Source organism: Kutzneria sp. NPDC051319, assembly GCF_040682195.1.
GTDB lineage: Bacteria > Actinomycetota > Actinomycetes > Mycobacteriales > Pseudonocardiaceae > Kutzneria.
In genome coordinates this window covers 1-54382 of sequence record NZ_JBFBAM010000061.1, presented here as the reverse complement: position 1 = coordinate 54382, position 54382 = coordinate 1, and the positions used below count along the sequence as shown (strand labels likewise).

Annotated in this window: 51 protein-coding genes; 21 read left to right on the top strand and 30 right to left on the bottom strand. The window is 69.8% G+C overall.

The genetic code is table 11. The features are described from left to right. Positions 1–131: 131 nt before the first annotated feature. Together AB0M73_RS38045 and AB0M73_RS38040 are read right to left on the bottom strand one after the other, a co-directional pair. Entirely contained in the window at positions 132–2717 is a 2586-nt protein-coding gene (locus AB0M73_RS38045) for a right-handed parallel beta-helix repeat-containing protein (RefSeq protein WP_363901755.1), read from the bottom strand. A 402-nt stretch (positions 2718–3119) separates the two neighbouring features. After that, positions 3120–3596, bottom strand: a complete 477-nt coding sequence (locus AB0M73_RS38040) for a helix-turn-helix domain-containing protein (RefSeq protein ID WP_363901753.1) — start codon at positions 3594–3596, stop codon at positions 3120–3122. Between the two features lie 55 nt (positions 3597–3651). On the opposite strand from AB0M73_RS38040, the gene AB0M73_RS38035 reads away from it, so the two are divergent. Further along, complete coding sequence (locus tag AB0M73_RS38035) at positions 3652–4056, top strand: hypothetical protein (RefSeq protein ID WP_363901751.1); 405 nt, start codon at positions 3652–3654, stop codon at positions 4054–4056. 4 nt (positions 4057–4060) lie between these two features. Here the strand turns inward: AB0M73_RS38035 and AB0M73_RS38030 are convergent, their stop codons facing one another. The 4 genes from AB0M73_RS38030 to AB0M73_RS38015 all read right to left on the bottom strand — a co-directional run bounded on the left by AB0M73_RS38030 (position 4061) and on the right by AB0M73_RS38015 (position 7431). Next, positions 4061–4981 (bottom strand): DJ-1/PfpI family protein, encoded by a 921-nt coding sequence (locus tag AB0M73_RS38030; RefSeq protein ID WP_363901748.1) that lies wholly within the window; start codon positions 4979–4981, stop codon positions 4061–4063. Between the two features lie 69 nt (positions 4982–5050). After that, on the bottom strand, positions 5051–5620 hold the full coding sequence (locus AB0M73_RS38025; protein ID WP_363901746.1) for a DUF6886 family protein: 570 nt from the start codon (positions 5618–5620) through the stop codon (positions 5051–5053). Positions 5621–5629: 9 nt separating this feature from the next. Next, entirely contained in the window at positions 5630–6286 is a 657-nt protein-coding gene (locus tag AB0M73_RS38020; protein WP_255360965.1) for a response regulator transcription factor, read from the bottom strand. Next, on the bottom strand, positions 6283–7431 hold the full coding sequence (locus AB0M73_RS38015; protein ID WP_363901742.1) for a histidine kinase: 1149 nt from the start codon (positions 7429–7431) through the stop codon (positions 6283–6285). Before AB0M73_RS38015 ends, AB0M73_RS38020 begins: the two co-directional genes overlap by 4 nt. Before the next feature lie 128 nt (positions 7432–7559). On the opposite strand from AB0M73_RS38015, the gene AB0M73_RS38010 reads away from it, so the two are divergent. From AB0M73_RS38010 to AB0M73_RS38000, 3 genes are read left to right on the top strand one after another with little or no spacing between them, the layout of a single operon-like run. Next, the gene (locus AB0M73_RS38010) at positions 7560–9245 is read left to right on the top strand and encodes a hypothetical protein (RefSeq protein ID WP_363901739.1); all 1686 of its coding nucleotides are present in this window, start codon (positions 7560–7562) and stop codon (positions 9243–9245) included. Between the two features lie 59 nt (positions 9246–9304). Then, positions 9305–10297, top strand: a complete 993-nt coding sequence (locus AB0M73_RS38005; protein ID WP_363901737.1) for a hypothetical protein — start codon at positions 9305–9307, stop codon at positions 10295–10297. After that, complete coding sequence (locus AB0M73_RS38000) at positions 10297–10827, top strand: hypothetical protein (RefSeq protein WP_363901760.1); 531 nt, start codon at positions 10297–10299, stop codon at positions 10825–10827. Before AB0M73_RS38005 ends, AB0M73_RS38000 begins: the two co-directional genes overlap by 1 nt. Before the next feature lie 86 nt (positions 10828–10913). On the opposite strand, the gene AB0M73_RS37995 is transcribed toward AB0M73_RS38000, so the two are convergent. The 4 genes from AB0M73_RS37995 to AB0M73_RS37980 all read right to left on the bottom strand — a co-directional run bounded on the left by AB0M73_RS37995 (position 10914) and on the right by AB0M73_RS37980 (position 16505). Then, a complete protein-coding gene (locus AB0M73_RS37995) occupies positions 10914–11759 on the bottom strand; it encodes a 2Fe-2S iron-sulfur cluster-binding protein (RefSeq protein ID WP_363901734.1) in 846 nt (281 codons plus the stop codon). A 150-nt stretch (positions 11760–11909) separates the two neighbouring features. Beyond that, positions 11910–13565 (bottom strand): NADH-ubiquinone oxidoreductase-F iron-sulfur binding region domain-containing protein, encoded by a 1656-nt coding sequence (locus AB0M73_RS37990; RefSeq protein ID WP_363901731.1) that lies wholly within the window; start codon positions 13563–13565, stop codon positions 11910–11912. Continuing rightward, positions 13565–15481, bottom strand: coding sequence for a molybdopterin-dependent oxidoreductase (locus AB0M73_RS37985; RefSeq protein ID WP_363901728.1), 1917 nt, complete (start codon positions 15479–15481; stop codon positions 13565–13567). The genes AB0M73_RS37990 and AB0M73_RS37985 overlap by 1 nt, the downstream gene beginning before the upstream one ends. A gap of 40 nt (positions 15482–15521) precedes the next feature. After that, the gene (locus AB0M73_RS37980; protein WP_363901725.1) at positions 15522–16505 is read right to left on the bottom strand and encodes a 2-dehydropantoate 2-reductase; all 984 of its coding nucleotides are present in this window, start codon (positions 16503–16505) and stop codon (positions 15522–15524) included. Positions 16506–16728: 223 nt separating this feature from the next. On the opposite strand from AB0M73_RS37980, the gene AB0M73_RS37975 reads away from it, so the two are divergent. After that, positions 16729–17475 carry a GntR family transcriptional regulator gene (locus tag AB0M73_RS37975; protein ID WP_363901722.1) on the top strand — a complete coding sequence of 249 codons (747 nt, stop codon included), beginning with the start codon at positions 16729–16731 and terminating at the stop codon, positions 17473–17475. A gap of 14 nt (positions 17476–17489) precedes the next feature. Here the strand turns inward: AB0M73_RS37975 and AB0M73_RS37970 are convergent, their stop codons facing one another. The 4 genes from AB0M73_RS37970 to AB0M73_RS37955 form a co-directional block, all read right to left on the bottom strand. Then, on the bottom strand, positions 17490–18872 hold the full coding sequence (locus tag AB0M73_RS37970) for an OFA family MFS transporter (protein WP_363901719.1): 1383 nt from the start codon (positions 18870–18872) through the stop codon (positions 17490–17492). 123 nt (positions 18873–18995) lie between these two features. Beyond that, complete coding sequence (locus AB0M73_RS37965; protein ID WP_363901716.1) at positions 18996–21134, bottom strand: acetate--CoA ligase family protein; 2139 nt, start codon at positions 21132–21134, stop codon at positions 18996–18998. A gap of 10 nt (positions 21135–21144) precedes the next feature. After that, on the bottom strand, positions 21145–22374 hold the full coding sequence (gene frc / locus AB0M73_RS37960; RefSeq protein WP_363901714.1) for a formyl-CoA transferase: 1230 nt from the start codon (positions 22372–22374) through the stop codon (positions 21145–21147). A 14-nt stretch (positions 22375–22388) separates the two neighbouring features. Next, the gene (locus tag AB0M73_RS37955) at positions 22389–24113 is read right to left on the bottom strand and encodes a thiamine pyrophosphate-binding protein (protein WP_363901711.1); all 1725 of its coding nucleotides are present in this window, start codon (positions 24111–24113) and stop codon (positions 22389–22391) included. An 84-nt stretch (positions 24114–24197) separates the two neighbouring features. Between AB0M73_RS37955 and sucC the strand changes: the two genes are divergently transcribed. From sucC to AB0M73_RS37935, 4 genes are all read left to right on the top strand, one after another. Further along, complete coding sequence (sucC, locus tag AB0M73_RS37950; protein ID WP_363901708.1) at positions 24198–25463, top strand: ADP-forming succinate--CoA ligase subunit beta; 1266 nt, start codon at positions 24198–24200, stop codon at positions 25461–25463. A gap of 1 nt (position 25464) precedes the next feature. Then, entirely contained in the window at positions 25465–26343 is an 879-nt protein-coding gene (gene sucD, locus AB0M73_RS37945; protein ID WP_363901705.1) for a succinate--CoA ligase subunit alpha, read from the top strand. Positions 26344–26435: 92 nt separating this feature from the next. Then, on the top strand, positions 26436–26789 hold the full coding sequence (locus AB0M73_RS37940) for a MerR family transcriptional regulator (RefSeq protein WP_363901703.1): 354 nt from the start codon (positions 26436–26438) through the stop codon (positions 26787–26789). A 290-nt stretch (positions 26790–27079) separates the two neighbouring features. Then, positions 27080–27532, top strand: a complete 453-nt coding sequence (locus AB0M73_RS37935) for an XRE family transcriptional regulator (RefSeq protein WP_157495096.1) — start codon at positions 27080–27082, stop codon at positions 27530–27532. On the opposite strand, the gene AB0M73_RS37930 is transcribed toward AB0M73_RS37935, so the two are convergent. From AB0M73_RS37930 to AB0M73_RS37905, 6 genes are read right to left on the bottom strand one after another with little or no spacing between them, the layout of a single operon-like run. Continuing rightward, positions 27500–28381: a phytoene/squalene synthase family protein gene (locus tag AB0M73_RS37930; RefSeq protein ID WP_363901699.1), complete on the bottom strand. Its 882-nt coding sequence runs from the start codon at positions 28379–28381 to the stop codon at positions 27500–27502. The two genes, AB0M73_RS37935 and AB0M73_RS37930, sit on opposite strands and share 33 nt — an antisense overlap. Further along, on the bottom strand, positions 28378–29469 hold the full coding sequence (locus tag AB0M73_RS37925; RefSeq protein ID WP_363901696.1) for an MAB_1171c family putative transporter: 1092 nt from the start codon (positions 29467–29469) through the stop codon (positions 28378–28380). The genes AB0M73_RS37930 and AB0M73_RS37925 overlap by 4 nt, the downstream gene beginning before the upstream one ends. A 2-nt stretch (positions 29470–29471) precedes the next feature. Further along, complete coding sequence (locus AB0M73_RS37920) at positions 29472–30008, bottom strand: hypothetical protein (protein WP_363901693.1); 537 nt, start codon at positions 30006–30008, stop codon at positions 29472–29474. Between the two features lie 41 nt (positions 30009–30049). Next, positions 30050–30910 (bottom strand): LysR substrate-binding domain-containing protein, encoded by an 861-nt coding sequence (locus AB0M73_RS37915; RefSeq protein ID WP_363901690.1) that lies wholly within the window; start codon positions 30908–30910, stop codon positions 30050–30052. A gap of 13 nt (positions 30911–30923) precedes the next feature. Next, positions 30924–31748 (bottom strand): formate dehydrogenase accessory sulfurtransferase FdhD, encoded by an 825-nt coding sequence (gene fdhD, locus AB0M73_RS37910; RefSeq protein WP_363901687.1) that lies wholly within the window; start codon positions 31746–31748, stop codon positions 30924–30926. Next, the gene (locus AB0M73_RS37905; RefSeq protein WP_363901684.1) at positions 31748–32962 is read right to left on the bottom strand and encodes an MFS transporter; all 1215 of its coding nucleotides are present in this window, start codon (positions 32960–32962) and stop codon (positions 31748–31750) included. Before AB0M73_RS37905 ends, fdhD begins: the two co-directional genes overlap by 1 nt. Before the next feature lie 163 nt (positions 32963–33125). Here AB0M73_RS37905 and AB0M73_RS37900 point away from each other — a divergent pair, with 163 nt between their 5' ends. Beyond that, positions 33126–34265, top strand: a complete 1140-nt coding sequence (locus AB0M73_RS37900; RefSeq protein WP_363901681.1) for a molybdopterin molybdotransferase MoeA — start codon at positions 33126–33128, stop codon at positions 34263–34265. 18 nt (positions 34266–34283) lie between these two features. Continuing rightward, positions 34284–35672, top strand: coding sequence for a pentapeptide repeat-containing protein (locus AB0M73_RS37895; RefSeq protein WP_363901679.1), 1389 nt, complete (start codon positions 34284–34286; stop codon positions 35670–35672). Here the strand turns inward: AB0M73_RS37895 and AB0M73_RS37890 are convergent, their stop codons facing one another. Next, the gene (locus tag AB0M73_RS37890; protein WP_363901677.1) at positions 35673–36758 is read right to left on the bottom strand and encodes a TetR family transcriptional regulator; all 1086 of its coding nucleotides are present in this window, start codon (positions 36756–36758) and stop codon (positions 35673–35675) included. A gap of 103 nt (positions 36759–36861) precedes the next feature. On the opposite strand from AB0M73_RS37890, the gene AB0M73_RS37885 reads away from it, so the two are divergent. After that, the gene (locus AB0M73_RS37885) at positions 36862–38379 is read left to right on the top strand and encodes a long-chain fatty acid--CoA ligase (protein WP_363901674.1); all 1518 of its coding nucleotides are present in this window, start codon (positions 36862–36864) and stop codon (positions 38377–38379) included. A gap of 20 nt (positions 38380–38399) precedes the next feature. On the opposite strand, the gene AB0M73_RS37880 is transcribed toward AB0M73_RS37885, so the two are convergent. Both AB0M73_RS37880 and AB0M73_RS37875 read right to left on the bottom strand, forming a co-directional pair. Then, positions 38400–39605, bottom strand: coding sequence for a glycosyltransferase (locus tag AB0M73_RS37880; RefSeq protein WP_363901671.1), 1206 nt, complete (start codon positions 39603–39605; stop codon positions 38400–38402). A 109-nt stretch (positions 39606–39714) separates the two neighbouring features. Then, positions 39715–40335 carry a transcriptional regulator gene (locus AB0M73_RS37875; protein ID WP_232241522.1) on the bottom strand — a complete coding sequence of 207 codons (621 nt, stop codon included), beginning with the start codon at positions 40333–40335 and terminating at the stop codon, positions 39715–39717. A 164-nt stretch (positions 40336–40499) separates the two neighbouring features. Here AB0M73_RS37875 and folE point away from each other — a divergent pair, with 164 nt between their 5' ends. From folE to AB0M73_RS37860, 3 genes are all read left to right on the top strand, one after another. Beyond that, on the top strand, positions 40500–41087 hold the full coding sequence (gene folE / locus AB0M73_RS37870) for a GTP cyclohydrolase I FolE (protein ID WP_363901668.1): 588 nt from the start codon (positions 40500–40502) through the stop codon (positions 41085–41087). A gap of 10 nt (positions 41088–41097) precedes the next feature. After that, positions 41098–41967, top strand: a complete 870-nt coding sequence (locus AB0M73_RS37865) for a LysR family transcriptional regulator (RefSeq protein WP_363901664.1) — start codon at positions 41098–41100, stop codon at positions 41965–41967. Between the two features lie 67 nt (positions 41968–42034). Beyond that, positions 42035–42487, top strand: a complete 453-nt coding sequence (locus tag AB0M73_RS37860) for an HNH endonuclease (protein ID WP_363901661.1) — start codon at positions 42035–42037, stop codon at positions 42485–42487. Positions 42488–42525: 38 nt separating this feature from the next. Here AB0M73_RS37860 and AB0M73_RS37855 read toward each other — a convergent pair whose 3' ends face one another. Further along, a complete protein-coding gene (locus AB0M73_RS37855; RefSeq protein WP_363901658.1) occupies positions 42526–43347 on the bottom strand; it encodes an alpha/beta hydrolase in 822 nt (273 codons plus the stop codon). A gap of 72 nt (positions 43348–43419) precedes the next feature. Between AB0M73_RS37855 and AB0M73_RS37850 the strand changes: the two genes are divergently transcribed. Together AB0M73_RS37850 and AB0M73_RS37845 are read left to right on the top strand one after the other, a co-directional pair. Continuing rightward, positions 43420–43743: a helix-turn-helix domain-containing protein gene (locus tag AB0M73_RS37850; protein ID WP_363901655.1), complete on the top strand. Its 324-nt coding sequence runs from the start codon at positions 43420–43422 to the stop codon at positions 43741–43743. A 392-nt stretch (positions 43744–44135) separates the two neighbouring features. Then, positions 44136–44513, top strand: a complete 378-nt coding sequence (locus AB0M73_RS37845) for a hypothetical protein (RefSeq protein WP_363901652.1) — start codon at positions 44136–44138, stop codon at positions 44511–44513. A gap of 6 nt (positions 44514–44519) precedes the next feature. Here AB0M73_RS37845 and AB0M73_RS37840 read toward each other — a convergent pair whose 3' ends face one another. Both AB0M73_RS37840 and AB0M73_RS37835 read right to left on the bottom strand, forming a co-directional pair. Next, a complete protein-coding gene (locus tag AB0M73_RS37840; RefSeq protein WP_363901649.1) occupies positions 44520–45053 on the bottom strand; it encodes a GNAT family protein in 534 nt (177 codons plus the stop codon). 32 nt (positions 45054–45085) lie between these two features. After that, positions 45086–45664 (bottom strand): phosphotransferase, encoded by a 579-nt coding sequence (locus AB0M73_RS37835; protein ID WP_363901646.1) that lies wholly within the window; start codon positions 45662–45664, stop codon positions 45086–45088. A gap of 510 nt (positions 45665–46174) precedes the next feature. On the opposite strand from AB0M73_RS37835, the gene AB0M73_RS37830 reads away from it, so the two are divergent. Next, the gene (locus AB0M73_RS37830) at positions 46175–47320 is read left to right on the top strand and encodes a DUF222 domain-containing protein (RefSeq protein ID WP_363901643.1); all 1146 of its coding nucleotides are present in this window, start codon (positions 46175–46177) and stop codon (positions 47318–47320) included. Between the two features lie 83 nt (positions 47321–47403). On the opposite strand, the gene AB0M73_RS37825 is transcribed toward AB0M73_RS37830, so the two are convergent. Genes AB0M73_RS37825 through AB0M73_RS37815 form a run of 3 tightly spaced genes read right to left on the bottom strand, consistent with a single transcriptional unit; the run spans position 47404 to position 49962 of the window. Then, complete coding sequence (locus AB0M73_RS37825; RefSeq protein ID WP_363901640.1) at positions 47404–48204, bottom strand: NAD(P)-dependent oxidoreductase; 801 nt, start codon at positions 48202–48204, stop codon at positions 47404–47406. Beyond that, positions 48161–49210 carry a helix-turn-helix domain-containing protein gene (locus tag AB0M73_RS37820; RefSeq protein WP_363901638.1) on the bottom strand — a complete coding sequence of 350 codons (1050 nt, stop codon included), beginning with the start codon at positions 49208–49210 and terminating at the stop codon, positions 48161–48163. Before AB0M73_RS37820 ends, AB0M73_RS37825 begins: the two co-directional genes overlap by 44 nt. After that, positions 49207–49962 (bottom strand): MBL fold metallo-hydrolase, encoded by a 756-nt coding sequence (locus tag AB0M73_RS37815; protein ID WP_363901635.1) that lies wholly within the window; start codon positions 49960–49962, stop codon positions 49207–49209. The genes AB0M73_RS37820 and AB0M73_RS37815 overlap by 4 nt, the downstream gene beginning before the upstream one ends. Positions 49963–50080: 118 nt before the next feature. Between AB0M73_RS37815 and AB0M73_RS37810 the strand changes: the two genes are divergently transcribed. Continuing rightward, a complete protein-coding gene (locus AB0M73_RS37810) occupies positions 50081–50911 on the top strand; it encodes an AraC family transcriptional regulator (RefSeq protein WP_363901632.1) in 831 nt (276 codons plus the stop codon). 63 nt (positions 50912–50974) lie between these two features. Next, complete coding sequence (locus AB0M73_RS37805; protein ID WP_363901629.1) at positions 50975–52714, top strand: FAD-dependent monooxygenase; 1740 nt, start codon at positions 50975–50977, stop codon at positions 52712–52714. Here AB0M73_RS37805 and AB0M73_RS37800 read toward each other — a convergent pair. Beyond that, positions 52689–52991 (bottom strand): antibiotic biosynthesis monooxygenase, encoded by a 303-nt coding sequence (locus AB0M73_RS37800; RefSeq protein ID WP_043724269.1) that lies wholly within the window; start codon positions 52989–52991, stop codon positions 52689–52691. The genes AB0M73_RS37805 and AB0M73_RS37800 overlap by 26 nt on opposite strands. A gap of 157 nt (positions 52992–53148) precedes the next feature. On the opposite strand from AB0M73_RS37800, the gene AB0M73_RS37795 reads away from it, so the two are divergent. Next, on the top strand, positions 53149–54267 hold the full coding sequence (locus tag AB0M73_RS37795; protein WP_363901626.1) for an SDR family oxidoreductase: 1119 nt from the start codon (positions 53149–53151) through the stop codon (positions 54265–54267). Positions 54268–54382 lie beyond the last annotated feature (115 nt).

The window sequence follows — 54382 nt, the reverse complement described above, 5'->3', positions numbered from 1 at the left end:
GCGCTCAGTCCGGCGTCTCGAATCCAGATGGCGCGGCAATGCTCGTGCAAGGCTTGTGTTTAATTGCCGACAATCGATCGGCGATCGCAGCGCGCCGAGGGTAAGGCGTCCTTCCCTGCATAAGGGGAGCGTCAGCTCAGCTCGAAGCCGTCGACCAGGAAGTACGTTCCGTCGATCTTGCTGACGGTCAGGGTGTGCTGACCGGGCTTCAATCCCTTGACGGAGTACACCTTCTGCTGCACGCCGCGAGTGGCGGTGTTGGCGGTGACCGCCGGCCCGGCCACGCCGTCCAGGGTGATCCCGATCTTGCCCTCGTCGGAGTTGGTCTCGGTCAGGAACGAGACTCCGGTGCCGGTGAAGGTGATCGTCGCCGACGCCCCGTCCTGCTGGCTGTAGTGCACGTTGCCGTTCAGGTCGCCGTAGCTGCGACCGCCCTGGAACGACCAGCTGCCGATGTAGGCCACGCGCAGATCGTCGTCGTCGACCAGCTTGGACTTCGGGGTGTCGGGCCCGGCGGCGGCGAGGATCGCCCTGGCCGGCGCCGGCCAGTTCTGGTCAGCGACCACAGTGGACGGTTGCAGCGTGATGTTGGTGCCGTTGTTGTTGTAGTTGCCGGTGTCGGTGTAGTTGTCCACGATCTTGTCGTCGTGGATGGTCGGCGTCCACAGGTTCAGCCACAGCGCGCCGCCGATCGACTTCACCACGTTGTCGTGCGTGTACCAGAGGGAACTGCCCTCGTCGTGGTAGATGGCGTTGCAGCCGTTGACGCACTCGCCGAGCACGTTGCCAGTGAACTCGGACTGCGACGCCTGGCCGCCGAGGGTGTAGATCGGGCCGCCGTCGTTGAGCTCGCCCATGACGCTGTGCACGTGGTTGCCGACGACGTGGTTGCCGCCGGTGTAGGTGCTGCCGTGCGCGCACGGCTGCGAAAGGCCTTGCTTGGCCTGGAGATCGCAACTCGACGCCCAGCCCCAACCCCAGCCGATGGAGACGCCGGAGTACGGCGTGTAGCCGATGTCGTTGTGGGACAACGTGGTGTTGCGGCTGTGCCCGACCAGCACGCCGACGGAATCGGCGAACTCCTGACCGACGTACTGGATCGTGTTGTCGGACACGGTGTTTCCGCTGGTCATCAGCGCGGCCTGGGTCTGGTAGTAGTCGTCGACCTCGCCGACGGCGACACCGATTCCGGACGTGTCGGTGACGGTGGAGCGGTAGACCGTGGAGTCCTGGGTCTGGTCGGCGAGGTCGACGCCGCTGGTGCCCAGGTTACGGAAAGTGTCGTCGGAGAAGGTGATGCGTTGGCCGCGGTGCACCTGCACGGCGGCGGGAATGCGGATCGGCGACCGCGTGGTCGGATCCCACAGCACGCCCGCCTGGTTGTCGACGTACCCCTCGGCGGTGGGTGCGTTCCAGGTCGTATAGGCGAACGTGATGCCGGAGAAGGTGATGTCGTGCACGGGATTCACGACGTCGGGGATCACCGTGACGCCGTCGACGAGCATGTACTGCCCGCCGGCCTTGACCAGCTTGACCGTGTGCTGTCCCTTGGCCAGCCCGGTGACGCTGACGATCGCCTGCTGCGCAAGGCGTTCCGGCGTGGCGGCGTTGACGGTCTGCGTCTTGGCGCCGTCCACGTAGACGTCGATTGCGCCTTCGTCGGAGTTGGTCTCCGACAGCACCTGGAGGCCGGTGCCGGTGAAGGTGTAGCTGAAGGAGTCGCCGTCGGTGGTGGTGTAGTGCACGTCGCCGCCGAGGTCGCCGGTCGGCCGACCGTTCGAATAGCCCCAGCTGCCGGTGTAGGTGGCGCGCCAGTCGCTGTCGTTGAGCGGCGCGAGGTGCCCGGGCGTGCCGCTGACGTCCAGAAGTTGTTGCGCGGTGGGGAGTTCGACGTCGGCCTTGGCCAGGTTCTCGCCCGCGCGCGGCACGTAGTAGAGGTAACCGGCCGCGCCGTCGAGGTAGAACTGGCCGGGTGTGCCGAGCAGCTGGTAGGAGTTCTCGATCCAGCTGATGCCGTTGAGCGAGGGCAGGCCCGCGCCGTTGAACGGGAAGCCGGGGTTGGGCACGCTGCTGTGGTTGTTGTTCCAACAGCCCGGGTCGACCGTGAGGTCCGAGCCGCCGGCCGCGTTCTTCGCGATCGAGGCCAGCGGGCAGCGCATCTGCTTCCAGCCGCTGTCGTTGACCACCTCGACCTGGCTCTGGTTGGTCCACGCGGCGTACGAGCCGTCGGCGGTGGTGAAACCCGTTGCCGTGGTGGAGAAGCCGGCCGGGTTGGCGGCGCTGCGCGTGCGCTGGGCCCGCTTGCCGTCCACGAACAGATCGCGACTCTCGGCGCCCTTGGGCACCTTGGCCCGGTAGATGTTCTTGGCCGCGTCGACCTTGCTGAAGCCGGTGACCCGGCTGCCGCCACTGAGCACCGGGTGCTGGCCGGGGCCGGCCCGGTAGACGACGCTGTGCCCCGGTCTGCCAGAATCCTGCGGGCCCAGGGTGAACGGACTGGTGAGCCGGTAGGTGCCCCCGTTCAGCTCGACGACCACGTCACCGTGCTCGTGTCGGGCCCGGTCGCGGGCCGTGGTCAGGTCACAGGGCAGTTGAGCGGCGCATAAGTTGCCCCACCCATCGGGCGAAACGTGCAGAACATCCGAGGTGTACCCAGCCACACCCGTGGCGGTAGCGGCTGCTACCAGGTGCGCGGCGACAACGATGGCGAACCGCATCAGACCTCCATCGGACAGACGTCCGATGAATATAGGTGGCGCAGCCCCCCACGGCGAGAGCCAAAATCCGCGAGTCCCGTTCTCGGGCACTCATGTGTCGGGTTCCGGCCGGCGTGATGCCATGCCGGGCCGTGGCCAACGACAGCGGCGACCTCCCCGTCCTGGTCGTCGACCGCGCCCACTGCTCCGACCTCGACGACCTCGCCCGCGAGTTCTCCCGGCTGCTCTGCCACGGCGCCTGACACGGGGACCTGGACGCGCTCAACGACATCCCGCGTGGCGGCCTGCCCACGCCACATGCGCTTCCCATGTGACGCCTAATGCCACATGGGAAGCGCATGTGGCATTCGAATGTGCTTGAAACCGTATTTCGGTGTGCCGGAGAGCGGGACTCGCGGGGGTTCAGGCGGTGGGGAGGAGGCGGGCGGCGGGGCCGGGGGTGGCGGTGACGTCGCGGGGGGCGAGGTGGCCGTGTCCGGCGTCGCAGCGGAGTTCGGCGTGGACGGGGGCGCCGCAGTCGCGGTGGTGCAGCAGCAGGGCGGGGCCCTCGGGGTCGGCGGCGTGGCGGTCGCCCCAGTCCAGCAGGGCCACGAGGATCGGGTACAGCTCCTTGCCCTTGGCGGTGAGGCGGTACTCGTGCCGCGAGCGCTGCCCCGGCTCCTGGTAGCTTTGCCGGTCGAGGACGCCGTGCTCGACGAGCGTGGCCAGGCGGGTGGCGAGCAGGTTGCGGGCGATGCCGATGCGGCGCTGGAACTGCTCGAAGCGCCGGTGGCCGTAGAACGCCTCACGCAGGATCAGCAGCGACCACCGCTCGCCCACGATCTGGAGCGAGCGGGCGATGGAGCAGTTCTCGGCGCTGAACCCGGTGCTGTCGTCCACGGCGGTCAGTGTACTCTGGGTTCCAATCTGAGACTCAGACGGAGGACCGGGAGCGATGAAGCTGGCCGGCAAGACCGCCCACCTGGCCCACCACACCGCGACGAAGGCCGTGGCCACGGTGTTGCGCCGCGAAGGCGCCCGCGTGGAGACCGAGGCGACGCCGGCGGAGGCGGCGGCCAGGTTCGGCGGCCTCGACATCGTCTTCGCCGTCACGGACGCGACCGCCGCCCTGCCCCACCTGCGCGACAACGGCACGGTCATCCTCTGCGGCCGAGCCGACGCCCACCCGCCGGCCGCGCAGCTGGAGCCGAAAAGGATCCGGGTCAACTACGTGGTCGCCGACGCCACCACCGCCCTGCACGAGATCGCCGAGGCGGTCCTGCACCTGGCCTCCGACGAGGCCTTCAAGGCCCAGGGCGAGGAGATCGTGCTGACGACCGCCCTCGCCCTGGCCTCGTGAGGGCCTAAACGCCCGCCGCCACCCGAGCGGCGGCCCGCAGGGCACGCAGGGTCCGGGAGTCGGAGAAGCCGACGGCCCGCGCCGCCCCCTCCACCGTCGTCCCGCTGGAGATGAGGTGCTCGGCCCGCTCCAGCCGCAGCGCCTGCTGGTAGCGCAGCGGCGTGAGGCCGGTGGCGTCGCGGAACCGCCGCGTGATGGTGCGCTCGCTGCACCCGAACTTGCGGCTGAGCTCGGCCAGCCGCAGCGGCTCGGTGTACCGCTCGTCGATCACGTCCTGCAGGCGGTGGACCAGGTCGGACAGGTGGCTGCGGTGCCGCAGCAGGGCGCTGACCTGCTCGTCGGCGCCGTTGCGCCGGGCGTACACGACCAGCGCCCGGGCGATGCGCCCGGCCATGGTCGGGCCGTGCCAGGTGGCGACCAGGTGCAGGCACAGGTCGATGCCGCTGGCGATCCCGGCGGACGTGGCCAGATTTCCGTCCACTGTGTACAGGACGTCCCGCACGACCTCGGCCGCCGGGTAGCGCGCGGCCAGCTCGTCCTGGAGCTGGTGATGGGTCGCGCAGCGCCGCCCGTCGAGCAGCCCGGCCCGCCCGAGCGCCTCCGTGGCGGCGCAGACGCTGACCACCATGCCGCCCTGGCGGTGGTGCGAGCGCAGCATGGACAGCGCCCGCTCGCTGGGGGCGATGTCCTCCAGCGTCGCGCACTGTCGCCCTGGGACGATCACGATGTCGTTGGGGGACAAGGTGGGCCACGTCGTCGAGCACCGCACCGGCAGCAGCTCGGCGGTGACGATCTCGGGTTCGTCGGCCACATAGGACAGTTCGTAGGGCAGGCCGTAGTCACGCGCGGTGTGGAACACCTCGGCGGGGCCGGCAAGATCGAGCAGGTACACCTGCGGCTGCACCAGGAACACCACGCGGCGCATTGAACGCCTCCTCAACTAGCGCTGGCCGGTCTGTCCGGCGATGCTAGCGATGGTGTGGTTTCCGAGCCGTCATGTCGACCGGATGCATCCGGTTTCTGACTGGAAAACCGGGTCTGCTTGCCCGCGTGGGCAGCCGTTGGCCAGCCTGATGCCGCTGAAGGCCAGGGAGCTGATGGTCACCCGGTCCCAGAACGGCCACAGGTTCGGCAGCACCCGGAGCTGGATGCCGGCCGACGCGTGCAGCGCGAACAGGTCGCCGACGCGCTCGGGCGGACCGAGCGGCCGGACGGTGCGCGTGCAGACGTGGCAGTAGTCGCCGAAGGGCTCGAAGTCTGCCGCCGAGAGCCGGTAGGCGTACAGCTCGACGGTCCGCATGGCCTCCAGCCAGCCGTACTCGACGGCGTGAACTCGCTGCTCATCGCCGATGATGCCCAGGCGGTCGGCCTCGGTCGTGGACGGCTGCGCCCAGGCCATCGCCCGCGGGCACTTCCGCGGAAACCAGTAGTCGGGCGCCCGCTCGTGGTCCACGGCCCAGACGTAGGCCTCGGCGTGCTTGGACGTCGCGGCGACGTGCGGCTCGAAAACGGTGATCGTCGGGTCCTCGGAGAAGTGCAGTACCTGTCCCTCTTCAGGTCGCATCCGACCAGGCTATTGACCCCGCACAAGTCCATTTAGGTGCGCGTAGACGACGGCGTGCACGCGGTCCCGCAGTCCCAGCTTGGCCAGGATCCGCGACACGTGGGTCTTCACGGTCTCCTCGCCGACGTGCAGCTTGGCGGCGATCTCCGCGTTGCTGTCGGCCGCCGCCAGCAGCTGCAACACCTCACGCTCACGCGGTGTGAGCTGGGCCAACGCCGGCGGTTCGGACGGCGGCGCGACGGCCGTGGCGAAGCGGGTGATGAGCCGCTGCGTGACCGACGGGTCGATCAGGGCGTCGCCGCGGGCGGCCACCCGCACGGCGGTGATCAGCTCCTCCGGCGGCAGGCTCTTGAGCAGGAAGCCGCTGGCCCCGGCATGCAGGGCCCGGTAGACGTACTCGTCGTGGTCGTACGTGGTCAGCACGATGATCTTCGTGCGGTTGCCGGGCGCGGCCAGGATCGCCTCGGTGGCGGCCAGCCCGTCCATCTTCGGCATCCGCACGTCGAGCACGGCCACGTCCGGCCGCAGCCGCAGCGTCTCCGCGACGGCCGCGCTGCCGTCGCCGACTTCGGCCACGCAACGGAACTCCTCCTGGGTGTCGAGGATCGCGCGCATCCCCGAGCGGAACATCGCGTGGTCATCGGCCAGCAACACCTCGACGGTCATAGGGGAAACACCACCGCGGTGCGCCAGGTCCGGCCGTCGGCCGACGGGCCGCTGCTGGCCACGCCGTCGAACAGGGTGGCGCGGTTGGCGATGCCGGCCAGGCCGCGGTGCGCGCCGTCGGACAGCCGGGCGCCGGTCGGCATCGGATTGCTGGCAGCCAGCACGAGCGAGGTCTCCCCGTAGTCGAGGCGCACGGCGACTTCGGTGCCGTCGCCGTGCCGCAAGGCGTTCGTGAGCATCTCCTGCGCGATCCGATACAACGCGATGTCCAGGGATTCCGGCAGGTCACGGGGCTGGCCGGTGATCTCCAGCGTGGCCCGCAGGCCGGCCGAGCGCACGCCGTCGAACAGCTCGTCGATGTTGTCCAGGCCGGGTTGGCGGACGCTGCCGCCGCGGTCGCCGTGCAGCAGGTCGAGCAGGTGCCGGAGCTCGACCATGGCCGAGCGGGCGGCGCTCTCCACCGCCGTCACGGACGCGCCGACCTTGGCGTTCTGCTGGTCGCCGGCCATGATCAGCCGGGCCGCGCCGGCATGCACGTTGATCGCGCTGACGTGGTGGGCGATGACGTCGTGCAGGTCCCGGGCGATGGACGCCCGCTCCTCCACGACCGCCTTGGACACGGCTTCCTTGGCGTCGCGGCGTTCCTGCTCGGCCCGCTGCTCCAGCTCGGCCAGATAGGCGCGGCGGGTCGTGGTGTAGCGGCCGACCAGCCACGGCAGCAGCCCGTTCTCCACCATCACCAGCGGGATGATCGGCCAGTTGTTGAAGCCGTTGGCCATGTACCGCGACAGCCCGATGGCCACGGTGGTGACGACCATGGTGAGCCACGCCGGCTTGCCGCGCAGCCAAGCGCCCGCGCGGTAGCCGGCGATCATCAGGCCGGCGGTGTTGCCGGCTGCGCTTGGCCCGATCGCCAGCACGGCGAGCATCCGGATCAGGCCGTGGGCGACGGCGACGAAGCCGGACAGCCGGGCCGGGCCGGCCAGGCACAGGTCGGCGCCGATGATCAAGGTCAGGGTCACGGCCTGCGCGATGGTGGTCGGGAAGCAGTCCGCGTAGATCACATAGCCGACGTCCGCCAGCACGCACAGGCCGCTGACCAGCAGCGATTGACGCACCAACGTGTCGCGCACGGACAACAGCATCGTCCCTCCCCTGGGTTCGGCACCGATCATGCGTCAGTCACCCCTGATGCCGAGTCCCTCCCTCGGGGGACAATGATCCCCCGCGACCGGGGCGACCGGGGGGCTTTCGCTCTCTAACGTTGCCGACGATGAAAGCCACCGTCCTCGCCCTGTTGCTCGGGCTCCTGCTGGTCGCACCGGCCTACGCGGACACCGCGTCGGCCGGCGGCGACGTGCATGTCGCGCAGACGCTCGGCGACCGCGAGCTGACCGTGACGCTGCGCCGGGTCACCGGGGTCCCCGGTCCGCTGCACGTCGATGTGCTCACGCATGCCGGTTCTCCGGCGGGGACGCTGCGCCTGTCGATCACCGGGCCCGGCAGTCCCGAGGGGACCGCCGTCGCCCTCGGTGCCCGGCCCGGTTCCTACGGCGGGGAGCTCCACGTCGACGCCGCCGGCCGGTGGGAGCTGGCCATCGACGACGGACAGCGGGTGGCCCGCATCCCGTTCGTGGTGGCGGCGCAGGCGGTCAGCCCGCCGGAGAAGGCCGTCTACTTCGGATTCCTGTCCGCCGGGGTGTGCCTGCTGGCGGCGCTGATCGTGGCGACTCGGGCCCGCCGCGGCTGGTGGGCGACGATCCCGGTCGGCGGTGCGGTCGCCGGGGTGGCGGTGGCGATCACCGGCGCTGTGTTGTCGACGACGTTGCCGTTGCCGCCGCAGGCGGGGATGCAGGTGGACGCCGACAGGGTCAACACCACCGATCCGTACGCGCTGGCGCAGCCGTTGACCGGCGACTACTCGCGGCAGCCGGTCAACCTGTCGCTGTCGCCCACTTCGGTTGGCACGCAGGAGAAGTCGACCGTGACGTTGTCGCTGACCGACGGCGCGACCGGCCGGCCGGTGGACGACCTGATGGTTCACGACAGCGCGCTTGCGCACCTGATCGTCATCGGGCCGTCCGGGCAGCTGTGGCACCTGCACCCGATTCGCGTGGCGCCGGGCGTGTTCCAGGTTCCGCTGGCGTTCCCGGTTGCCGGTCACTACGCCGTGTCGGCCGAGCTGGCCCGGATCGGCGGCGGCGTGCAGCTGGCGCGGTCGGCCTCCGGTATCGACGCCAGCGGCGCTTCCGTTGAGACCAAACAGGATTCGCCGGACGTGCACGTGACCGTGCCGGAGTTCACCGCCGGACAGCCGGGAACCGTCGACGCTCGCGTTGGCGGCAAGGCAGATCTCCAGCCATGGCTGGGAATGCTCGGGCACATGATCGCCGTCGGCCCGCTCGGACCGGGCGGGGCGCAGGACGCGCCGGTGTGGGTGCACGCTCACTCGATGGGCGGCGACATGACGGGCATGGCCATGGCCGCCGGGTCGATGGGCGGCCTGATGCCGGTGAACGGGGACAGCGCACCGGACGAGACCGTTGCCGCGTACGGGCCGGACGTGGCCTTCACGTACACCTTCCCGCTGGCCGGCGATTACCAGGCCTGGATCCAGGTAGAACGCGACTATCGCGTCGAGACGATCCCACTGACCATCCACGTCGGCGCGGCATCGGTGGCCAAGCAGGGAAAGCACTCGGTTCAGGCCCACCTGGTGGACACCGGGACCGTGGAGCTGGACGTGTCGCCGTCGGCCGGCGCGACCGTGACCGTGCAGGCGGTGCAGCCGACCACCGGCTACTCGTCCGGTGCGATCCGGGCCGTGGCCACGGATGTCGGCAGGTTCAAGGTGACCGGGCTGCCGCTGATGACGCCCGGCCAGTGGGAGATCGTCACCACCGTTCGAGACCAGTCCGGAATGGACGAACACGTGTCACCGGTGACGGTGACCGGATGAGGGGGTCGGATATGAGGCCGATAGGGGCCGGATTCGTGTTGCTCGGCGCGGGGATATCGATGGTCGGCACATCATGGGATGTGCAGTGGCACATCGACGTGGGTCCGGACACCTTCTTCACGCTGCCGCACCTGTTCCTCTACGCCGGCAGCGCCATCGCCGGCATCGCCAGCCTGGCGGTGGTGCTCGCCGTGACCGCCGCGCAGCGTCGCGGCGAGACCCCCGACCCGCGGGACGGCGGCGTGGCGATCCGGGTGTTCGGCGGCCGCTTCACCGCACCGCTCGGCTACCTCGTCACCGGCGTCGGCGCGGCCGCGTTCCTGTTGTACGGCCTCATCGACCTGTGGTGGCACGGCGTGTACGGCTTCGACGCGGTGCTGAACTCGCCGCCGCACATCGCCCTGTTCACCAGCATCTCCATCACCATGGTCGGCGCGGTCATCGTCGCCGCCGCCGGCCGGGAGCAGCGGTGGGGCCGGATCGCCATGATGATCAGCGTCCCCCTGCTGATGACGTTCTTCCCCATCACCGCCAACGCTTTCCAGGGCATCAACCTGCCGTTCGACACGATCGTCGCCGCCACCACGCTGATCATCGTGCTGCTGCTGGTGCTCGCCCGGGTGGCCGTCGGCCGCCCCGGGATCGCCGTCGGCACCGGCGCCGCACTCCTGGCCATGCAGGCGATTCTGTGGGTGTTCACGCCGTGGGCCGCGGTCACCTACGCCGACGCGGTCGGCCTTCCCCTGCGGGACGGCATGGGCGGCGAGCCGCCGCTGATCCCGGGCGGCATCCCGCTGGCCGCCATCGTCGCCGCCGTCGCCATCGAGCTCCTGTTCCGGCGCGGCGGTCCGGCCCTGGCCGGCGGTGTCGCCGGCCTCATCCTCGGCTTCACCTTTGTCGTGCAACGGGATGTGCTCGACTTCGTGCCGCCCGTGACCACTGTGGACCTCATCGTCACCACGCTGGCCGGCGCCCTGTTCGGCCTGCTCGGCGGCTTCCTCGGCGCGCGCTTCGGCGCCACGCTGCGACTCCGGGAGAAGGTGACCGCGTGATCCGGCGCGTTTTCGCCCTGCTGGCCGCACTTGTGCTGATCCCCGTCGCCACGGCGACGCCGGCACTGGCCTACGAGCCCGTCAACATCGTGCACACCGAGCACGTCAAGGCCGGGCCCTACGGCCTCACCGTCGGCTTCTCCACCTGGCCGCTGCGGGCCATGCAGTCGTTGGACTTCACCTTCATCCCCGACGGCGGCATCGAGGACAAGACCGGGACCTTCATGCGCACCGGGCCGTCCGGCTCGCACACCCGCGCGCTGCCGATGGCCCGTCACCCGCGCAAGCGGGACGTCTGGGGCCTGGACGTCTTCGCCCTCCAGGTCGAGGGCAACTGGAAGTTCGACTTCACCATCGACGGCCCGCAGGGCCACGGCGCCGGCGCCCTGACCAACCTCCAGGTCCTGCCCCAGCCCGGTCCGCCGCTGGCCCTGAGCTGGGCGGTCTGCTCCATCCCCTTCGTCGCCCTGATCGGCTTCCTGATCGTGGTCTGGCGGCGGGGCAAGGTGAGACAACTGGCCGTGGCCTGAGCGGACGGCGGCCCGCACTCGCTCCCCGAGTGCGGGCCGCTCCGCACAGTCCCGTTCGTCGCCCACCATGCAGAACCCGGTCATGCCTAGGTGTTCTGCACGTGCTGCCAGCCGAAGCGCCCCTTGATGCAGAGGTTGCCGTGGGTCACCGAGCTCTCGTGCGGCGAGGTGACCTTGACGATCTCGTTGTCCTGCACGTGAAGCGTGAGGTTGCAGCCGACACCGCAGAAGGTGCAGACCGTGGTGGTGGCCGACTGGGCCGACTCGTCCCAGGTGCCCTCGGCGCGTTTGTCGTACTCGCGGCGGAAGCTGAGTGCGCCGGTGGGGCAGACCTCGATGCAGTTGCCGCAGTAGACGCAGGCGCTGTCGGGCAGCGGGGCGGAGAACTCGGTGGAGATGTGGGCGTCGAAGCCGCGGCCGGCCACCGCGATGGCGAAGGTGTTCTGCCACTGGTCGCCGCAGGCGTCGACGCACTTGTAGCACATGATGCACTTCGAGTAGTCCCTGACGTACAGGGCATTGTCGACCTTGGCCGGCTGGGCGACGGTGGCTGCGTCGGGACCGAAGCGCGCGGGATCAGCCCCGACGTCGGCCATCCAGTCGGCGACCTGAGGCGTGGTGGACAGATCGGTGGCCGAGCCCAGGAGTTCGAGCACCAGGCGACGGCTGTGCCGCGTGCGCTCGGTGTCCGTGTTGACGACCATGCCCGGCTCGACCTTGCGGGAACAGGACGGCACGAGGGTGCGAGAGCCCTCGACCTCGACCATGCACACCCGGCACGCGTTGGCCGGCTCCAGCGTGTCCCCGTAGCACAGGGTCGGCATGTCCTTGCAGGCACTGAGGATCGTGGCACCCTCGGGCACGGTGACCTGCTCACCGTCCAGAGTGAACTCCACCAGCCGGCGCGGCAGTCCGATGTCGACGATCGTCACAGTCCCACCTCGCTGGCGCTCGGCGGGTCTGCGACCCAAGTCCCTGTGCACATTGGTTCCCTCGCAAGCTCGGTCACAGCCCCACCCCGCTGGCGCTCGGCGGGTCCGCGACCCAAGTCCCTGTGCACATTGGTTCCCTCGCAAGCTCGGTCACAGTTGCACCCCGAGGCGGTCGATGGCGGATTCGATGGCGTTCCAGGCGGTCTGCCCCAGGCCGCAGATGGACGAGTCCCGCATGACCTGGCCGACGTCCCGCAGCAGCACTAGATCCTGGGCATCGCCCTTGCGCTGGACGATGCGGTGCAGGGCCTCTTCCTGGCGCACGGTGCCGATCCGGCACGGCACGCACTGCCCGCACGACTCGTCACGGAAGAACTCGGCTATGCGCAACAGGAATCCGCCGACGTCGACGGTGCCGTCGAGAACGAGCACGACGCCGGAACCGAGGGTGGTGCCGGCGGCGCGGGCGTCCTCCATGGTCAGCGGAAGGTCGATCTCGTCCGCCCGCAAGAACCCGCCGGCCGCGCCGCCGAGCAGCACCGCCCGCAGGTCCTCGACGCCGCCGGCCAGCTCCAGCAACTCCCGCAGCGTCGTGCCGAACGGCACCTCGTACACGCCGGGCCTGGGCACGGTTCCGGAGACGCAGAACAGCTTGGAGCCGGTGGACTGCGCGGTGCCGACCTGGTGGAACGCCTGGCAGCCCTCGGTCAGGATGAGCAGCACGTTGGCCAGCGTCTCCACATTGTTGACCACGGTCGGCTTGCCGAACAGGCCCTTCTCCACGGGAAACGGCGGCTTGCTGCGAGGCTCGCCGCGGAAGCCCTCGATGGAGTTGAAGATCGCGGTCTCCTCGCCGCAGATGTACGCCCCGGCGCCGCGCCGGATCTCGACGTCGAAATCGAACCCGGGCTGCCCCATGATGTTCGAGCCCAGGAAGCCGCGCTCGTGGGCGACGGAGATGGCGTTGGTCAGGGCCGCGAACGCCCTCGGGTACTCGCCACGGATGTACAGGTAGCCACGGGTGCACCCGGTGGCGTACGCGGCGACGGTCATCGCCTCGATCACCGCGAACGGGTCGCCCTCCATCAGCACCCGGTCCTTGAACGTCCCCGGCTCGCTCTCGTCGGCGTTGCACACCAGGTAGTGCGGGCGCTCGGGCTGGCCGGCGGTCGCGGCCCACTTGCGGCCGGTGGGGAACGCCGCCCCGCCCCGGCCCATCAGCTTGGCGTCGGTGACCTCGCGGATCACGCCCTGCGGACCGAGCAGGAAAGCGTTGCGCAGGGCCGCATATCCGCCGGCGGCGCGATAGTCGTCCAGGCTCAGGGGATCCACCGTGCCGACCCGCCGCAGCAGCCGCAGGGAGGAATCCCCCAGCTGCGGCAACGGAAGCTCGGGCATCAGATAGGAGGCATCCCCGCCGGCCTCGACGGCCAGCGCCGCCGGCGCGCGTTCGCAGACCCCCAGGCATGGGCTGCGAACCACGAAATCGGTCTGCGCGGCCACCAGCGCCTCGGCGCCGTTGACCTTGCAGGCCAGGTCCACGCAGACGTGCACGACCTTGCGTGGCCGCTCCTGCATGGAGAACAAGGAGTAGAAGGTGGCCACGCCGTAGGCCTCCGCCGGCGGCACGGACAGCCGACGGCAGATGTGGTTCAACGCGCCTTCGCTGATCCACCCCACGGCGTCGTTGGCCGCGTGCAGCGCCGGCAGCAGCTGATCACGGCCGCAATCGGTGCCCGCCAGTGCCATGTCGATGGCGTCTTGCTCCACTGTGGACGGAGAGGCCTCCAGGAAGCGCAGGTCCATCAGAGATTCACCAACTTGTCGACGCGGATGGCCGCCGCCTTGTACTCGGCCGTGCCCGCGACCGGGTCGGTGGCCTCGATGGTGATCACGTTGACGTCGACCTCGTCCGGGAAGTGGAAGGTCATGAAGGCCAGCCCGGGCCGCAGCCCCTCGTCGATCCGCACCGGGGCCACGATGGCCCCGCGCCGCGACGAGACCTGCACCATCTCGTCCGCCACGACGCCGAGGTCCAGAGCGTCCTGCGGGCACAGGTCCAGGGTCTCGCCGCGACGCATCGGGGACTCGAAGCCGCCCGACTGCACGCCCGTGTTGTAGGAGTCCAGCCGCCGCCCGGTGGTCAGCCGGAGCGGGAACTCCGTGCTCAGCTCGTCCACCGGCGGGCTGTGCCGCAGCACCGAGAACGGCGCCGGGCGACCCCGTTTGACGGGATCGGTCTCCCACAACCGGGCGTGCAGGAACGACGGTTCGAGGCTGTCCTCGTCCGGGCAGGGCCACTGAATGCCCCCGAGGTCGGCCAGCCGCGCGTAGCTCATTCCCCGGTGCATGGGGGAAAGCGCCCGCATCTCGTCCCACACCTGCTCCGCGCCGTCGTAGTGCCAGTCGTGACCCAGGCGCCGCGCCAGCTCGCAGAGCAGCTCGATGTCGTCCCTCGCGCCGTCGGGCGCGTTGACCGCCTTGCGCACCCGCTGCACCCGGCGCTCGCTGTTGGTGAAGGTGCCGTCCGTCTCGCACCACGCGGCCGAGGCCGGCAGCACGACATGGGCCAGCTGCGCGGTCTTGGTAAGGAAGATGTCCTGCACCACCACGTGGTCCAGATTGGACAGACGTTTGATCGTGTGCTCGCAGTCCGCCTCGGACTGCACGGGATTCTCGCCGATGATGTACACGGTGGTCATGTCGCCGCGTTCCATCGCCTCCAGCATCTGCGTGAGGTTCCAGCCCTTGCGGGGTTGGATCGACGAGCCCCACACCGCGTCGAAGGCCCGCCGCACGGCCGCGTCCTCCACGTCCTGGAAGCCGGGCAGCCGGTCCGGGATCGCGCCCATGTCCCCGCCGCCCTGCACGTTGTTCTGCCCGCGCAACGGGTTGAGCCCGGCCCCGTAGCGACCGACCTGCCCGGCCAGCAGCGACAGGTTGATCAGCGACAGCACGTTGTCGGTGCCGTTGTGGTGCTCGGTGATGCCCAGCGTCCACGACATCTGGGCCCGGTCGGCCCGGGCGTAGGCGTGCGCCAGCTCCCGGATCAGCTCGGCCGGCACGCCGGTCTCCAGCTCCGCCACCGGCAGCGTCCACTCTTCGACCGAGGCCGCGAACTCCTCGAAGCCCTCGGTGCCGCGCTCGATGAACGAGCGGTTGGCCAGTCCGGAGTGGATGATCTCGCGGGCGATGGCGTTGGCCAGCGGAATGTCCGTGCCCACGTTGAGCCGCAGCCACTTGTGCGCCCACTTGGCCGTGCTGGTCAGCCGCGGGTCGACGACGTAGAGCTTGGCGCCCTTGTTCACGGCCTTGAGCACGTGCTGGAAGAAGATCGGGTGCGCCTCGCGGGCGTTGGATCCCCACAGCACGATCAGGTCGGCGTCCTCGATCTCCTGGTACGACGAGGTGCCGCCGCCGCTGTCGAACACCTTGGCCAGGCCCGCGACGCTGGGGGCGTGGCAGGTCCGGTTGCAGGAGTCGACGTTGTTGGTGCCGATGACCGCGCGGGTGAACTTCTGCGCCACGTAGTTCATCTCGTTGGTGGCCCGCGCGCACGAGAACATGCCGAAGGCGTCGGGACCGCCGGCCTCGATGTTGCGCCGAAAGCCCTCCGCGGCCCGGTCCAGGGCCTCGTCCCAGCTCGCCGGCCGCAAGATGCCCGCCTCGCGGACCAGCGGCTGGGTGAGTCGGACGTAGGGTTCCCGCTTCCTCCGGCCCATCACGCCTCCCAAGTCTCCGACAGTGCAGACTGTATGCGATCTACGATATGCGCCTAGCACGATTCAGGGCAAGCAGGTCCACCGCCGCGTAGACGTTGCGCAGGGTGGGCGCGGGGACCCCGGTGAGGTCGGCCAGCTCCACGACGGCGCCGATGATGGCGTCGGTCTCCAACGCCTTGCCCGCCTCGAGGTCCTGCAGCATCGAGGTCTTGTGGTGCCCGACCCGCCGGGCCCCGTCGATGCGCTTCTCGATCGACACCGACGGCTCCGAACCGGCCGCCCGGGCGATGGCCACGGTCTCGGCCATCATCGCCGCGACGACCGCCCTGGTGTCGTCGTGCGCGCAGATCTCCGCCATGGTCGCGCCGGTCAGGGCACTGAGCGGATTGAAGGCGACGTTGCCCATGAGCTTGATCCAGATGTCGTCCCGCAGCCGCGGCTCGACCGGGCTCTTGAGCCCGCCGGCGATCATCGCCGCCGACAGGTCCTGGCAGCGCCGGGAGATCGAGCCGTCGGGCTCGCCGATGGAGAAGCGGGTGCCCTCCAGGTGCCGGATCACGCCCGGCTCCTCGATCTCCGTGGAGCAGTAGACGACGCAGCCGATGGCCCGGCGCACGTCGAGCACCTCGCTGACCGCGCCGCCGGGGTCGACGGCCTCGATCCGCCGCCCCTCCAGCGGATGTCCGGCCAGGCCGTGGAAGTACCACCACGGGATGCCGTTCTGCGCGGCCACGATGGCGGTGTCCGGGCCCAGCAGCGGCGCCAGCAGCTTGCCGCACGAGGCGTACGAGTTGGCCTTGAGTCCCAGGAAGACGAAGTCGGCCTCGCCGACCTCGGCGGGATCGTCGGTGGACGGCGGGTTGGCGGTGAAGTCGCCGCGTGGGCTGAGCACCCGCACCCCGTCGCGGCGCAACGCCGCGAGGTGCGCGCCGCGCGCGACCAGATGAACGTCGACACCGGCCCTGTGCAGGGCCGCCCCCACATAGGCGCCGATGGCGCCGGCGCCGAGAACAGCGACTTTCATGGCTCACCTCAGGTGTCGGCGGAGATTGAATACAGTATGCGATCTAACGACGTTCGACGGTACCCCTGCGCGAGTGTTACGTCCGGTAGCAGGTTGATTGCCCTGTGTGCACGATTTGCGGTACTCTGAGCACTCAAGGTGACCCGTCCCACGAGGAGTGTCTTTTGCATACGAAATTCTGTAACCTTTAAGCACCGATCCCGTTTGCTCAAGGAGGCACCAGGTGAGCGAGCCCGCGACACCGTTCCCCGGCGGAGCGGTCAACCGACGCCGGGCGACCCGCGGCACGCTCGGCGAAGCGGCCGGCCGCAAGGTGGAGCGCCCCGCCCCGCTGCGCCAGGCCGTCTACGAGGCCCTCATCGAACTGATCGTCAACCGCACCCTCCAACCCGGACAGCACCTCGTCGAGATCGAGCTCGCGGAGTACCTGGGGGTCAGCCGCCAGCCCGTTCGCGAGGCGCTGCAACGACTTCAGACCGAAGGCTGGGTGGATCTGCGACCCGCCCAGGGCGCCTTCGTGCACACGCCGACCGAACAGGAGGCCGACCAGCTGCTCAGCGTGCGCAGCGTGCTGGAGACGCACTCCGCCCGGTTGGCCGCCGAGCACGCCGGCGAACAGGACGTCGAGCAGCTCTGGGAGCTCCAGCGCGAAGGTGTGGACGCGCTGGCGGCGGACGACGTGGACCGCCTGGTCACGGCGAACGCCTCGCTGCACGCGTTCATCACGAACCTGTCGGGCAACGCGGTGCTGGCCGAGCTCATCGGCCTGGTCGACCGCAGGGTCCGCTGGTACTACACGCCCATCGCCCGCCCGCGGGGAGAAGACGCCTGGGGCGAGCACGAGCAGCTGATCCAAGCCATCGCCGCCGGCGACGCGGAGCAGGCCAGCCGGATCATGACCGTCCACACGGAACGAACCCGGCTGGCCTACCACGAGGAGCGTCAAGCCCAGACCCGATCGAACAGGTGATCGGGAACGGGCCGCTAGGCGGTGGTTGGGGCGCCGAAGCCCGAGGCCGCGGCCGACACCGTGGTCTTGGACTTCGGATGTCCCGGCTGGTGTAGGAACAACGTCAGACCGGCCGCGACGAGCGCGATGCAGCCGGCCAGCACGTACGCGCCGGTGTAACCCCAGCTCGAGACCACCATGGCGCCGAGACCGCCGCCACCGACACCGCCCACGAGCTTGGCGCTGTACACCAGGCCGTAGTTGGTGGCGTTGTAGTTCTCACCGAAGTAGTCCGGCACCAGGGCGGCGAACAGCGGGTAGAAAGCGCCCCCGCCGAAGCCGACCAGGAACGCGAACACCATGAACAGGGCGATGTTCTCCGTGTTGCCCGAGTAGACCAGGCCGAACTGCGCGATGCCGGCGATCACCAGCACCAGGGTGAGCGTCTGCCGGCGTCCGATGTGGTCGGACAGCCAGCCGACGAGAGCCCGGCCGGTTCCGTTCACGATGGACAGCACGCCAGCCGACGACGCCGCCACGAACGGCCCGAAGTGGCTGGCCGTGGCGAACTGGACCTGGAAGTTGATCCCGAACAGCGACACCCCGCCGATGATCACCAGCGAGACCCACATCAGCGGCAGCATGCCGCTGCGGATCGCCTCCCCCGGCGTGAACTGCCGCACCGCGGGCGGGTTCTTGGCCAGGCTCTTGTTCGTCTTCGTGTTGCGCGACCACTCCTTCGGGTCGATGTGCTCGGGCCACCAGTTCTTCGGCGGATCCCGGAACATCAGCCCGCAGAACACGACCACGATCAGCATGTACACGCCGATCAGGGACAGGATCAGGGTCGTGCTGGCCGGCGTGAGCACCGCACTGAAGATGTAGATGAACGGCACCGCGCCGTAGGCGAAGCCCCCGTTGACGAATCCGGTCCGCGCACCGCGCTTCTCCGGGTACCACTTGCCGACCATGTTGATGCACGTGGCGTACACGAGGCCCGCGCCGATGCCGCCGCAGACCGAGTAACCGAGAAACGCCAGCCCGAGGTTGCCACTGAACGCGATGGTGAAGTAGCCGACGCCCGACAATGCCGCGCCCAACAACATTGCCGACCGGGCCGAGACCACGTTGCGCTCACGTAAGCGTCCCGCGGGGAACGCGATGGCGGCCTGGAAGACCGCCCACACCGTCGCCAACCAGAACACCTCGGTCAGCGTCCAACCGTTCTTCTGCTGCAACGTCTTGACCACGGCGCCCCAGCCGTACTCGTAGACGCTCACCGCGATCATCGCGATCCACGGCAGCCAGACCATCCAGGATCGGGATCGCCCCATGAGGTCCTGGGGACTCTCGCCGATCCGGTAGACCCTGCCGTTGTCGTCAGTCAACTCCCTGTAACTGGTGGAACTTGTGGTCATCAGAGCCTCTTTCGCGTCTTTGCGAGTCCCCAGTTCCCCTGTGTGTCCCTCCGAAGGCGTCTCAGATCACGAGTGAAAGCGGCTAAGTCTGGACCGGCATCATGCCTCCAAACCGGCTGAAAGTCAGCCCTCCAGAAGACCGGCTTCTCGGGCCCAGCGGTACTTCGCGCCGAGCACGGCCACGGGCTTCTCCGTGGTGTACGGGTAGGCCACGATCCCGTGGCGGTACAGGAACTCGGCGGCTTCCTCCACCTCGACGTCGCCCGACAGCGACGCCACGACCGGCTTGTGGATGCCGTGTTCCCGGTACTGCTCGACCACGTCGACGACGAGCTCGGCGAAGACCATGGGCGGCGTGACGATGGTGTGCCAGTAGCCCAGGATCAGCGCGTGCACCCGCTCGTCGGCCAGGCCGAGCGCGATGGTGTTGCGATAGGTCGACGGCGGTTCGCCGCCGGTGATGTCGACGGGATTGCCGGCCGCGCCGAACGGCGGGATGTATTCCCGGAAGGACCTGTCCAGATCCTCCGGAATGGACATCAGCGTGAGGCCGTTGTCCACGCAGGCGTCCGACAGCAGCACACCCGAGCCGCCGGCGCCGGTGATGATCACGACGTTCTCGCCCTTGGGGGTCGGCAGCAGCGGCACGCCACGGGCGTACTCCAGCATGTCGTTCAGGCCCGGCGCCCGGATGACGCCGCTCTGCCGCAGGATGTCGTCGTAGACCTTGTCGTTGCCGGCCAACGCCCCCGTGTGGGAGCTGGCCGCCTTGGCGCCCTGCGCCGTGCGGCCGGCCTTGAGCACCACGATCGGCTTGGTCCGGGAGACCCGCTTGGCCGTCTCCGCGAAGGACCGGCCGTCCTTGAGGTCCTCCAGGTGCATGGCGATCAGGTTGGTGTTGTCGTCGTGCTCGAAGAACGTCAGCAGGTCGTCCTCGTCGATGTCGGCCTTGTTGCCGACGCCGACGATCGCCGACACGCCCATCTGCGCCGACCGGCTGAAGCCGAGGATGGCCATGCCGATGCCGCCGCTCTGCGAGGACAGCGCCACCCCGCCCTGCACGTCGTACGGCGTGCAGAACGTCGCCGACAGGTGCTCCGGCGTGTAGTAGTAGCCGTAGATGTTCGGCCCGAGGATGCGCACGTCGTGCTCACGAGCGATCCTCACGATCTCGTCCTGCAGCTCGTGGTTGCCGGTCTCGCCGAAGCCGGACGGGATGAGGATCGCGCCGGCAACCCCCTTCTCGCCCACTTCACGCAGGGCCTGCGGCACGAACTTGGCCGGGATGGCGAACACCGCCACGTCCACGTCGCCGGGCACGTCGCCGATGCTGGCGAAGGCCTTGCGCTCCAGTATCTCCGTGGCCTTCGGGTTGATCGGGTAGATCTCCCCGCGGTAGCCGCCGTTGACCAGGTTCTTCATCACCGAGTTGCCGATCTTGCCGTCCTCGGCCGACGCCCCGATCACCGCCACCGCGGCCGGCTTCATGATCCGGTTCATCGCGGCGAGGATCTCCTGCTGGGAGAACCGGAACGGCTCGGCGGCCGCATCGGCGTCGACCAGCACCCGCACGTCCACCGCGGTCGCGCCGGTCGGCGTGGCCAGCACCGGGTTGAGGTCCACTTCGGACAGCTGCGGGAAATCCGTGACCAGGTCGGAAACGCGGGTGATCAGGTCGGCGATGGCCTCCCGGTCGGCCGGCTCCGCGCCGCGCACGCCGCGCAGGATCTCGGCCGCCGCGATGCCGTCGATCATGGACATCGCCTGCGAGCGATCCGTCGGCGCCAGCCGGAAGGTGACGTCCTTGAGCACCTCGACCAGCACACCGCCGAGGCCGAAGGCCACGATCTTGCCGAAGGTCTGGTCGGTGGTCGCCCCGACGATGACCTCCTGCCCGGCCGGCAGCATCTGCTGCACCTGGATGCCGAGGATCCTGGCGTTCGGGTCGTAGATCTTGGCATTGGCCGTGATGGTGCGGAATCCGTGCGCCACCTGGGCGGCGTCGGACATGCCCACCAGCACGCCGCCGGCCTCGGTCTTGTGCAGGATGTCCGGCGACACGATCTTGAGCACCACCGGGAAGCCCATCCGCTCGGCCAGCTCCACCGCCTGCTCGGAGTCGGTGGCCAGTCCCTCGTCGGGCGTGGCGATGCCGTACGCGTCGCAGACGATCTTGCCCTCGGGCGCGGTCAGCGAGTCGCGGCCGTCCGCCGCGACCTGCGCCAGCACCTTCTGGACCGCCTCGCGGTCGTAATTCCCCATTCCCAATCCCTCAGATCACGCCGGCGGCGCGCAGCCGCTCCAGCTGGTCGGGTCCGTAGCCCAGGTCGCCGAGCACTTCGGCGTTGTGCTCGCCCAGCAGCGGCGAGCGGGTGATGTCCACCGGCGAGTCCGACAGCTTGAGCGGGCAGCCGACCGTCTTGTACGTGCCGCGGCCCGGGTGCGCCACCTCGACCACGGAGCCCAGCTCGGCCAGCGTCTCGTCCTCGATGAGCTCCTTGGTCGACAGGATCGGCCCGCACGGCACGTTGACCGCGTTGAGCTGCTCCATGACGTCCCACTTGGTGAGGTTGCTGGTCCAGTCCTCGACCATCGCGAACACCTTGTCCAACTTGGACAGTCGCGCCTCCGGCGTCGCCCACTGCGGGTCGTCGGCCAGCTCCGGCTTGCCGATCAGCTCGGTGATCGGCCGCCAGCCGGGCGGCTGGATGATCACGTAGATGTAGTCGTTGGGGCCGCCGGGCGCGCAGCGCACCGCCCAGCCCGGCTGCCCGCCGCCGGAAGCGTTGCCGGAACGGGGGACCTCGTCGCCGAAGCTCTCGTTCGGGTACTCCCCCAGCGGTCCGTGGACCAGGCGCTGCTGGTCGCGCAGCTTGACCCGGCACAGGTTGAGCACCGCGTCCTGCATGGCCACCTGCACCCGCTGCCCACGGCCGGAGTTGGTGCGCTGGTACAGCGCCGCCAGGATCGCGGCCACCAGGTGGATGCCCGTGCCGGAGTCGCCGATCTGGGCGCCGGTCGCGGTGGGCGGGCCCTCCTCGAAGCCGGTGGTGCTCATCGAGCCGCCCATGGCCTGCGCGATCACCTCGTAGGCCTTGAAGTCGGCGTAGCGCCCGGGGCCGAAACCCTTGACGGAGGCGTAGATCAGCCGCGGGTTGAGCTCGGCCAGCTTCTCCCAGGAGAAGCCGAAGCGGTCGATCACGCCCGGCCCGAAGTTCTCCACCAGGATGTCCACATCGGACACCAGCTGGCCGAAGATCCTGGCGCCGTCCTCGCTCTTCATGTTGAGCGTGATGCTGCGCTTGTTGGAGTTCAACATGGTGAAGTAGAGGCTGTCCTCGCCCGGGATGTCCCGGAGCTGGCCGCGGGTGATGTCCCCGCGGCCCGGCGTCTCCAGCTTGATCACGTCCGCGCCCAGCCAGGCCAGCAGCTGGGTGGACGACGGACCGGACTGCACGTGGGTCATGTCGAGGACGCGCACGCCCTCCAGCGCCTTGCCCATAGCGACTCCCAAACTCACTTGTACATGGTCTGGTTCATGGTTCCGGGGGCGTACGCGTCCGGGTCGACCCAGACGTTGATCAGCGACGGCAGGCCGGACTCGCGGGCGCGCAGCAGCGCCGGGCCGATGTCGGCCGGGTCGCGCACCTCCTCGCCGTAGCCGCCGAGCATCTTGGCGAACTCGCTGTAGCGCACGTCGCCCAGCGTGTTGCCGACGCGTTCCCTGGCCAGGCCGTACTTCTGAGCCTGGCCGTAGCGGATCTGGTTCATCGACGAGTTGTTGCCGACGATGCCGACGAACGGCAGGTTGAAGCGGACCAGCGTCTCGAAGTCCCAGCCGGTCATGGAGAACGCGCCGTCACCGAAGAGCGCCACGACCTCCTTGTCGGGCCGGGCCAGCTTGGCCGCCATCACGAAGGAGATGCCGACGCCGAGCGTGCCCAGCGGGCCCGGGTCCATCCAGTGGCCGGGCGAGCGGGGCTGCAGCACCTGGCCGGAGAAGGTGACGATGTCGCCGCCGTCGCCGACGTAGATGGAGTCCTCGGTGATGAACTGGTTGATCTCGTGCATCAGCCGGTACGGGTGGATCGGGTTGGCGTCGGAGTGCAGCTGCGGCAACCGCTTCTGCCGCGCCTGGTCCTCGACCTTGTGCAGCTCCTCCAGCCACGGCTTGCGGCCGGTCGCGCCGTTGTCGACCCGGCCGGAGGCGGCGGCGGTGACCGAGGCCAGGATCAGGCCGGCGTCGCCGACGATGCCGAGGTCGATGTCCCGGTTCTTGCCGACGGTGCGGTAGTCCAGGTCGATCTGCACCACGGTCGCCTTGGTGGAAAGCCTTCGCCCGTACCCCATCCGGAAGTCGAAGGGGGTGCCGACGATGACGATCACGTCGGCGTTGTCGAAGGCGTAGCGGCGCGACAGCTGGAGGTGGTGCGGGTCGCCGGGCGGCAGCGAGCCGCGGGCGGCGCCGTTCATGAAGGCCGGGATGTTCAGGTTGCGCACCAGGTCGATGGCCGCGTTGGTGCCCCGCGTGGTCCAGACCTGGCTGCCGAGCAGGATCGCCGGCTTTTTGGCGTGCACCAACAGGTCCGCGAGCTTCTCCACCGCCTCGGGGTCGCCGGCCTGCCGGGTCGAGGCGCGGTAGCGGCCGGCCTGCGGCACGCGGGCCTTCTCCACCGGCACCTTGCCGTCCAGCACGTCGCGCGGGATCTCCAGGTACGACGGGCCGGGCGCGCCGTTGAGGGCCTCCCGGAACGCCATCGACACCATGTCCGCCGCCCGGGCCGTGTCCGGCACCGTGGCACTGAACTTGGTGATCGGGTTCATCATGTCGACGTGCGGCAAGTCCTGCAGTGAGCCCATCTTGTGCTGCGTCAGGGCTCCCTGGCCGCCGATGAGCAGCATCGGGCTCTCCGCGCGGAAGGCGTTGGCCACGCCGGTGACCGCGTTCGTCGTGCCCGGGCCCGCGGTGACCACTGCGCAACCCGGCGTGCCCGTCACGCGGGCGTACCCGTCGGCGGCGTGCGCGGCGACCTGCTCGTGGCGGACGTCGATGACCCTGATGCCCTCGTCGACGCATCCGTCGTAGATATCGATGATGTGCCCGCCGCACAGGGTGAATATCGTGTCGACGCCCTCGGCCTTGAGCGCCTTCGCGACGAGATGGCCACCGGTGATCATCTGGGGCGCGGGGGCGGATCCGTTCGCCGTCTGGCTGTCTACCACGGGTTCTGTTCCCACCATGCTGGTCAACTCCTCGCCGGCTCCGCTGCACTGTAGATTGCATACGATATGGAGTAGGCATATGCTTACGCCTGTTCCGGCCCGGTGTCCAGAGCAAGTCGAGAAGATTTCGCGATCTTGGCGCCCAGGGGAAAGCCCAGCCCGAGGGAAAAATCCACAGGGCGGAAGACCCCGGCCGGCCCCAGCCACCCCGCGCGAGTTCTCCAGGAGGGCCGCACGTTGGATCTGTTCGAACACGAGGCCAGGGATCTGTTCGCCCGTCACGGTGTGCCGGTGCCACCGGGCGAGGTGACCAGCACCGCCGCGGGCGCCCACGCCGCCGCCGTGGACATCGGCGGACCGGCCGTGGTCAAGGCCCAGGTGAAGGTCGGCGGCCGCGGCAAGGCCGGCGGCGTCAAGCTGGCGCGGACGCCCACCGAGGCGCGGGCCGCCGCCGAGGCCATACTCGGCATGGACATCAAGGGGCACACCGTGCACAAGGTGCTGGTGACCGCCGCGTCCACGATCGCCGACGAGTACTACTTCTCCTTCCTGCTGGACCGGGCCAACCGGACGTGGCTGGCGATGGCCTCGGCCGAGGGCGGCATGGACATCGAGGAGGTCGCCGCCACCCGGCCCGACGCCCTGGTGCGGCGGCCCGTGGTCGACATGGACCTGGGCCAGGCGGCCGACATCGCCCTGGCGGCCGGACTTCCGGCCGCGGCGGCCGAGGTGATCGTCAAGCTGTGGGACGTGTTCGTGGCCGAGGACTGCACCCTGGTCGAGGTGAACCCGCTGGTGCGCACCGAATCCGGCGAGATCATCGCGCTGGACGGCAAGGTCACCCTGGACGAGAGCGCCTCGTTCCGGCATGCTCAGCGTCCGTTCGGCACCGAGGTGTCCGACCCGCTGGAGCGGGCCGCGCACGCCAAGGGGCTCAACTACGTCAAGCTGACCGGCGACGTCGGCGTGATCGGCAACGGTGCCGGGCTGGTGATGTCCACTTTGGACGTCGTCGCCCAGGCCGGCGGGGCCGGGCCGGCGAACTTCCTCGACATCGGCGGCGGCGCGTCGGCGCAGGTGATGGCCGACGGGCTGGAGATCATCCTCGGCGACGCCGACGTTCGCAGCGTCTTCGTGAACGTGTTCGGCGGCATCACCGCCTGCGACGCCGTCGCCGACGGCATCCTGCAGGCGTTGGGAATGCTGGGTTCCCGCGCCACCAAGCCACTGGTGGTGCGGTTGGACGGCAACAACGTCAAGCGGGGGCGGGAGATCCTGGTCGAGGCCGGGCATCCCCTCGTGACGATGGTGGAGACGATGGACGACGCGGCGCGCACCGCCGCCCGGCTCGCGGCGCAGGGAGCGTGACATGGCGATCTTCATCGACGAGGGCAGCCGGGTTGTCGTGCAGGGCATGACCGGCTCCGAGGGCAGCAAGCACACCGCACGGATGCTGCGGTCCGGCACCACCATCGTCGGCGGCGTCAACGCCCGCAAGGCCGGGCAGTCGTTGGCCGTCGAGGGCAGGACCCTGCCGGTGTTCGGCGGCGTGGCCGAGGCCATGGCCGCCACCGGCGCCGACGTGTCGGTGCTGTTCGTGCCGCCGCCGTTCGTCAAGGCGGCCGTGATCGAGGCCGTCGACGCCGGCATCGGGCTGGCCGTCGTGATCACCGAGGGCGTGCCGGTGCACGACACCGCCGCGTTCTGGGCCCACTCCGCCGGCAGCAGGACCCGGATCATCGGGCCCAACTGCCCCGGCGTGATCAGCCCCGGCAAGTGCAACGCCGGCATCATTCCGGCCGACATCACCAAGCCCGGCCGGGTCGGCGTGGTGTCCAAGTCCGGCACGCTGACCTACCAGCTGATGCACGAGCTGCGGGACTTCGGCTGCTCCACCGCCGTCGGCATCGGCGGCGACCCCATCGTCGGCACCACCCACATCGACGCGCTGCGGGCGTTCCAGGACGATCCGGAGACCGAGCTCATCGTCATGATCGGCGAGATCGGCGGCGACGCCGAGGAGCGGGCCGCCGCCTTCGTGCAGCAGCACGTCACCAAGCCCGTCGTCGGCTACGTCGCCGGTTTCACCGCGCCCGAGGGCAAGACCATGGGCCACGCCGGCGCCATCGTCTCCGGCTCCTCCGGCACCGCCGCCGCCAAGAAGGTCGCGCTGGAGGCCGCCGGCATCGCCGTCGGCCGCACTCCCGGCGAGACCGCCCTGCTGGCCCGGGAACTGCTCACCGGGTGACCGAACGCCGAGCGGCGATCCGGTGCCGATCCCGGATCGCCGCTCGGATCTCAGTTGACCCCCGTCGCAGCGTCAAGGTGTTTGCTGCGGCCATGCGGATCGGCGAACTGGCCGGCTTGGCCGGGGTGACAACACGGACCGTGCGGCACTACCACCGCATCGGTCTCCTGCCCGAGCCCTCCCGGCGGGAGAACGGCTATCGCCGTTACGAACTGCGGGATCTCGTGCTCCTGCTGCGCACCCGGCGCCTCGTCGAGCTCGGGCTGTCCCTGGAAGAGGCCGCCGATGCCCTCTCCAGCGACAACGGGGGCGACCTCGTCGAGATCGTCCAGGAGCTCGACGCCGACCCCGAGGCCCTCCTGGCCGCCGTCAGCGCCGGCATGTCCGCCGCCCAGGTCCGCTGCCTCCGGCTCATGTTCGCCTACTGGCAGGAAGACATGCCGTGATCCGGCTGCGAATGCGGGATGTCGGTGGACGGGAGACGCGTGGGGTTCCTGCTCACCCTCCCCCGAGGCCGAGCAGGAACCACACGGGCGGCCGAGTCGGATCTCTCCCCTGGTCCGCACGCCCGCCCCTCGTCAGGCGCGTGGGCCATTCGACTCAACCAGTCCACCCCTCGGACGGCAACGGGCCACAAGACCAGTTGACCACCGCTCGACCAGTCTATGGCTGCCGCCGAGGGTGTCAACTACTCTTGGGTAGGTCGACCCCGGCGGGGCGACATCAGTTGAGCGGAGTGGGGGACGCTGTGCTGAGCTTCCGGGACAAACTCAATGCCGCCTTCGACGCGGTGCGGCCGAACGGCCCGGAAGGGCCGGAGTACCGCAACACGGAGGTGGCGGCGGCGCTGGGCGAGCTGGGTGTGAAGGTGACCGGCTCGTACATCGGCATGCTGCGCGGCGGCGAGCGGGACAACCCGACGGTGAACGTGGTCCAGGGCCTGGCGACGTTCTTCGACCTGGACCCGGTGTACTTCCTGACGCCGACCACGCCGCAGGCGGCCGAGAAGGTGGCGGGCATCCACCGGGACCTGATGCGGCTGGCCGAGTGGCGCGACAAGGGCGTCCTCGCCTTCGCCCTGCGGGCCATGCTGCTGGAGCAGGACAGCGGCCAGCTCGCGGAGGCGGCGAAGGTGCTGCTCGAACAGGTGATGGAGTTACGCCGGACCGACCGTGAAGCGGGCAGCTAGGGACCGGAACAACGCCGGCACGGCGATGGCCAACTGGCGACCGGTGCCGACGCTGACCCGCCGGCTGAGCACGTCGTAGTCGGCCCGCTCGATGGCGCCGAGAATGCCGCCGTACAGGTCGATGCCGGCGAGCGCGGTCTGACGGCCGGTGGGGTGCAGCAGCGGAATCCCGGCCCGGGCCTGGCGGTACAGCTCCCGGGTGCGGGCGATCTCGAAGCGGAGCAGCTCGGTCAACGCCGGCCCGGGCACGATCTCGGTGACGTCGAAGCGGCGGAGGTCCTCGGCCGGCAGGTAGACGCGGCCCCGACGAAGGTCGTCGCCGACGTCGCGGAGGATGTTGGTGAGCTGGAAGGCGAGGCCCATGGCCCGCATGGCCGCCAGCGCCTCGTCGGACGAAGCGCCGAGAACCGGGGCCAGCTGCAAGGCCATGGTCCCGGCGGCGCCGTGCATGTAGACCTCGAGATCGGCATACGTCTCGTACGAGGTGACGACCAGGTCCGAGGCCATGGCGTCGAGGAAGGTCTCGACGAGATGCCGGGGAATGTCCCAGGTCCGCATGGTGTGCAGCAACGCCCCGGCGATCTCGTCGGAGGTCTCGCCGGCCTTGAGGTCGGCCAGGATCCGGTCCCGCCATGCAGCGAAGGACGACGTGTCGACGCCGTCGACCATCTCGTCGGCGTGCCGGGCGAAGCCGTAGACGGCGTGCGCGTGTGGCCGTTTGGCCGGCGGCAGCAGCAACGACGCCACGTAGTAGGACTTGTCGTGCGAGACGAGCAACTGCTTGCACCGCAGGTAACACGCGCGCAGCCGGGGATCGCGGATACCGGCGGCATCGAGCTCAGAGGTCACGACTGTCCCTGGTAGGAGGCCAACACTTCGTCGAGCGGACGGGAACGCACGGCCCGCGCGATCTCCAGCCACCAGTCTATGTCCCCGGCCAGATCCGGCCCGTCCAGCCCGACCGAGCCGGACATGGTGGGGTGCAAGGCAAGCAACCCGTCCCACAGCTCGATGACCCGCCGGTACACCAGGGCGTGCTGTTGCCCGGGCCGCAGCCGCAGACGGTCCTGCCACTCGGACCGGGGCGGGTCGAGTGTGACGACGGAGCCGCTCAGGCTGCGCCACAACGGATACAGCCGCCGCCGATGCCGGTAGTGCCGCAGCGAGCGGGCAAATCCCTCGACCCGAGGCCCCCAGCCGGGCGCGGTCACGCCGATGAAGGCGGGCAGCAGGCTCAACGCGACCAGGGCGCCGTCGCCCTGCAACTCGGGCCACGGCGGGATGATCCCGACCGCCTCGGTCAGCTGGTAACCGATCACGTGCGCGCAGAACACGAGCCCGAACACGCAGCCGACGGTGTGGATGCGCAGTCCGCGCCGCAGCCACAGTAGGTCGGCCTTGGCCGCCCACCGCCATGACGTGACGGTGAAACTCGCGATGGTGTAAGCGAAGTAGCTGACGATGACGATGTACGTCAGCGCCGCGACGGGATGCACCGGGCCGGGCGTGACCATCCGACCGGCGGGTCCGCTCAGGAAGTTCACATCACGGGGCCGAGTCGCGAACAGGATCAGCCCGACCGTCAACGCCGACACGCCCAGCACCGCCGACCGCCGCACGGACGAAGCGACCTTGACCCGCTGCAAGGGATCCGTGCGGTCGGAGGTCGCCAGCCAGTAGAAGGCCTGCGTTAAAAAGCCGCCCGCACAAGCGATCACGTGCAGCAGCGTCCACGCGAGTGCCCAGCCGGCCCACCGGTCCACGGCCATCGCGATGGACTCGATCTCCAACGGCACAGCCAGAAACCACGCGACGAAGCCCAACGCCAGCACATGCCCGGGCCGCCGGTCGACGGTGACGCGCACGAGCATGCGCAGCCGGGTCATCAGGGCGGCAGCGGCCACGACGACCGTCACCACGAGCGCCGCGGTCAGCACGGTCAGACGCGCAGTTCTCGGGCCAGGGCGTCGACGACCTGCGCCTCGGCCTCGGTCAGATTCCGATGGCCCGACGGCGCCAGCTCGCCCAGAGCCCGCACCGCCGCGCCGGCGAACACCTCGGCCTCGATCTCCTGGCCGTCGGTGAAGCCGCCGCGGCCGAGGATGCGCCGCAGCACGGCCGGGCTGAGATTCGGCACCAGCGCGTTCAGCACCTTCATCAGCACGTCCCGTGTCGCCGGGTCGACGTCACACGTGCGGGCGTGGCCGGGCAGCAGCATGTGCCCGATCTCGTGCCAGATGACGTGAACCTGGTGCAGCGGGCTGGAACCCACCGATTGGTACACGATGTAGTCCGCGTCGGGCATGCCCAGCCAGGCGCCGCTGATCGAGGTCCGCAGGGGCAGCGGGATCAGGTGCAGCGGCCGGCCCCGCTCGCGCGACAGCCGTTGGCACACAACGCGAACGTCCGGATGCAGGAAGTCACGGCGGCGGAGGTCGCCCAGCACGTGGTCGACCGTGGCGCGCCGCCTACCCATGTGGAGGGCACTCCCCTCGAATCCGTGCGTGGTGGACCATTCTAGCGTGCGTGGCGCAGCCGGTTGGCGTCGGCGATGATCGCGGCGCCGAGGGCACGGGCGGTCTCGGTGCGTATGCGGGGCGGCGGCGACAGCACGAACTCGACCTCGCCCAGGGCCGGAAGACCTTGGTGCGCCCCGAGTTCCACGAGATCGTGCGGAATGAGGCTGCGGGTGTGAGCGGTCACGCCGAGGCCGGCCAGCACGGCGGCGCGCAGCCCGCTCAGGCTGGTGCTCGTGCAGGCGATGCGGAACTGTCGGCCGTGCCACTGAAGGGTTTCCAACGCCTGCGCGCGGCTGACGCTCGGCTCCGGATACAGAATCAGCGGAACGGCCGTTCCGGGGTCGAGCCGCGTGGTCTCCGTGCCCACCCAGACCAGCCGGTCCCGCCACACCAGCTGCCCGTGGGCCGCGCCCAGTTGCCGCTTGCCGAAAACGAGGTCCAGTTGGCGAGCTTCCAACTTCCGATGCAGTTCGCCACTCAGTCCCACGGTGAGCTCCAGCTCCACGCCCGGATGCCGCCGCCGGAAGTCCCGCAGCACGTCGGTCAGGTACGTGGAGACGAAGTCCTCCGACGCGCCGAACCGCAGCCGCCCGCGCAGCTGTGGCCCGGCGAAGAAGCTGACCGCCTCCCGACCGGTGTCGACGATCGTGCGGGCAAAACCGACCATCGCCTCACCCTCAGGCGTGAGCTCGACCGTGTGCGTGTCCCGCAGGAACAGCTGTTTGCCGACGATCGACTCCAGCTGCCGCACGTGCTGGCTGATCGTCGACTGCCGGACGCCGAGCTGGTCGGCGGCCTGGGTGAAGCTGAGCGTCTGGGCGACGGCCAGGAAGCTCTCCAGCTGTGCCGGCTTGAACATCTGACCAGCGTAATCAGAGACCCAGCCGCTGGCCTCCGGTGTAGACGTTCATCGAGGTGCCACGCAGGAACCCGATCAGCGTCAGCCCCATCTCGGCGGCCAGCTCCACCGCCAGCGAGGACGGCGCCGACACCGCGGCCAGCACCGGAATACCGGCCATCACGGCCTTCTGCACCAACTCGAAGGATGCTCGGCCGCTGACCATGAGCACCGTTCCGCTCAACGGCAGCCGGTTGTCCCGCAGCGCCCAGCCGATCACCTTGTCGACGGCGTTGTGCCGGCCGACGTCCTCGCGCAGGCACAGCAGCCGACCGTCCCGCGTGAACAGTCCCGCCGCGTGCAGGCCGCCCGTGCGATCGAACACCAGCTGGGCCGTGCGCAGGGTGTCCGGCATGGTGGTGACGGTGTCGATGTCGACCTTGAGCTCGTCGAACTCGACCGACCACCGGCTGGTCGCCCGCACGGCGTCGAGGCTGGCCTTGCCGCACAGCCCGCACGAGGAGGTGGTGTAGAAGTTGCGCTCCACCGACGGATCCGGCGGCGGCACCCCGGGGGCCAAACTCACGTCCAGCACGTTGTACGTGTTGCCGTTGTCGACCGTCGCGCCGGCGCAGTACCGGATGGCGTTGAGCTCGTCGGTCCGGCCGATCACGCCCTCGGAGACGAGAAAGCCCGCCGCCAGGTCGAAATCGTGGCCGGGCGTGCGCATCGTGACGGACAGCGGCTGGCCGCCGACCCGGATCTCCAGCGGTTCCTCGGCGGCGAGCGTGTCCGGCCGGGCGCTCACCCGGCCGTCCACGACGCGAACGACCCGCCGCCGCGTGGTGACGCGGCCCATCAGGCCGGCACCAGCAGTCGCGGGACGCCGGGTTGGCGCAGCATGCCGCCGGCGAGGGCGCCCAGCACGCCCAGGCCCGCCGCGAGCAGGAAGCCCGCCGCGTAGCCGTACGTCGCGACCATGGTGGTGGTCAGGCCGATGCCGACGATGCCGCCGACCGCCTTGGCGCTGTAGACCAGGCCGAAGTTCAGCAGGCCGGCCTGGTCGCCGAAATGGGCCTCGACCAGGGCGGGCAGCAGGGCGTAGCAGCAGCCCGCGGTGGTGCCGACCAGCAGCGCCGCGAACACCAGGAGGACGGCCGCCTGGTGCTGCCCGGCGACGATGAGCAGCAGCTGGCCGAGGGCGCCCAGGGCCAGCGCGGTCCGGACCACCCGGCCGACACCGAATCGTTCGCCGGCCCAGCCCGTCGCCCATCGGGCCACGCCGCTGGCCAGCGTGAGCACGCAGACCGCGACCGCCGCGAAGGCGTACCCCCAACCGCTGGACGCCACGAAGGCCGCCATGTAGGCGACGTCGAACAGCCACGCCGCCGCCGCGCAGGCCACCAGGACGTACATGACGGCCGAGGTCGGGCAGCGGAGCAGCTGGCCCGGCGTGTACCGACGGATCGCCGGCCGGTTGTGCTTCAGGCTGAGGTTCAGCGTCTTGTCCAGCGCCCACTTCCGCGGGTCCGGCTTCGCCGGCCACCAGTCCGGCGGCGGCTCGCGCAGCACGAAGCCGCAGGCCGTGATCACCACGACGGCGATGATCGACAACGGTGTCGCGAACAGCACCGACCCCGCCGCGAACGCCCCGCTCACCAGGCCCAGGCACGTGCGCCGTTCCGGGAACCACTTCGCCACCACGCCGAAGCAGGCGCCGTAGACGATCGCCGCCCCCAGGCCGCCCAGCACCGCCGTCCACGCTCCCGCGAACAGATCGCCCAGCGCCGTCAGCATCGCGCCCGCGATCATCGCCAGCGTCGGCCGCACGTGCAGCCGCTCCCTCAGCCAGGCCAGCGGAAACACCGCAACCGCTTGCGTGGCCACCCAGATCGCCAGCAGCCAGTACTCGCCGCCCACGATCAGGCCGAACCCGTACTGCCCCGCCCCGGCGACCAGCATCGCCACGCACGCCGCCGCCAGCACCCAGTTCCTGGAATGCCCCAGCAGCTCGCGATCACTCTCCCCGACCCGGTACCGCCGGCCGTAGAAGTCGGTCACTTCACTAACCATCGGTCTCACCCACCCGCAGTCGTTGACGCCGCCCGCCGGCCTTCGCGCCGGCCTGGTTCCTGCCCGCCCGCACCGGCCGGTCCTCGTTCGCCGGACCTCTTCGGTCCCGGGCCACCCGTTCATCAGATCCAGATTGCATACAGTATGTGATAAGTTGTATAGCATGACCACGGGCTGGGCGGAAGCCAGGCAGGTCGCGCGGGACGCGGCCGAGCCGCTGGAGACGATCACGGTCACGCTGGGCGAGGCGCTGGGACTGGTGCTCAGCGAACATCTGCCGGCGCTGGTGTCGCTGCCGCTGTGCGACACGTCAGCGATGGACGGCTACGCGGTGCGCGGGCCGGCGCCGTGGACCGTGGTGGGCCGCAGACTGGCTGGACCGTGTTCCCCGGACGCCGCCCTGGAGCCCGGTCAGGCATTCGAGATCGCCACCGGGGCGCCGATTCCCGTTGGCACCGAGGCGGTTCTTCCGGTCGAACTGTCCACAGTAGACGAAGGCGTAGTGACCGGGGTCCTTCCCGCCAGGGACCACATCCGCCGCCGGGGCGAAGACATCCCTCGTGGGCGACGTGTTCTACATCGGGGCACGGTCGCGACGCCGGCGGCGCTGGGGTTGGCGGCGAGCGTGGGCTACGACAGCCTCCGTGTGCACCGCCGTCCCCGTGTGCGTGTGGTGGTGAGCGGCGACGAGCTGCTCACGGCGGGCCTCCCGACGCCCGGCCAAGTCCGCGACGCCATCGGTCCCCTGTTGCCGGGGCTGATCACCGCGGCCGGCGGTGAGCTGGTCGACACCCAGTTCGTGGCGGATCGGGCCGGGGCGTTGTCGGAGGCGATGGCCTGCGACGACGTGGACGTGGTGGCGGTCTGCGGCTCCACCTCGGTCGGGCCGGCCGACCATCTGCGACCGGTGCTGGGCACACTGAAGGCGGAGATCCTGGTCGACGGCGTCGCCTGCCGCCCCGGGCACCCGCAGCTCCTGGCGGCCCTACCCGACGGCCGGCACGTCGTCGGCCTCCCCGGCAACCCCTTCGCCGCCCTGGCCGCCGGCCACACCCTGCTGGGCCCGCTCCTGAGCGGCCTCGCCGGCCGGAGTCCGATGGCCCCGCTCACCGGCCGCCTCCGCGGCGCCGTCACCGCCCGTGCCACCGAAACCCGTCTCGTGCCGGCGATTCGCACCGACGACGCCCTCGTCCCCGTCGGCCGCGACCGCGCCGGCAACCTCTGGGGCGCCGCCATGGCCGACGTCCTGGCCGTCGTCCCTCCACAGTGGACCGGGCCCGAAGTCGAGGTCCTCCCCCTCTGAACCTGCCAGAATGGCCGCGTGAAGGCCACCGACCCGGACGCTACCTACCGCGTGCTGTCCTTACGGACCATCGCCCTGGCCGCATTGGCGCTGGTAGTGATCGGTGTCGGCGTCGCCGCGTGGCTGCTGCTCTCCTACGGCGACGGCACACCCCAGTCCGCCAACCGCTTGGACGCCATCAAGACCGCCGGCACCATCGTCGTCGGCACCGGCGGCGCCGGCGCGCTCTGGCTGGCCGCCCGCCGCCAGCGCACGAGTGAGATCGCCCTGCGCCAGAAGGACCTCGACCACGACAAGGTCGACCGCGCCTTCGCCCTCCAGGAACGCATGGCCGCCTCGTCGGAGGCCGACGCCCTGGAGCGCCGGGTCACCGACCTGTACACCAAGGCCGCCGAACAGCTCGGCTCCGACAAGGCCCCGGTCCGCCTGGCCGGCATGTACGCCCTGGAACGCCTCGCCCAGGCCAACGCCGACCAGCGCCAGACCGTGGTGAACCTGTTGTGCGCCTACCTGCGGATGCCCTTCGAGGAGGACGGCCCCCGCGAGGAACGCGAGGTCCGCCTTACGGCGCAACGCATCCTGGGCGCACACGCGGTGGCCGGCGATACCCACTGGGCGGACCTCGACCTCGACCTGACCGGCGCGACCCTGCTCGACCTGGACCTCAGCGCGGCCGTGGTTCGCCAGCTGACCTGTGCGAACGCGCGGCTGTACGGCGAGACTCGGCTGGACCGGGCGACGATCCGGCACGCCACGTTCGAAGACGCGCACTTCGCCGGGCACCTGTCCGCCGTCGGCACGACCTTCACCGGCCCGGCGCTGTTCTTGTACGCGCAGTTCAAGTCGGCCGCCTTCGACGAAGCCCGGTTCGTGAAGAACGCGCGGTTCAGCGAGGCCCGCTTCGCGATCGGGGCGTCGTTCCACTCGACGGTGTTCGAGGCGGCCGCCCGTTACAGCCAAACGGTCTTCGCCGGGGACGTGCAGTTCGAGGCCGTGCGGTTCGAGGGCAATGCCCGCTTCGCCGGCACCCGGTTCAAGGGCGCGGTCCGCTTCGCGAACGTCGAGTTCGCCGGGGAGACCCGGTTCGACCGGGCCGTGTTCGCCACGCTGGCCGACTTCGTCGCCGTGCGGTTCGGCGGTTACGTCGAGTTCAGCGAAGCCAAGTTCCGGGGTGACACCAGGTTCGGGCACGTGCGGTTCGCCGACTCGGTCCGCTTCAACACCACCCAGTTCGACGGCGACGCGCGGATGGACCACACCTGGGTACGGCTCGACGTGCCGGACACCGTCACCCGGACCTGGCCGAAGGTCGAACACGCCCAGCCCGGAGCCTTCGAGGTGACGTCGAACGCGACCGGCCCCGGCGACGAGGGCGAGTGGGGCCTGGTGGAGTACCGCGCTACCTGATCAGCTCCAGAGGATGGCGCGGGCGAAGACGGCGATCTCCGGGCGGCCACGCAACTCGGCGACCTGGGTCATGGCATTGATGATGCCGATGGCGCCGAGGACGACGGTGCCGGCGAAGTCGACCGAGACGGCAGGGCGGGCGCGCTGGACGAGGGCGACCAGTTCCTGGGCGTACTCGCGGCGGGTGCGCTCCTGGGTCTCGACGTTGAGGACCTCGGTGAGCAACAGGCGGACCAGGTCGGGATTGGCGGTGGCGAAAGAGAAGTAGTCGCCTATGGCCCGGTCCAGGGCGTCGGCGGGCCCGTCGGCGGTGCGCAGAATGTTGTGCAGGGACAGCCACATGGACTCGGTGCCACGGGAAAGGGCGGCCACCACCAGGTCCTGCTTGCTGACGAAGTGGGCGTAGACGGTGGGGGCGGCGATGCCGGCGGCCTCGCCGATGTCGGCGATGCTGACCGAGGCGGAGCCGCGGGAGGCGAAAAGCCGTGACGCGGCAACGAGAACGGCCTCGCGACGGGAGACGACGGGCTGGGGGTCGCAGCCCTCGACCACAGGCTCCGCCACAACGGCCGGCAGCTCGACGGCGATCATGGCCTGGGCGATCCGGCGCAACTCGGCGGCGCTGATGTCGTAGCGGTGGTAGGAAACGCTGGCCATCAGGGCGGTGATGGCCCTGGCCCGCAACAAAGGCTGATCGGCGACCAACGACTGGGCGACACGCTCGACGCCGATGCGGAGCCGGCGGCGGATGGTGCGGCGCTGTTCCAGGGACAGGTGCCACCCCTCGCGGTCCCACAGCACCCCGAACTCGCGGCGGGCCAGGACGACCTCGGAAACGGCGGTCATGGTGCCCTCGACGCCCGACGGCGCGGCGGCCAGGACGGCTTCCAACCAGTCGAGGCTCTCGTCGACCACGGCGGCGAGCAGGTCGTCCTTGCCGCGGAAGTGCCGGTACAGGGCACTGGCCCCGATGCCGACCTCGGCGGCGATGTCGCTCATCCCGACCCGGTGGAAACCGTGCTGCCAGAACAGCCGGGCGGCGGCCGCCAACACCTGCTGCCGACGGTCGCGGGGACGGGTGACCATGGCCGATAGTGAACCACACGTCGGTCCATCAGGCCCAAAACATGGCGATCTACGTGCGGTATCGGGTACAAAGTGAACGACGATACGCTCTAGGAGGCCGGCCATGCAGCTCACGCAGTGCGTGCACCGAGCGGTGCGGCAGACCCCGGACCTCCCGGCGACGATCTTCGGGGACCGCGTCCGGACCTGGGCCGAGAGCGCCGACCGGGTGGCCCGGCTGGCCGCGGCGCTGCGCGACCTCGGCGTCGGCCAGGACGACCGGGTCGGCCTGCTGGCCCTGAACTCGGACATCTACCACGAGTTCCTGCTGGCCGTGCCGTGGGCGGACGCCGTCGTCACGCCGGTCAACACCCGGTGGACGCCGAGCGAGATCGCCTTCTCGCTCCAGGACTCCGGCACCAGCGTGCTCTACGTGGACGAGACGTTCGCGCCGATGGTGCCGCAGCTGCGCGAGCTGGCCCCGTGCCTGACGACGATCATCGGCGGCGCGGCGGTCGTGGACTACCTGGTCGACACGCACGAGCCCATGCCGGATTCGCGCCGCGGCGGCAACTCGATGGCCGGCATCTTCTACACCGGCGGCACCACGGGCCATTCCAAGGGCGTGATGCTCAGCCACGACAACATGATCGTCTCCGCGCTGGGCAGCTGCGCCGCCGGCACGTACGTCCAGCCCGGCGGCCGCTACCTGCACGCGGCGCCGATGTTCCACCTGGCCGACTGCTCGGCCTGGACCGCCCGCAACCTGATCGGCGGCACGCACGTGATGGTGCCCTCCTTCACTCCCCAGGGCGTGGCCGAGGCGATCGAGCGCCACCGCGTGACCGATGTGCTGCTCGTCCCGACGATGATCCAACTGCTGGTCGACTCACCGGAGGCCGCCGAGCATGACCTGTCCAGCCTGCGCCACCTGGTCTACGGCGCCTCGCCGATCTCCGAAGCCGTCCTCGACCGGGCGGCGAAACGCCTGCCCGGCACCGAGTTCACGCAGGCGTACGGCATGACCGAGCTGGCGCCGGTGGCGACGCTGCTCGGCCCGGAGGCACACCACGACGCCAGCCTGCGCCGGTCCGCCGGGCGGGCGGCGCCGCACGTCGAGGTGATGGTCGTGGACGACCAGGACCGCGAGGTCCCCCGCGGCGCCGTCGGCGAGATCGTGGTGCGCGGCGACAACGTGATGCTGGGCTACTGGAATCAGCCCGAGGAAACGAAAAAGGCGCTGCGCGGCGGTTGGATGCACACCGGCGACGGCGGCTACATGGACGACGACGGCTACGTCCACATCGTCGACCGGCTCAAGGACATGATCGTCTCCGGCGGCGAGAACGTGTACTCGGCCGAGGTGGAGAACGCGCTGGCCAAGCACCCGGCGGTGGCCGCGTGCGCGGTGATCGGCGTGCCGGACGAGCAGTGGGGCGAGCGGGTGCATGCCGTTGTCGTGCTGGCCGACGGCCATGAGCCCGCCGACGACGAGCTGCGCGAGCACTGCAAGCGGCACATCGCCGGCTACAAGGCTCCGCGTTCGGTGGAATTCGTCGAGGAGTTGCCGGTGTCAGGGGCCGGCAAGATCCTGAAGCGGGTGTTGCGGTCCCGGCACTGGGGTAGCAGCCGGGACCGCTGATCCAAGAAATTGAACACCGCTTAACTCACAAGGAGATTCGCCGCGGTCTCGACGCCGTCACGCACCATCTCGGTCGCCACGGCCTTGGCTGCCACCGCGACCTCGGGCCGCAGCGCGCGGTCCACGGCGGCGGTCAGCGACTCGACAGTCGGCTCTGTGCCCTCGTGCCGGGTGCCGATGCCCAGCGCCTCAACCCTTTCCGCCCAGTAGAACTGGTCGTAGCGATGCGGCACGATCACGTGCGGCGTGCCGGAGATCGAGGTCACCGTCGTGGTGCCGGAGCCGCCGTGGTGCACGGCCGCGGCCATGCGCGGGAACAGCGCCTGGAAGTTGGCCTCGCCGATGACGATCACGTCGTCGGCCGCGGCGGCAAGCGCCAGATCGGCCCAGCCGCTGGAGATCACCGCCCGACGGCCGACGGCCCGCGCCGCCGCCACCATCGTGTTCACGACCTCGGCCTGGGCGTCGCCGGTGCTGCCGAAGCCGAAGAACACCGGCGGCTCACCAGCGTCCAGGAACCGCGCCAGCTCATCCGGCAGCGGCCTCGCGTCCCGCATCAGCCACGCCCCGGTCTGGGTGACCTGGAGCCCGTCCGACCCCGGCCAGGGCCCGAGCACCGGGTCGGCGGCCAGCCACGGCCGTGGCGAGTTCATGTGGCTCAGCACGTCCTCGATCGGTCCGAGCCCGATCCTGGCCCGGTTGGAATTGACGGCCCGCCGCCACTGCTCATTCCACCGCCGCGATTCCATCTCCCACAGCGTGCGATTGTCGGCGCCGGCCGGATGCACACAGCCCGGCAGCGGAATCGGCGGATGCTGCCCGGAAGGGAGTTGATTAGGGCTGTATGTGGCGTAGACGTGGCGAATACCGAGCTTTTCCGCTATCGACGGCGCCGCCACCTGGAGCGCCGACCAGCCCAGGACCACGTCGCAGCCCTCGGCCGCCGGCAGCAGTGTCTCGAACTGCGTGGCCACGGTGCCGTCCATCAGCTGCTGGCGGCCCTCCGGGGTGGCCCCGAGCCGCCGGAACTCGGAGTCCGGCTTGGTGCCGGGCCGCACCTCGGAACCAAGCGGCACAAATTCGACACTCAGCCCCTCGGCCCATTCCCGGAAATCCGGCGGCGCGCACAACCGTGCCTCGTGCCCGATTTCCCGCAGCCTCAGGGCCAGGGCGACCACGGGCTGGACGTCACCGCGCGACCCGATGGTCGACAGCAACACTCGCATGGGAAATACCCCCGTCACTCATCGCTTTACGAGGGCGATTGTGAGCCCGTACGGGGGCCTTGCGGCAAGTCCCCCCATCGGTTATAGAGTGAAGTGGCAGGAAAAGCCGTCAGTCCTCTTCGCGCGGACGCAGCTCTACGCAGCAGTCTCCGGCGCCGTCCGGCGCGAGCACCGCCTCCACGGTCCGGGCCTCCAGCCCGTCGATCACGCCCTCCAGGAACGCGCGGTTGATGCCGCACACCAGGTCACGGGCCTTCGACGCCAACGGATGGAACGGGCAGTCCCGCATCCGCACGGTGCTCGGAGTGTCCCGCAGCGGCTCGAAGCCGTGCCGCGTCAGCAGCCGGCACGTCATGGTCAGCGCGCGCTCGGTGCCCAGCCGCCCCGGCCGCTCCTCCTCGCGTTCGGCCACCCCGAACTCGCGGCCACGGTCGGCGGCGATGCCTTCGGCCGAGCCCCGCGGATCGTCGGTCAGCACGGCGTCGACGAGGATGTCGGCGAGCAGGTTGTACTGCCGGGACGGGATGCTGACCTGCACGTCCACGTCCGACGGCTCGTACACCTTCGGGGCACGCCCGACCCGGCCCACGCCCTCGTAGTGGGCCCGCAGCAGACCGGCGTCGACCAGCTTGTCCAGGTGGAACGCGGCCAGCTTGCGGGAGATGCCCACGGCGGCGGCCGCCTCGTCCCTGGTCACGGGATGCCGGGCGGCGCGGATGAAGTCGAACATGCCTCGGCGCAGGTTGTCGTCGAGGGCGGCCACGGCGCTGATCGCCCGATCGGTGCTCACCCTGCCCAGAATATCGCCTACGAGCGTGTCCGCAACCACACTTCTTGACCTGCGACGGCGATAAGACCAACATCTATTGGCGAAACTACGGTCGAGGAGGTCACATGCAGGCGTTACGGGTGGTCCACGAGCCCGCAACCGGTGTCGATCTCGAAGCGGCCGAGCGCGCCGCCGGCGACCTGTTGCGCGCGCTGGGCGTGGACACGGACACCGAAAGCCTGCGGGCGACGCCGGGCCGGATGGCCCGGGCCTACGCCGAGCTGTTCACGCCGCGGCCGTTCGACCTGACCACGTTTCCCAACGACGAAGGCTACGACGAACTGGTGCTGGCCCGCAGCATCCCCGTGCGGTCGGTGTGCGAGCACCACCTCCTGCCGTTCGTCGGCGTTGCGCACGTCGGCTACCTGCCCGACGCGCGCATCCTCGGACTGTCCAAACTGGCCCGTGTCGTCGAGCACTTCGCCAGCCGGCCGCAGGTCCAGGAGCGACTGACCAAGCAGGTGGCGGACTGGCTGAGCACCCAGCTGGCGCCCAAGGGCGTCGGCGTGGTGATCGAGGCCGAGCACACGTGCATGACGCTGCGGGGCGTGAAGGCCTCCGGATCCAGCACCGTGACGTCGACGATGCTGGGCGTCCTGCGATCCGACGCGCGGTCGCGCCAGGAGTTCTTCGCGCTGGCCGGGGTCAAATAAGCTGACTCGGGTGACGAACCGCCCCGAACTGGTCGCCCTGCGCTCGTTCCTGAGCGTGTACCGGACGGGCGGGGTCGCGCGGGCGGCCGAGGCGCTGCGGCTGTCGCAGCCCGCCGTGTCGCACCATCTCAAGGCCATCGAGGAGTCGGTCGGGCGGCCGCTGTTCCGGCGGGCCGGGCGCGGCATCACGCCCACCGAGGCCGGGCACAGCCTCGCCGCCGAGGTCGCCGAGCACATCGACGCCCTGGAAGGCGCGCTGGACGGGCTGCGCTCGGCGACCCTGTCCGGGGCCGGGCCGGTTTTCGTCGGCGCCCCCGTCGACCTGCTGGAACGGTTCGTGGTCACCCGGATGGCGCCGCTGCTGGCCGAAGGGCTGACCGTGCGGTGCCGGGTCGGGCTGTCGCCCGATCTCGTGCAGGCCGTGCTGGGGGACGAGATCGACGTGGCGCTGCTGACCAAGATCGAGGGCGTCCCGACCCGGCGGATGTACCTCGTGCAGCTGCTGGAGGAGCGGTTCCTGCTGGTCGGGCGGTCCGGCGACGAGCCGTACGAGCCCGAGCAGGAGCGGCGGTTCGTCGGCTACTCCGAGGAGATGCCGATGGCCCGGCGCTATTTCCGGGAGTGCTGGGCCATTCGGCCGCCGGCGCCGGCGCTGGTCGTCAACGATTTTCGGGCCGTCGTCGCGGCCGTGCTGGCCGGGGCCGGGCTGACCATCGCCCCGCACTACCTGGTCGAGGAGCACCTGGCCGCCGGCCGGCTTTCCGTGTTGCACCGGCCTTCCCAGCCCGTCGTCAACACCGTCCACATCGGAACGCGGCGCGGCCGGGAGCACCTGCCGCGGATCCGGGCCGTGTTCGGCGCGTTGTCCTCAGTGGACTGACCCGATATACCGATTGACGCCCCCTTCTCGCGCGCACAAGATTATCGACGAGAGGAGGTGGGAGGTCATGGGCGTATTAGTGCTGAACGCGAGTCTGGAACCGTTGCACACCGTGTCGGTCCCGCACGCCGTCCGAATGCTGATACGTGAGGTCGCGGAGATCCACGAGGCCGACGCCGGCACCAAGTTCGGCCATTACCCGCTGCCTCGGGTCGTGCGACTCGTGCGGTACGTGGTGATGAAGTGGCGCTACAGCCGGCCGCCGAGCTGGACCCGCCGCGCCGTCCTGAGGCGTGACAACCACCGCTGCGCCTACTGCGGCCGTCCCGCCGACACCATCGACCACATCGTGCCGCTGTCGCGCGGCGGCGCCCGGACCAGCTGGCTCAACACCGTCGCCTGCTGCGGCGGCAGTGCCCGCAGCTGCAACGCCCGCAAGGGCAACCGCCTGCCCGCCGAGGCCGGCATGCAGCTGCTCATCACCCCGCACGTGCCGACCTGGGCCGAGCTCTACGCCTGACAGCACCGGGAACCGCCGGCTTCGGCCGGCGGTTCCCGTCACAATTCGCGGTGCAGGAATTCCGCGGCGGCATCGGCCGCCCGCGAGACGTAGGGTTCCACGTCGTACAGGTCGATGTGTTGGTGCGCGTCCAGCCAGAGAATCTCCTTCTTCCCGGCCGTTTCCTCGTACAGCGCCGCGGCCAGATCGGGCGAGCAGTAATCGTCATTGCGGCCGTGCACGACCAGCAGCGGGGTTTCGGCCAGCAGCGGCGCCGCACCGAGGGCGTCGAGGGTCATCATGGCGTGCAGGGAGCCGTAGGTGACCCGGTTCTCCCAGTGCTCGGCCATGGCCCGATCGGTGCCGTAGTAGGCGTACGGCTCGTCCCCGGCCATCGCCGCCAGGCCGTTGTTCGGCGCCACCGCCGGCAATTCTTCGTCGTAGCGGTCGATGAACGACCGAATCGCCTGGCGATAGCCCGGATCGGCGCTGAAACGGGCCGGGCTGTTGTACGCGCCGGCAATACCCACCACCGCCTGGAGACGGGGATCCGTCGCCGCCGCCTTTACCGCGTAGCCGCCGCCCAGGCACACGCCCACCACGCCGATCCTTGCCGTGTGCTCGGCCAGCACCTCCACCGCCGCACGCAAATCCGCCAGCTTGCCCTGGCTGTCCTCGTGCGCCCGCCGGCCGCCGCTCTCGCCGAAGCCCCGGTGGTCGAAAGCCAGGGTCGTGACGCCTCGCTCGTGCAGGAGACGGGCATAGGTGCCCACCACCTGTTCCTTCACACCCGTAAACGGGCCCGTCAGCACTACAGCCGGCGCATCCGTTGCCAGGGAAAGGTTTCCGACCAGTTCGACACCGTCGGCCCGGAACGTCACTCGTGTCATGGCGCCGACCCTAGATCGGCGGTTTCCCCGCGACCAGAAGGCACTTCGCGGTAACCTTTCCCCGTGTTGGTGCCGGATGTGCTGTTGGAGAGCTGCGCCACGCGGCAGGCGTTGGAACGACTCGCCTCCAAGTGGCGGGTGCTGCTGGTCTACGCCCTGCTCGCCGGCCCCCAGCGCCATGCCGAGCTCCGCCGCCGCATCCCCGGCATCAGCGCCAAGGTGCTCACCGAGACCCTGCGGGACATGGAATCCGACGGCCTCGTCGACCGCCGCGTGCTCAAGTCCACGCCGCCCCAGCACGTCGAGTACGCCCTCACCGAACTCGGCAAGACCCTCGAACAGCCCCTCGCCGCCATCTGCGAATGGGCCGTCGGGAGCGCCTCTTGACCCTGGACACCCTCGGGCTGTCGTTCGAACTGCTGCTGCCGGTCAACTGCCTGCAGCCATCCAGGAACAGCACAGCATCTGCCTCACCGCCGAGGCCGGGGCCTGCGACGACGACTCATGGGAGACCCACGCCCGACCGCCATGCGGCGAATCCTCACCGACGGCTTTCACGTCGCCCTGGTCGGCGGCGGCTACCAGGTGTTCCTCGAATTTCCTTGGCAGGGCCGAGAACCGGCCGAGCTTGCCGCCGCAGCAGTGGGACGCCGGGTACCATCCCAACCGTTGGGAGCTCAGGGTATTCCCACCCCCTTATGCCGCCCCTACCTGGCGCAGAGGGGATTCCTGGGCAATTCCGCTGCGCACGGGCCCTTCCCCGTGTCACGATTCCCGTCGTGTCCACCGACCTTCGCTTCGTCGCCGAGCAGTGCGTGACCCTCGCCGCCAAGGAGTTCTCCGAGCAGCTCGACTTCACCGTCGACAGCCTGGTGCGCCTCGACTCCGTGTGCGAGCGGCTGCTGGCCGAGGGACCTCTGGGCGGGGAGCGGCTCGACCTGTGGTGGAAGCTGGTTGGCGCCTACACCGGTGAGGTGCTCGTGCAGGTTTACGGCGGCGTCTGGACGTCGGACGCGACGCCGGCGGTGATCGTCAACGGGCACACCGCCTTACCGTTCACCATCGCCAACCGCGTGCTGTCCGGGGAGCCGTTCAAGAGCTTGGCGTCGTTCGCCCGGGTCTTTCCGGCTTTGATTGCACGCTCCGGACAAGCCTGAGCACCGTCAGTCCTCGACCAGTTCGCCTTCCAGCACGCTCATGATGATCAGGTCGTACCACCGGCCGTCGCGGCGGAAACGCTCGCGCTCACGGCCTTCCTCGACGAAGCTGAGCTTCTTGTAGACGTGCCGGGCCGCCCCGTTCTCGGGTACCACCCAGAGCGTGATGCCGTGCAGGCGCATCTGGTCGAAGCCGTAACGACACAGCACCCGGATCGCGTCAGTGCCGTAGCCGCCATTGCGATAGGCCGCCTCTCCGACGTAGACGTCGAGCTCCGCCCGGCCGTTCTCCGGTTCGGCGTCAGTGAGGGCGATGACGCCGATCGGGGTTCGGTCGGCCAGCGTCTCGATGCAGAGGATCAGCTTGTCGTACGTGTTCCGCGGCCGTTCCTCGCCCAGGCGCTTGGTCAACTGGGCCAGGGAGTCGGGATACTCGTTGATCATCCACTGGAGCACCGCCGGATCCTCGTTCCAGCGGTAGAGCGCCCCCGCGTCGGACGGTTCGAGCGCCCGCAGCCGCACAAGCTTCCCGGTCAGCATGGCCCGGACCGTAGCAGTGGTCGGCAAGCGAGTCAGGTGCCGTAGGCGGCGAGGAACCGGGTGGCGTGAGCCTCGTCGAACTGCGGGTTGAACGGCCCACGGATGCTGTTCAGGCAGTCCTCGATGTCTACGGACGGGTCGAGGAGGCCGGCGCGGCCGACGTCGATCAGGTGCACGGTGCCGTCGTCGGCGATCAGGACGTTGGGGAGGCAGTAGTCACCGTGGCCGATGACCGGGCTGGTGACCGGGCCGATGACCGGGCCGGTGCCGAAGGGGCAGTCGGAGGGGTCCACGGAGTGGAGGTGGCGGAGGGTCTCGCCCATGATCGTCATGATGCGGTTGCGGTTGCGGTGGTCTGGTGGCCAGGGGTCGGAGGCGGGGCGGCCGGGGACTGCGGCGGTGTGCAGCCAGCCGCGGCCGGCGTCGACGACTGTGGGGACCGGGATGTCGCGGGAACGCAGCCACAGGAGGCGGTCGCGCTCGGCGTCGATCAGGTCGGCGGCGGCAATGTCGTCGGGGGGAGCGGTTTTGAGGTAGCCGGAGCCGTCCAGGAAACGGAGGACCCGGGTGCCGGAGTGACCGGTGGTGACTACTTCGAAGGGGCGCTCCATGAGAGGGACTTTAGCCTCACGAAGCGAACTGCCACACGCCGTTAATCCTTGAGTTGCGGTGGTGCGTTGGGTGCGTTGGCGTGTTGGCGCATTGGGTGCGGTGGTGCGTTGGGTGCGTTGGGTGCGTTGGGTGCGTTGGCGTGTTGGCGCATTGGGTGCGTTGGTGCGTTGGGTGCGTTGGGTGCGTTGGGAGCGTCGGGTGTCCGCACCGCGCGGTTGCCGGCCTCTGCCTATACAACAAGCATTCTCTCTTCGGCATGCGGTGCTGGAGTGGAGGGGGCGCGAGATGGGTGGGTGAGCGGGGTGCGTTGCGCGACAAGGGTTGAGCGGGTGCGCGTGATTACAGAAGGCTCGGGACGGGTCGGAGGGTGAGGACTGATCTCTGTGGAGGAAGCGTCGCGAGGGGGGTGCTGGAAAGCGCTTTCCAGCGAAGGGATTGAAGGCTGCCACGATCGTGTACAGGTTGGTGCGTAACGGAAATCGATCACATAAGGGTAGTAGAATGGGGGTATGTCAGCGAATCCTAAATTCCCTGCCGACACCGAAGGGTGGCAGCACGGCGAACTGGAGCTGTGGCAAGCCGGCGAAGAAGCCGAGAGCCTGTATCGGGCGCTCTACATCCAGCAGCTGGAGCGGGTGTGGGAAGTCTGGAACCGGTCAGTGAAGTCGAAAGAGGACCGGACCTCGATCGTGTCGACAATGGTGATCCGCTGGCAGCTCACGGTCAGGGAAGCGCGTGAGCGGCTTCGGTACGCGGAGTTGTTCCACAGCCAAGCGATCCGTGAGGCGGGTCGCGACGGGGTGTTGGGTCGGCAGCATCTGAAGGTCATCCACGAGACGTTGCGGATCGCGCCGGCGGTCGAGCGGGACAGGGTTGAGGCGTCGTTGTTGGAGAACGTCCAGTTCGACGAAGGCGAGTTCAAGAACATCGCCCAGCGGATCCTGTTCCACCTCGACCAGGACGGCAAAGCCCCGGACGACCGTGAACTACGGGAGCCGAAGCGGGAGTTCCGCTTCGAACGCAAGATAGACGGCAGCATGGTGTTCTGGGGAAAGCTTGACCAGGAGTACGGGGTGAAGATCGCGGCGATGCTCAGTGCGCTGGCCAAGCCCACCTCCGGGACAGACCCGCGCACGACGGCTGAGCGGCAGGGGGATGCGTTCGCGGAGATCATCGAGCTCGCCTCCCGTAGCGAAGGCCTGCCCGAGCAAGGCGGCGAACGCCCTCATCTGACGTTGTCGATGTCGTTCCAGGATTTCATGGACAACACGGGTGTGGCGAAGGTCGAAGGCGGCGGCGTGATGAGCGCTGCGGAGGCACGGCGGATCGCCTGCGACAGCACGGTCATGCGGCTGGTGCTGGGGGCCGGTAAGGAGATCCTGGATGTGGGGCGGCAGCAGCGCACGGCCCCGAAGGGGATCCGCAAGGCGCTGATCGAGCGGGACGGCACCTGCGCGTTCCCGGGATGCCAGACGGAGCCGGCGCGATGCCACGCCCACCACGTAGTCGAATGGGCGAACGGAGGACCGACCAGCCTGGACAACATGGTCCTCCTCTGCGGAGCCCACCACAGGCTAATCCACCACAGCCGATGGACGGTGAAAATGGTGGACCACAGGCCGGTGTTCTCCGACGGGCTAGAGGACGCGAGGTAAAGAAGCCGGGCACGGCTATGGCCGCGCCGGCAAGGGATCGGGTCAGCGGCGCACGTGGTCGAAGGCCGAACGAACGCGCGGCGCTAACGGCCCTCGGACAGGGGGAAGCCGGCCTGGAACTCCAACCAGGCGGGGCCCATCAGCTCGCCGTCGACGGGGCCGAAATGGGCCAAGGCGGAGCGGTGCAGGTCGGCGACGAGGGAAGTGACGGGGTGAGGAGTGCCGGCACTGGAGGCGGCGCGCTCGACGGACTCCATCTCCTCCAAGCAGCGGGCGAGACCGAAGTCGCGGAGGTAGTCGCCCGAAAGCAGCGAAGGCAAGTGACGGGAAGCGAAAGCGCTGTCGCCGGCGCTGCCGAGCAGCACAGAGCGCATGACGTCCGGGGAAAGGCCGAGGCGCTGGGCCAGAAGCAAAGACTCGGTGGCGAGCAGGGCATGGCCGAACCACTGGAGATTGATCAAGAGCTTGGCCAAGTAGCCGGAGCCGTGATCGCCGACATGATGGATGGTGGAGGCGAAAGAGCGCAGCAAAGGGGTGGCGGAGGCCAACAAAGAGGCGGGGCCGCCGACGTAAAGGGTGATGGTGCCCTCGCGCATCGCAGACACGCCGCCGCCCATGGGGGCGTCGAGACGAGGGACATCATGGTGGCGCTGACCGGCGTCGAAAGAGCCGCTGGTGAGATCTACCCACAAGCGACAGTCCACGGGGGAATAGGCGGCCAGCTCGGCGTTGCCGGGCAACAAGGTGAGCAGGACGTCGCACGAGCGGAGGTCGGGGACCCAACGGGCGCCGGCGGCCTCGACGACGGAGCGGCGGTCGAGGAGGTCGGTGGCGACCACATCATGACCGGCCGCGACCAGCCGGGCGATCAACGGGGTGCCCATGCGACCGACCCCGACCACTGCGACCGTCTCCGCCATCGACAACTCCCCTGGGCCTGAACGTGTTCCGATAATCCTGAGGGCTCACACCGACAATACGGCGGAACGAAGGGCGAAGAGAGACACCGGCGGTGAAGCCCACCCGGCGGGCGATGGCGTCGACGGGCAGGTCGGTCTGCTCCAACATGCGCTGCGCCTGCAAGATCCGCTGGTGCAGCAGCCACTGAAGGGGAGAAATGCCGACCACGGCGCGGAACTGGCGGTCGAAAGTGCGGCGGGACAGGAGCGCCTGGGCGGCGAGGGCGTCGACCTCAAGGGGCTCGTCGAGATGCTCCAAGGCGAAAGTCATGGCCCGCGCGAGCTGGTCGCCGTCGGGCATGGCGAGGATGGGATGGTCGATGTACTGGGCCTGCCCGCCACTGCGCTGCGGAGCGACGATCATCCGCCGCGCGATGGCGGTCGCGGCCTCGGCGCCCCACAGCCGGCGCACGACATGCAGACACGCGTCAATACCGGCGGCGGTGCCGGCGCTGGTGATCACATCGCCGTCATCCTCATACAGGACACCGGGATCCACGGTGACCCGAGGATACGAGGCGGCCAACACGGGAGCATGGAACCAATGAGTGGCGGCACGCCGGCCGTCCAACAGACCGGCGGCGGCGAGCACAAAAGCCCCCATGCACTGCCCGACGACCAAAGCGCCGTCCTCATGCGCGGCACGAAGGGCCCGAAGAGCGGGCTCGGGCGGTCGCTCGGCGGAGTTCCGCCACGACGGCGCGACGACGATCCCGGCCCCGTCCAACGCCTCCAACCCGTACGGCGGCACGACCTGAATGCCGCCGGTGGTGGTCAACGGCCCGGACTCCGCGGCGACCGGCCGGATGGTGAAGGCCGGCGCGCCGCTGGAGGTCCGGTCCACGCCGAACACGCTGATCGGCACCGACGTCTCGAACATCGGGGCCCGGTCGAACATCAGCACCGCGACGGTGGCCTTGTCCCGCCTCATTCGGCCAGTATCACCACCTCGCCCGGCGCGGGCATCACCAGGCGGTCGGACAGGCCGCGCTTGGCGAACGCGGCGGGCACGGCGGACCGCTCCTCGGTGAAGTGGCCCCAACCGTCGATGTGGATCGGCACGACGATGCCGGCGTCGAGAATCTCGGTGGCCCGGGCCAACTGGTCGGCGCCGAGCGTCAGGTAGGCATCCATCACAGCGCTGCGCCCATGGCCGCCGAACAACACGGCGATGTCGATCGGACCGAGGTTGTCGGCGATCTCCTGGACGATGCCCAGCGACGCGTTGTCGCCGCTGACGTAGACGCGCGGCAGGTCGGGGCCGGACAGCACGAAGCCACGCACCTCGCCGGTCAGGTACTCGCTGCCGATCGGGCCGTGCCGCGCCGGCACGCCGGTGACCCGCACGCCGCCCACGTCGACGCTGCGCCAAAGCGGCAGTTCGCGAGCCACGCCGCCGATCCGCTCCGCCGTGCCGGCGGTGCCGAGCACGAGCGGCACCCGGCCGAGGAACTCGCGGCCGAGGTCGTCGAGGTTGTCCGGGTGCTGGTCGTGAGACAGCAGGACGGCGTCGACGCGGCCGAGCTCGTCGGGGCCGAGGGCCGGCCCGATCAGCTTCACCTGGACGCGATCGCCGATCGGATGGTCGCCGGGCGGGTCGAAGGTCGGGTCGGTGAGGAAGCGGACGCCGCCGAGGTCGATCAGGGCGGTCGGACCGCCGACGAACTGCACCGTTGTGGTCATGAGCCGATCCTCGGAGAACGGACGTTCTCACGGTGAGTGGCCGGTCCGCCGAACACCGATCGATTCCAGCCACCGATAGTAGTTGTGAGTTCAACTATCAACGGCGTAGACTCAAGAAGTGCGCGAACTCGGCCTTCGTGACACCAACGGCATCCTGAGCCAGCCGTGGGTGCGGCCGAGGCGGTCCAGCGCCGGCCTGGGCTGGGATCGGCTGTTCCTGTCCACGCAGGCGGAACGGGCCTACCGCGCCAGCTTCGACGCCGCTCCGACGAGCACGGTGATCCTGCACCTGGACGGCCCGGTCAAGGTCAGCCGCGGCCACAACCGCCCGTGCACGGTGCCGGCGGGCGGCCTCTTCGTGCACCCGGCCGGGCATGATCTGACGGTCGAGCTCGGCGGCAGCCTGAACACCGTGCACGTCTACCTCACGGACGACGCCTTCGAAGACGGAAAGGGACAGCTGGCCGAGGAGGTCGGCGCGGTCGATCCGTTGGTGGAGCAGCTGATGCTCGCGCTGGACGGGGTGCTGCGCGAGTGGGAGCCGTCGGCGCGCACATACGTCGACCACCTGACGGCGCTGCTGGCCAGCCACCTGGCCCGCCGCCGGCAGCCACTGCCGGCCGTGGGACTGACCGAGCGCCAACTCGCGGCCGTCCGGGAGCTGATCGAGGCCCGGATCGCGGAACCGCTGCCGCTGTCCGACCTCGCCGACGCGGCGGCGCTGAGCGTCAGTCAGTTCGTCCGCCAGTTCAAGGCCAGCACCGGCGACACGCCCCACCGCTACCTCGTCGGCCTCCGGCTGCGGCACGCCCAGCGCATGCTCCGCAACACCACGCTGCCGATCGCCGACATCGCCGTCCGATGTGGATTCAGCCACCAGGAGCACCTCACCCGGGTAATGCGGTCACGGCTGGGCACAACTCCGGGCGCGCTGCGCGTCCGTGCATAGAACGTGCAGTGCGGCGCGCATTCCGTGCAGGCGTGACCGGTACGGCCCGGCAATACTCTGGCGATGACCCACGACACGGATGTCCTGGTCGTCGGCAGTGGACCCGCCGGCGGGTCGGCCGCGCTGCTGCTGGCCACGTACGGCGTGCGCACCACGCTCATCACCAAGTACGGCTGGGTGGCGAACACGCCGCGGGCGCACATCACCAACCAGCGCACCATGGAGGTCCTGCGGGATCTCGGCGTGCAGGCCGAGGCCGAGGCGCAGGGCACGCCGCAGCACCTGATGGGCGACACGGTGCTGTGCACGTCGCTGGCCGGCGAGGAGATCGGCCGCATCCGCACCTGGGGCACCGGTGACGCCACCGCGACCGAGTACGCCATGGCCAGCCCGTGCGGCATGATCGACCTGCCGCAGACCTACCTGGAGCCGATCCTAGTCTCCCGCGCGGCCGAGCGCGGCGCGAAGGTCCGTTTCGACACGGAATTCCTTTCCCTGCACCAGGACGACGACGGTGTGACGGCGACCGTGCTGGATCGGGTGCGCGGCGAGACGCAGACCATCCGCGCCCGCTACCTGATCGGCGCCGACGGCGGCCGCAGCCTGGTCGCCGAGCAGCTCGGCCTGCCGGTCGCCGGGCGCACCGGCAAGGCCGGCAGCATGAACATCGTCTTCGACGCCGACCTGAGCCGCTACGTCCAGCACCGGCCGAGCATCCTGTACTGGGTGATGCGGCCCGGCGCCGAGACCGGCGGCATCGGCATGGGGCTGGTGCGCTGCGTGCGGCCGTGGCACAAGTGGCTGCTGACCTGGGGTTACGACATCGACCAAGCGCCGCCGGAGGTCGACGACGAGGCGGCCACCGCCATCGTGCGGGACCTGGTCGGCGACGACGACCTGGACGTGACGATCAGCTCGACGTCACTGTGGACGGTCAACCACAGCTATGCCACCGAGTACTCGGCCGGGCGCGTGTTCTGCGCCGGCGACGCCGTGCACCGGCACCCGCCGTCAAACGGCCTGGGCTCCAACACGTCCATTCAGGACTCGTACAACCTGGCGTGGAAGCTGGCGATGGTCGTGCGCGGCGAGGCCGACGCGGCGCTGCTGGACAGCTACACCGCCGAGCGTGCGCCGGTGGGCAGGCAGATCGTGGACCGGGCCAACCTCAGCCGCGACCAGTTCCTGCCGATATTCGAGACGCTGGGCATCGCCGGCGGCGGGGACGACGAGGCGATCACCCTGGGAATGAAGGCGTTGGACGCGCCGGACGCGGACGGGGCGGCGCGGCGGGCCCGGATGGCCGAGGCCATCGAGCTGAAGAACTACGAGTTCAACGCGCACGGCGTGGAGATGAACCAACGCTACGAGTCCTCGGCGGTGATCCCGGACGGCTCGCCGGAAGAGGTGTTCCGGCGGGACATGCAGCTGTACTACCAGGGCACCACCCGCCCCGGCGCGCGGCTGCCGCACGCGTGGCTGGTCGGCGCGAACGGCCACCGACTGTCCACACTGGACCTGGTCGGCCAGGGCCGGTTCACGCTGCTCACCGGCATTTCCGGGACGGCCTGGGTGGACGCCGCCGCGGCGCTGCCCGTCACCGTGACCAGGATCGGGGTCGACGGCTTGCGCGACGCGTACGGGGAATGGCTGCGGGCCAGGGAGATCGAGGAGGACGGCGCCCTGCTGGTGCGCCCGGACGGGCACATCGCCTGGCGCGCCGCGCGGCTGCCGGACGATCCGGCGGCCGCGCTGACGCGGGCGTACACCTCGATCGTCAGGCCTGCTTCGGCCCCGCGCTGATCACGACGTCGAACTCCAGCAGGCTGGAGCCGGTGCCCACCGGCCGGCCGCCGCCGTGGTTGCCGAACGCCTTGGCCGCCCACGCCTGATAGTCCGCGTCGGACTCCCAGCGGGTGTAGACGAAGTAGCGGTTGTCGCCGCCCGTCGGGCGGAGCAGCTCGAAGCCGAGAAAGCCCGGCTCGGAGTCGACCGCGCCCGCGCGGGCGGCGAACCGCTTCTCCATCTCCTCGCCCTGGCCATCGGGCACCTCGACCGCGTTGATCTTCACGACTGCCATGCCGCCAGCCTACGCCCGGCGCGGCTGTGGCCCAGCGCACACATTCGGCCTGGACAAGGCACCTTTGTTTGGGCAAGTCGGCCCGAACGTCCGCTGAACCGACCCCGCCCGATGGCTAGCATCGAAGAACCGCCGCAGGCAGGGAAGAGGGCTTTTCGTGCACGTCGTCACCGGAGCAACCGGGCTGGTCGGCTCGGCGCTCGTGCTGGAGTTGCTGCGCCGCACCGACGTCGACGTCGCCTGCCTCGTGCGCCCCGGCCGCTCCGACGCCGCCGCCCGGCTGACGTCCGCCCTCGGCGCCGCCACCCGGGCCTTCGGCCACGGCGAGGTGTTCGACGCCGACATCCGGCACCGCTGCGTCGCCGTGGCGGCCGATGTGGATCTTCCGCTCTGTGGCGTCGATCCCGCCCGCTTCCCGGCCGGCGCCACCGAGTTCTGGCACTGCGCCGCCGACCAGCGCTACGAGGAACGGCACTGGGAAGGTTTGCAGCGCACCAACGTGCTCGGCACCCGCCACGCCGTCGACCTGGCGTCCGCCCTGGGTTGCCGGTCCTTCAACCACTTCAGCACCGCCTACGTGGCCGGCCGTCGTTCCGGAACGGTCCGTGAGCGCGCGGTCACCGATCCGCTGCACAACAACCGTTACGAGGAAAGCAAGATCGCCGCCGAGTGGGTCGTGCTGGCCGCGGACGGCATGGCGAAGCGGATCCTGCGGCCCGGCATCGTCATCGGGCACAGCGTCACCCATGCCGTGGTGGGCGGCCATTCCGGCATGTACGGCATCCACCGCCAGCTCGTGCAGGTCGAGCGCATGCTCTCCATGCTCGGCGACCCGGCCGTCCGCACTCGCCCCCTGCGGCTTCGGGCCGACCCCTTCACGCCCGTCGACCTGGCTCCCGTCGACCTCGTCGCCGCCGACGCCGTGTCGCTGAGCCTGTCCGGCCACGCCGGCGTCTTCCACCTCACGCATCCCACCGGTATCCGGCTCGGCGACGGCCTCGACCTCATGTTCGACGTCGCCGGCCTGCCCCGGCCGCACTACACCTACTCCGACGCCGGCTTCGCCCCCGCCGACCGCGACTTCGACCGGAAGATCGACTTCTTCCGCTCGTACCTCACCGGCGCGAAGACCTTCGACCGCTCCCGCCTGCTCGCCGCGGTGCCCTCCCCCGCGGTCTCTTCCTGGCGCCTGGACCTGGCCGTCCTGCGCGACTTCCAGATCTGGTACCAGAACCACGCCACCTCCCCCCGCACAGTCCCCTCGCTGAGCCGATAGCCCGGTCAAACCGCGAGTCCCGCTCTCGGGCAGGCATGAACTCAACACATGCTTGCCCGAGAGCGGGGCTCGCGGGGGTAATACGTTGCGGGCTGCTGCCCAACCCCGTTCAATT

Excerpts from the sequence above, each read along its gene's own strand:
- AB0M73_RS38045 (WP_363901755.1), bottom strand. The coding sequence starts at position 2,717 with ATGCGGTTCGCCATCGTTGTCGCCGCGCACCTGGTAGCAGCCGCTACC.
- AB0M73_RS38035 (WP_363901751.1), top strand. The coding sequence starts at position 3,652 with ATGAAGCTGGCCGGCAAGACCGCCCACCTGGCCCACCACACCGCGACG.
- AB0M73_RS38030 (WP_363901748.1), bottom strand. The coding sequence starts at position 4,981 with ATGCGCCGCGTGGTGTTCCTGGTGCAGCCGCAGGTGTACCTGCTCGAT.
- AB0M73_RS38025 (WP_363901746.1), bottom strand. The coding sequence starts at position 5,620 with ATGCGACCTGAAGAGGGACAGGTACTGCACTTCTCCGAGGACCCGACG.
- AB0M73_RS38020 (WP_255360965.1), bottom strand. The coding sequence starts at position 6,286 with ATGACCGTCGAGGTGTTGCTGGCCGATGACCACGCGATGTTCCGCTCG.
- AB0M73_RS38015 (WP_363901742.1), bottom strand. The coding sequence starts at position 7,431 with ATGCTGTTGTCCGTGCGCGACACGTTGGTGCGTCAATCGCTGCTGGTC.
- AB0M73_RS38010 (WP_363901739.1), top strand. The coding sequence starts at position 7,560 with ATGAAAGCCACCGTCCTCGCCCTGTTGCTCGGGCTCCTGCTGGTCGCA.
- AB0M73_RS38005 (WP_363901737.1), top strand. The coding sequence starts at position 9,305 with ATGGTCGGCACATCATGGGATGTGCAGTGGCACATCGACGTGGGTCCG.
- AB0M73_RS37990 (WP_363901731.1), bottom strand. The coding sequence starts at position 13,565 with ATGGACCTGCGCTTCCTGGAGGCCTCTCCGTCCACAGTGGAGCAAGAC.
- AB0M73_RS37985 (WP_363901728.1), bottom strand. The coding sequence starts at position 15,481 with ATGGGCCGGAGGAAGCGGGAACCCTACGTCCGACTCACCCAGCCGCTG.
- AB0M73_RS37980 (WP_363901725.1), bottom strand. The coding sequence starts at position 16,505 with ATGAAAGTCGCTGTTCTCGGCGCCGGCGCCATCGGCGCCTATGTGGGG.
- AB0M73_RS37970 (WP_363901719.1), bottom strand. The coding sequence starts at position 18,872 with ATGACCACAAGTTCCACCAGTTACAGGGAGTTGACTGACGACAACGGC.
- AB0M73_RS37965 (WP_363901716.1), bottom strand. The coding sequence starts at position 21,134 with ATGGGGAATTACGACCGCGAGGCGGTCCAGAAGGTGCTGGCGCAGGTC.
- frc (WP_363901714.1), bottom strand. The coding sequence starts at position 22,374 with ATGGGCAAGGCGCTGGAGGGCGTGCGCGTCCTCGACATGACCCACGTG.
- AB0M73_RS37955 (WP_363901711.1), bottom strand. The coding sequence starts at position 24,113 with ATGGTGGGAACAGAACCCGTGGTAGACAGCCAGACGGCGAACGGATCC.
- sucD (WP_363901705.1), top strand. The coding sequence starts at position 25,465 with ATGGCGATCTTCATCGACGAGGGCAGCCGGGTTGTCGTGCAGGGCATG.
- AB0M73_RS37940 (WP_363901703.1), top strand. The coding sequence starts at position 26,436 with ATGCGGATCGGCGAACTGGCCGGCTTGGCCGGGGTGACAACACGGACC.
- AB0M73_RS37920 (WP_363901693.1), bottom strand. The coding sequence starts at position 30,008 with ATGGGTAGGCGGCGCGCCACGGTCGACCACGTGCTGGGCGACCTCCGC.
- AB0M73_RS37915 (WP_363901690.1), bottom strand. The coding sequence starts at position 30,910 with ATGTTCAAGCCGGCACAGCTGGAGAGCTTCCTGGCCGTCGCCCAGACG.
- fdhD (WP_363901687.1), bottom strand. The coding sequence starts at position 31,748 with ATGGGCCGCGTCACCACGCGGCGGCGGGTCGTTCGCGTCGTGGACGGC.
- AB0M73_RS37905 (WP_363901684.1), bottom strand. The coding sequence starts at position 32,962 with ATGGTTAGTGAAGTGACCGACTTCTACGGCCGGCGGTACCGGGTCGGG.
- AB0M73_RS37900 (WP_363901681.1), top strand. The coding sequence starts at position 33,126 with ATGACCACGGGCTGGGCGGAAGCCAGGCAGGTCGCGCGGGACGCGGCC.
- AB0M73_RS37890 (WP_363901677.1), bottom strand. The coding sequence starts at position 36,758 with ATGGTCACCCGTCCCCGCGACCGTCGGCAGCAGGTGTTGGCGGCCGCC.
- AB0M73_RS37885 (WP_363901674.1), top strand. The coding sequence starts at position 36,862 with ATGCAGCTCACGCAGTGCGTGCACCGAGCGGTGCGGCAGACCCCGGAC.
- AB0M73_RS37880 (WP_363901671.1), bottom strand. The coding sequence starts at position 39,605 with ATGCGAGTGTTGCTGTCGACCATCGGGTCGCGCGGTGACGTCCAGCCC.
- AB0M73_RS37875 (WP_232241522.1), bottom strand. The coding sequence starts at position 40,335 with ATGTTCGACTTCATCCGCGCCGCCCGGCATCCCGTGACCAGGGACGAG.
- folE (WP_363901668.1), top strand. The coding sequence starts at position 40,500 with ATGCAGGCGTTACGGGTGGTCCACGAGCCCGCAACCGGTGTCGATCTC.
- AB0M73_RS37860 (WP_363901661.1), top strand. The coding sequence starts at position 42,035 with ATGGGCGTATTAGTGCTGAACGCGAGTCTGGAACCGTTGCACACCGTG.
- AB0M73_RS37840 (WP_363901649.1), bottom strand. The coding sequence starts at position 45,053 with ATGCTGACCGGGAAGCTTGTGCGGCTGCGGGCGCTCGAACCGTCCGAC.
- AB0M73_RS37835 (WP_363901646.1), bottom strand. The coding sequence starts at position 45,664 with ATGGAGCGCCCCTTCGAAGTAGTCACCACCGGTCACTCCGGCACCCGG.
- AB0M73_RS37830 (WP_363901643.1), top strand. The coding sequence starts at position 46,175 with ATGTCAGCGAATCCTAAATTCCCTGCCGACACCGAAGGGTGGCAGCAC.
- AB0M73_RS37825 (WP_363901640.1), bottom strand. The coding sequence starts at position 48,204 with ATGGGCACCCCGTTGATCGCCCGGCTGGTCGCGGCCGGTCATGATGTG.
- AB0M73_RS37820 (WP_363901638.1), bottom strand. The coding sequence starts at position 49,210 with ATGAGGCGGGACAAGGCCACCGTCGCGGTGCTGATGTTCGACCGGGCC.
- AB0M73_RS37815 (WP_363901635.1), bottom strand. The coding sequence starts at position 49,962 with ATGACCACAACGGTGCAGTTCGTCGGCGGTCCGACCGCCCTGATCGAC.
- AB0M73_RS37805 (WP_363901629.1), top strand. The coding sequence starts at position 50,975 with ATGACCCACGACACGGATGTCCTGGTCGTCGGCAGTGGACCCGCCGGC.
- AB0M73_RS37800 (WP_043724269.1), bottom strand. The coding sequence starts at position 52,991 with ATGGCAGTCGTGAAGATCAACGCGGTCGAGGTGCCCGATGGCCAGGGC.